Raw genomic sequence first — 57671 nt, 5'->3', positions numbered from 1 at the left:
CTCCTGGGGCGGATGGCGGCTGCAAGAGCCAGAAGCCTGCGCCGGACGCGGCGCGGCCATCACAGCCTAGACCATGCTCAGGTCGCCGCCAACGGCGTTGCACCGGGCAGCAGCTGCCGGTAGGGGTCGCTCAGCCAGGCACCGACCAGCGGCCAGACCTCGGCCTGGGCTTGCGCGCTGACCAGCATGCGCACGTGGTCGAAGTCGTCGCCGAAGCCTTGGGCACGGCCCAGGTTGACGAACTGATTGTGGCTCCCGGCGAATTGCTCGAACAGCTGCCGACAGTCCCAGCTCGGATCCTGCAGGTCTCCGACAGCCGCCACGGCGAGGATGGGCAGCTTCACTTCGCCCAGCCCCTGCCACCAGTCCCGCTCGGCATCGCCGAAACGGCCGAACAGGCCTTTCCAGCGCATCCATTCGAGGCCAACGCCCACCGGCTCGTCTTCCGGGCCGCGCTTGAGGCGAGTCCCGGAGATGTGCGGATAGCGCTTGAGCAGGCGGCGCGCGGCCCAGTTCAGCGGAGGAATCCGCAACTGCCAGTGACGACGACTGACCTGCGCGCCGAACAAGGCCGCGGACGCTGCCAGATCACCTTGCAGATAGCCGCCACCCAGGGCGGCGGCCAGGGTGATGCCGCCGAGCGAATGTCCGACCCAATGCGGCGTTTGAGCGCTGACCTCGGCGACGAACGCACCGATGACCGGAAGATCGTAGCGGGCGTAGTCGGCCACGGTATTGCTGGCGTAGTGCTGGTTGCGCGGCGACAGCCCGTGGCCGCGCATTTCGGCTATCCACACGTCGAACCCGCGACGCGCCAGCCAAGGCCCCAAGCCTATGCCTTTGGGCGAATACCAGAAGCGCCGGTTGGAAAAGCTGCCATGCAGGAGGATCACCGGCACCCCGCGGGCACCCGGCTGATCGGCCAGGCCCAGGCGCGTCAACGCCAGCTCGACACTGGGGTCGGGGCTGTTGGCGGCCTTGATGCGGTAGATGTCTTCGCTGAGGTCGCCGCGACGCTCGGCACTGAGCAGCGCGACGGGAAAAAGGGTACTGCTGCTTTGCATAAGGCACTTGCGTCTGAATGAATGAGACTGTAGCCGGGGCGCAAGCCGCGTCGCCCTTGATCTGTGCGTGAAGGGCAAGATCAAGGGCGACGCGGCTTGCGCCGCTGCTACAGGGGACCGGGGGGTTTGAAAGGACACACCGGTCTGGAGTGATACAGGGGCCCGGGGTGCCGGAAAAGACACACCGATCTGGGGTGATACAGGGGACCAGGGTGCCGGAAAGGACACACCGGTCTGGGGTGGTACGGCTTAGACGGCGCTTTCCTTTTCGGCCAGGAAGAACCAGGTTTCCAGGACCGAGTCCGGGTTCAGCGACACGCTCTCGATGCCCTGTTCCATCAGCCATTTGGCCAGGTCGGGGTGATCGGACGGGCCCTGGCCACAGATGCCGATGTACTTGCCGGCCTTGTTGCAAGCCTGGATGGCGTTGGCCAGCAGCTTCTTGACCGCCGGGTTACGCTCGTCGAACAGGTGGGCGATGATCCCCGAGTCGCGGTCCAGGCCGAGGGTGAGCTGGGTGAGGTCGTTGGAGCCGATCGAGAAGCCGTCGAAGAACTCCAGGAACTCGTCGGCCAGGATGGCGTTGGACGGCAGCTCGCACATCATGATGATGCGCAGGCCGTTGTCGCCGCGGGCCAGGCCATTCTCGGCGAGCAGGTCGATCACCTGCGACGCTTCGCCCAGGGTGCGCACGAACGGCACCATGATCTCGACGTTGGTCAGGCCCATTTCGTTGCGCACCCGCTTCATCGCCCGGCATTCGAGCTCGAAGCAGTCACGGAACGACTCGCTGATGTAGCGCGACGCCCCGCGGAAGCCCAGCATCGGGTTCTCTTCTTCCGGCTCGTAGAGCTTGCCGCCGATCAGGTTGGCGTATTCGTTGGACTTGAAGTCGGACAGCCGGACGATGACTTTCTTCGGCCAGAAGGCCGCAGCCAGAGTGCTGATGCCCTCGACCAGCTTGTCGACGTAGAAATTCACCGGGTCGCTGTAGCCGGCCACACGCTTGTCGACGCTGTCCTTGATTTCCGGGGTCAGGGTGTCGTAGTTGAGCAGCGCCTTGGGGTGCACGCCGATCATGCGGTTGATGATGAATTCCAGGCGCGCCAGGCCGACGCCGGCATTGGGCAACTGGGCAAAATCGAAGGCGCGATCCGGGTTGCCGACGTTCATCATGATCTTGAACGGCAGCTCGGGCATGGCGTCGACCGAGTTCTGCTTGATGTCGAAGCCCAGTTCGCCCTCGAAGATGTAGCCGGTGTCGCCCTCGGCGCAGGACACTGTCACGCCCTGGCCGTCCTGGAGCAGTTGCGTGGCGTTGCCGCAGCCCACCACTGCCGGAATGCCCAGCTCGCGGGCGATGATCGCCGCGTGGCAGGTACGCCCGCCGCGGTTGGTGACGATGGCGCTGGCGCGCTTCATGACCGGCTCCCAGTCCGGGTCGGTCATGTCCGAAACCAGCACGTCACCGGCCTGGACCTTGTCCATCTCCGAGACGTCGTGAATGATGCGTACCTTGCCGGCGCCGATGCGCTGGCCGATGGCGCGGCCCTCGACCAGCACGGTGCCCTTTTCCTTGAGCAGGTAGCGTTCCATCACGTTGGCGCTGGAGCGGCTCTTCACTGTCTCCGGGCGCGCCTGGACGATGTACAACTGGCCATCGTCGCCATCCTGGGCCCACTCGATGTCCATCGGGCGGCCGTAGTGCTTCTCGATGATCATTGCCTGCTTGGCCAGCTCGCTGACCTGCGCATCGGTCAGGCAGAAGCGTGCGCGCTCGGCCTTGTCGACGTCCACCACCTTGACCGAGCGTCCGGCGCGCGCTTCGTCGCCGTAGACCATCTTGATCGCCTTGCTGCCCAGGTTGCGCCGCAGGATCGCCGGACGACCGGCTTCCAGGGTGTGCTTGTGCACATAGAATTCGTCGGGGTTGACCGCGCCTTGCACCACGGTCTCGCCCAGGCCGTAGGCGCCGGTGATGAACACCACGTCACGGAACCCGGACTCGGTGTCCAAGGTGAACATCACCCCGGCTGTACCGGTTTCCGAGCGCACCATGCGCTGCACGCCGGCCGACAGGGCAACCAGCTTGTGATCGAAGCCCTGGTGCACGCGGTAGGCGATGGCGCGGTCGTTGAACAGCGAGGCGAAGACTTCCTTGGCCGCGCGAATGACGTTCTCGACGCCGCGGATGTTGAGGAAGGTTTCCTGCTGACCGGCGAACGAGGCATCGGGCAGGTCTTCGGCAGTGGCCGAGGAACGTACGGCAACGGCGATGTCCGGGTTGCCCTTAGACAGCTCGGCGAAGGCGATGCGGATCTCTTCGTTGAGACGCTCGGGGAACTCGGCCTCCATGACCCACTGGCGGATCTGCGCACCGGTGCGGGCCAGGGCATTGACGTCGTCCACGTCGAGCGCGTCGAGGGCCGCGTGAATCTGCTCGTTGAGCCCGCTGAGGTCGAGGAAATCGCGATAGGCCTGGGCGGTGGTGGCAAAACCGCCGGGCACCGACACGCCGGCACCGGCCAGGTTGCTGATCATCTCGCCCAGGGATGCATTCTTGCCCCCCACGTGTTCCACATCATTGTTGCCAAGCTTATCGAGGGAAACTACGTACTCTACCAAGGTGATCTCTCCACTGACTGGGTTGGAAAAGCTCGGGATGCCCGGCGCGAATCGTCGCACGCGGGGGGCTGTGGCCGCAGCCCCGGAAATGAACGAGAATGCCTGGCAATGCTGGCCATCAATCGGGCCTATCATATCCAAGAATCGTCAGTTGCCTACGGGCCGGGGCGCACAATGAAACGATCTGCATTCTTCATCTCCGACGGTACCGGCATTACCGCCGAAACGCTGGGGCAAAGTCTACTGGCGCAGTTCGAAAACATTACCTTCAGCAAGTTCACGCGGCCCTACATCGACAGCGTGGACAAGGCTCGGGCCATGGTACAGCAAATCAATAACTGCGCCGAAAAGGACGGTGTGCGACCGATCATCTTCGACACCATCGTCAACCAGGACATCCGCGAGATCCTCGCCACCTCCAACGGCTTCATGATCGACATCTTCTCGACCTTCCTCGCCCCGCTGGAAATGGAGCTCAGCGCACATTCCTCGTACTCGGTGGGCAAGTCTCACTCCATTGCCCACAACGCCAACTACATGGAACGCATCGAAGCGGTCAATTTCGCGCTGGACAACGACGACGGCGCCAGAACCCACTACTACGACAAGGCCGACCTCATCCTGGTAGGCGTGTCGCGCTGTGGCAAGACCCCGACCTGCCTGTACATGGCCATGCAATTCGGCATCCGCGCCGCCAACTACCCCCTGACCGAAGACGACATGGAACGCCTGCAGCTGCCACCCGCGCTCAAGGCCCATCAGCACAAGCTGTTCGGCCTGACCATCGACCCCGATCGGCTCACCGCGATCCGCCACGAGCGCAAGCCCAACAGCCGCTACGCCAGTTTCGCCCAGTGCGAATTCGAAGTGCGCGAAGTGGAAGGCCTGTTTCGCCGCGAGAACATTCCAAACATCGATTCGACGCATTTTTCGGTGGAAGAGATCTCCGCCAAGATCCTCGTCGAGAAAGGCGTCGAACGGCGCTTCAAATAGGCGCCCGCACCCTTGGCGCCTACCCCTGCCGAGCGGGCGAGCCTCGAACTTCACGGTCGATTCGCACTCCAAGGCCTCGCCCGACCGTGCCTGCGCTGGCGGCACGAAGGCACCGTGCTAGAATGCGGTGCTCTCTTCCTGTTACCCGCGAAACGTTTTTGCGGTGCCCGATTCGGTATTCATAATTTCAATTCATGACTCTCAAGCCTCTCTCCCGCCTGTTCAGCCTTTTATTCATTGCGTTCATTCCGGGCCTGGGCCTGGCTGCCGAAAAGACCACCTATGGCCTGAACGAGTACGCACAACTGACCGACATCGACCTGCGCGTGGCAGCCAAACTCGATACCGGCGCATTGACCGCGTCGCTCAGTGCCCGTGACATCAAGCGCTTCAAGCGCAATGGCCAACCCTGGGTGCGTTTCTACCTGGCGATCGACAATGCCCATTCCCACCCCATCGAGCGGCCGCTGGTGCGCGTGAGCTCCATCAAGCGACGCGCCGACGACTGCGAATGCAGTGCCCGCGAACGCAAGACCCACACCCAGCGTCCGGTGATCGAACTCGACGTGTGCATGGGCCATACCCAGCGCCGCATCGAGGTCAACCTCACCGACCGCACCGCATTCGACTACCCGCTGCTGATCGGCTCCGATGCGCTCACCCGCTTCGATGCGCTGGTCGACCCCAGCCGCAAACACGCTGCCGGCAAACCCGCCTGCGCCACTGTCGCCACCCTCGCAGAGTAATTTCAATGCGCGCTCTAACCCTGCACTTGAAGATCCTGATCACCGCGCTGGTGGGGCTGGGCATCGCCATCACCGCCTATCAGATCCTCGTACTCGGCATTCCGGTCACCGAAGACGAAACCGACGATCTGTGGAACATCGACGCCAAGGTTGAATTCGTCGCCAGCGCCAAGGACCCGGTGAAGGTGCAGATGTTCGTGCCGCCACTGAGCCGTGACTATGTGAGCCTCAACGAGAGCTTCATCTCCAACAACTACGGGGTCAGCGTCAATCGGCTGGATGGCAATCGCAAGGTGACCTGGTCGGCCCGGCGCGCCTCGGGCAACCAGACGCTGTATTACCGCCTGGTGCTGACCAAGCGCTACAGCGGCGAAAAACTCAAGGTCAAGGGCCCGATCTTCCGCGACAGCCTGGCCGTGGAAGGCCCGGAAAAGATCGCCGCCGAAGCGTTGCTGGCGCCCATCCGCCAGCATTCGGCCGATGTTGAAACCTTTGTCGGCGAAACCATCAAGCGGGTCAACAATCTGGCCGACGACAACGTCAAGCTGCTGCTGGCCGGCGACACCTCGACCTTGCACAAGGCACGGATCATCGACCTGCTGCTGTCCATCGCCCACGTCCCGATGGAAAAGGTCCACACCGTGCGCCTGCTCGCCGACCAGGCGCAGACACCGGAACTGTGGCTGCGCAGCTTCAACGGCAACGACTGGCTGTACTTCAACCCCGATACCGGCGAGCAGGGCCTGCCCGAGGATCGCCTGCTGTGGTGGACAGGTGACGAGAACCTGGTCAGCGTCGAGGGCGGACGCAAGGCAACCGTCACCTTCACCATGAACAACAGCGAGATGAACGCCATTCGCCTGGCCAAGCTGACCGACGAGAACACCGACGCCGATTTCCTCGAGTACAGCCTGTACGGCCTGCCGCTGCAGACCCAGCAGACCTTCATGATCATGGTGATGATCCCCATCGGCGTGCTGGTGATTCTGATCCTGCGCAACCTGATCGGCATCCAGACCCTGGGCACCTTCACTCCGGTACTGATCGCCCTGGCCTTTCGCGAGACCCAGCTGGGCTTCGGCATCATCCTGTTCACGGTGATCACCGCGCTGGGGCTGTCGTTGCGCTCCTACCTGGAACACCTGAAGCTGCAGATGCTGCCCAGGCTGTCCGTGGTGCTGACCTTCGTCGTGGTGCTGATCGCCGCGATCAGCCTGTTCAGCCACAAGCTGGGCCTGGAGCGCGGGTTGTCGGTGGCGCTGTTCCCGATGGTGATCCTGACCATGACCATCGAGCGTTTGTCGATCACCTGGGAAGAGCGCGGCAGCGGGCATGCCCTGAAGGTCGCGGTGGGCACGCTGTTCGCCGCCTCCCTGGCACATATCCTGATGAGCGTGCCGGAACTGGTGTACTTCGTGTTCACCTTCCCGGCAATCCTGCTGATCCTGGTGGGTTTCATGCTTGCCATGGGGCGCTACCGCGGCTACCGGCTGACCGAACTGGTGCGTTTCAAGGCCTTTCTCAAGCAGGCCGACTCCTGATGTTCGGCCTGTGGAAAACCTGGAAAGCGCTGGAGGCCCGCGGCATCATGGGCATCAACCGGCGCAACGCCGACTATGTGCTCAAGTACAACCGGCGCAGCCTGTACCCTATCGTCGATGACAAGATCATCACCAAGGAGCGCGCCATTGCGGCGGGCATCCATGTGCCCGAGATGTTCGGGGTGATTTCCACGGAAAAGCAGATCGACCGCCTCGACGAGATCATCGGCGGGCGCAGCGACTTCGTGGTCAAGCCGGCCCAGGGCGCTGGCGGCGACGGCATTCTGGTGGTCGCCGACCGCTTCGAGGAGCGCTTTCGCACCGTGTCGGGCAAGATCATCAGCCGCGAAGACATCGAGCACCAGATTTCCAGCATCCTCACCGGCCTGTATTCGCTGGGTGGGCACCGTGACCGCGCGCTGATCGAATACCGGGTGATCCCCGACCAGATCTTCAAGAGCATCAGCTACGAAGGCGTACCGGACATCCGCATCATCGTGCTGATGGGCTACCCGGTAATGGCCATGCTGCGCTTGCCGACCCGGCAGTCGGGCGGCAAGGCCAACCTGCACCAGGGTGCCATCGGCGTCGGCGTCGACCTGGCCACGGGTGTGACCTTGCGCGGCACCTGGCTGAACAACATCATCAGCAAGCATCCCGACACCACCAACGCCGTGGACGGCGTGCAGCTGCCCAACTGGGACGGCTTCATGCGCCTGGCCGCCGGTTGCTTCGAGCTGTGCGGGCTGGGCTACATCGGCGTCGACATGGTTCTGGACCAGGAAAAAGGCCCGCTGATCCTGGAGCTCAACGCCCGTCCCGGGCTGAACATCCAGATTGCCAACGACTGCGGCCTGACGCTGCGCACGCAGGCCGTGGAAAAACACCTGGAAGCGCTGGCGGCCGAAGGCATCGTGGAAACCGTCGAAGAGCGCACGCGTTTCGTCCAGGCACTGTTCGGTCACGTGCCCGCCGTAGTGACCTGAGCGCGGACGCCACGCCACCCGCACACGCGCCGCCCGGGTGCATTACAATCCCAGCCCCGTCACTGGCCACCGACCTATCATGCCAACCTGCTCGCTTCACGCCCTGCCCTACCTGGCCGACCCGGCGCCCTATTTCGCTGCGGTTCGCCACGCGCCTGGCGCGGTACTGCTCGACAGCGCGCAGCCGATCGCCCAGCGCGGCCGCTTCGACCTGATCAGCGCCTGGCCGGTGCAGACCCTCGGCGTCCAGGCCGGTGAGTCGGGCCAGCAGTACCTGCAACGCGCCCGTGTCGCGCTGGCCGGCTTGGGCCAGGCGCAATTGCCCGACGGCTGCGAGTTGCCCTTCGCCGGAGGGCTGATCGGCTACCTGAGCTACGATTTCGGCCGCAGGCTGGAGAACTTGCCAGCGCCCAACCAGGATGACCTCGACCTGCCGCACGCCAACCTGGGCCTCTACGCCTGGGCGTTGATCAGCAACCATCGCCGACAGACCAGCGAATTGATGTTCCACCCCGCGCTGGATGCGCGCGAACGGCAACGCCTGATCGACCTGTTCGCGCAACCGGCCACCCTCGAAGCACCGGCCTTCCGGTTGCACACCTCGATGACGCCGGACCGAACGCCGGAGCAGTACCGGCGGGCATTCGAAAAGGTGCAGGCCTACATCCAGGCCGGAGACTGCTATCAGGTCAATCTGACCCAGCGTTTTCGTGCCGCCTGCTCGGGCGACCCGTGGACCGCTTATCAGGCTGTACGCGCCGCCTGCTCCACACCGTTTTCCGGCTACCTGCAGCTGGCGGGCGGCGCAGCCTTGTTGAGCTTTTCCCCGGAGCGTTTCCTCAAGGTCACGGCCGCTCATGTCGAAACCCGGCCGATCAAGGGCACCCGCCCACGCAGCCTCGACCGCGAAGAAGACGCGCGCCAGGGCCGCGAGCTGCTGGCCAGTGCCAAGGACCGCTCGGAGAACCTGATGATCGTCGACCTGCTGCGCAACGACCTGGGCCGAAGCTGCCGGATCGGCTCGGTTCGGGTGCCGCAGTTGTTCGCACTGGAGAGCTATCCGAACGTGCATCATCTGGTCAGCGCCGTCACCGGTGAGCTGGCAGCGGACAAGGACTGCCTGGACCTGATCGCATGCAGCTTTCCCGGTGGGTCGATCACCGGCGCACCGAAGATCCGCGCCATGCAGATCATCGACGAAGTGGAACCGACCCAACGCGCCATCTACTGTGGCTCGTTGCTGTACCTGGATGTGCGCGGTGAGATGGACAGCTCCATCGCCATCCGTACCCTGCTGGTCAAGGACGGCCAGGTCTGCTGCTGGGGCGGTGGCGCAATCGTGGCCGACTCGCAGTGGCAGGCCGAATACCAGGAGTCGATCTTCAAGGTCAGCGTGCTGCTGGACACCCTGGCGGGGCTCTGAACCGGGTCATGTTGCCCGGTGTTTTTTTGTTACCATTGCGCCACATAGAGCGCCAAGCGCCACTTTGACCAGGAAGCCGCCTGATGAGCCAACCCTTCGATGTCGCCGACATGGCGACGACCTACGCGAACAAGTCCCCGCAGGACATTCTCAAGCTCGCCTTCGCGCACTTCGGCGACGATCTCTGGATTTCCTTCAGCGGTGCCGAAGACGTGGTGCTGGTGGACATGGCCTGGAAGCTGAACAAGAACGTCAAGGTGTTCAGCCTGGACACCGGCCGCCTGCATCCGGAAACCTATCGGTTCATCGAGCAGGTCCGCGATCACTACCAGATCACCATTGAACTGGTCTCACCGGACAACGCGCTGCTGGACCCTTTCGTCAAGCAAAAGGGGCTGTTCAGCTTCTATCGCGATGGTCATGGCGAGTGCTGTGGTATCCGCAAGATCGAACCGCTGCGACGCAAGCTGTCGACCGTCAGCGCCTGGGCCACCGGCCAGCGCCGCGACCAGAGTCCCGGCACCCGTAGTCAGGTAGCAGCGGTGGAAGTGGACGGCGCGTTTTCGACGCCCGAGCGTACGCTGTACAAGTTCAACCCCTTGGCGCAGATGAGCAGCGAGGAGGTGTGGGGCTACATCCGCATGCTCGAGCTGCCCTATAACAGCCTGCACGAGCGCGGCTTCATCAGTATCGGCTGTGAGCCCTGCACGCGGCCGGTGCTGCCCAACCAGCACGAGCGCGAGGGGCGCTGGTGGTGGGAGGAAGCCACGCAGAAGGAATGCGGGCTGCATGCAGGCAATCTGATCGCCAAGACCTGAACCGCGCAGCGCCTCCAGGCCATGGCAAGCCTGGAGGCAGCGGCGCGATCAATGCTCGGGTAACTCGACGCCTTCGAACAAGGCTTCCAGTTCCTGCTTGTTGTGGCACTGGATGGCCTTGGCCATGACCTCGCGGGTGAGGTGCGGCGCGAACTTCTCGATGAAGTCGCACATGAAGCCGCGCAGGAAGGTGCCGCGGCGGAAGCCGATGCGGGTCACGCTGGATTCGAACAGGTGATCGGCGTCGAGTACCACCAGGTCGTTGTCGAGCTTGGTATCGACCGCCATCTTGGCCACGATCCCCACTCCCAACCCCAGGCGCACATAGGTCTTGATGACGTCGGCATCGGCCGCGGTGAACACCACCTTCGGCGCCAGGCCGCGCCGCGAGAACGCTTCGTCGAGCTTGGAGCGACCGGTGAAACCGAACACGTAGGTGACGATCGGGTACTCGGCCAGTGCCTCGAGCGTCAGTTTCGGTACCTTGGTCAGCGGATGCCCCTGGGGCACCGCAATGCAGCGGTTCCAGCGGTAGCACGGCATCATGATCAGATCGCCGAACGAATCCAGCCCCTCGGTGGCAATGGCGAAGTCGACTGTGCCGTCGGCGGCCATTTCGGCAATCTGCATCGGTGAACCCTGATGCATGTGCAGGGCCACGTCCGGATACTGCTTGATGAAGCTGCTGATCACCGTCGGCAGTGCATAACGGGCCTGGGTGTGGGTGGTGGCGATGGAGAGCGTGCCCTTTTTCTCGTTGGAGAATTCCTGGGCGATCTGCTTGATGCTTTCCACCTTGCGCAGGATCTCGCCTGCCGTGGTGATGATGCGTTCACCGGCCGGGGTCACGCGAGTCAGGTGTTTGCCACTGCGTGCGAAGACTTCAACACCCAATTCATCTTCCAGCAGGCGGATCTGCTTGCTGATACCTGGCTGCGAGGTATACAGGCTTTGCGCCGTGGCGGAGACGTTGAGGTCATGATGCGCTACCTCCCAGATGTAGCGCAGTTGCTGAAGCTTCATATGAATCCCTCACACAGGAAAAACCGCCAGTCATCGGCGACGGGTTATAACTATATTAAAGGTTGTAACAATAAATCTAGAACTTTTTATTAAACTTGTAGGAAAAATAACCAACCTTGTGCTCACCCTCTGGGTCGGCTGCGGCGCTCGGTCAGGGGCACCATGTAGACCGGCACCGGGGACAGCTGCAGCACGCGGGCGGCAGTGCGTCCCAAGGGAACGTCGACGCTGGCACCGTGGCTGTGGCTGCCGAATACCAGCAAGTCCACGGCCAGCCGCTGGGCCTGGTCGAGGATGACTTCGGCTGGATCGCCTTGCCGCACACGCACGGCGCGGATCAAGGCAAGGCCCGGCTCGTCGTCGCCCAGGTCGCTGCGCAGGCTCTGTAGAACCTTCTCCTCGATCCCGGCCATGACGGTATTGAGCCCCTGGCTGTGCAGGCGGTCGAGCGCGGATTCGTCGAGGTAGCTTTGCAGCACCGATTCGGCAATCAAACCCATCGGCTCCACGGCATGGATGACATACAGCTGCGCGTTGAAACTGCGCGCCAGGGCTACGGCGTGCTGCATGACGAACGGGGCATATACCCCCAGGTCAGTGGCGTAGAGCATGGAGCGGATCATGCGACCTCCGAAGTGGCCAATGCGACAGGCATACTTGAGCGTAGCAGTGCCGCCCGCCGCGCACCGGTCGTCGGCGCATGGCAATGGCACAAATCCATTGTCTGCATGCGCTCTAACGCGCTAAGGTTCGACTCCCCCGCCGCTCATAATCATGCTGTGCCTCGCCGTGCGGGGTTCGCTGGCGGCCGGCACCCGTGACCTGACGAGTAACACGATGGCTGACCTACCGATCGACGACCTTAACGTCGCTTCCAACGAAACCCTCATCACCCCTGCGCAGCTGAAACGGGAAATCCCGCTCAGTGCCGCCGCGCATACCACCGTGGCCGCTGGCCGGGAAGTGGTGCGCGACATCCTCGACGGTCGTGACCATCGCCTGTTCGTGGTCATTGGCCCGTGCTCGATCCACGACATCGACGCGGCGCACGAATATGCACGCCGGCTCAAGGCGCTGGCGGCCGAAGTCTCGGACACCCTGTACCTGGTCATGCGCGTGTACTTCGAAAAACCGCGCACCACGGTCGGCTGGAAAGGCCTGATCAACGACCCGTACCTGGACGACTCCTTCAAGATCCAGGACGGTCTGCACATCGGCCGGAAACTGCTGCTGGACCTGGCCGAGATGGGCCTGCCCACCGCGACCGAGGCGCTGGACCCTATTTCGCCGCAATACCTGCAGGACCTGATCAGCTGGTCGGCCATCGGCGCACGCACCACCGAATCGCAAACCCACCGCGAAATGGCCTCGGGCCTGTCCTCGGCCGTGGGCTTCAAGAACGGTACCGACGGCGGCCTGACCGTTGCCATCAATGCGTTGCAGTCGGTGTCCAGTGCGCATCGGTTCCTGGGCATCAATCAGGAAGGTGGCGTGTCCATCGTCACCACCAAGGGCAATGCCTACGGCCACGTGGTATTGCGCGGCGGCAACGGCAAGCCCAACTACGACTCGGTCAGCGTGGCGGTGTGCGAGCAGGCGCTGGAAAAAGCAGGCATCAAGGCCAACATCATGGTCGACTGCAGCCACGCCAACTCCAACAAGGACCCGGCCCTGCAACCGCTGGTCATGGAGAACGTGGCCAATCAGATCCTGGAAGGCAACCAGTCGATCATCGGTCTGATGGTGGAAAGCCATTTGAATTGGGGCAGTCAATCGATTCCCAAGGACTTGGGCGACCTGCAGTACGGCGTATCGGTCACCGATGCGTGCATCGACTGGGCCAGCACCGAGAAGACGCTGCGCAGCATGCACGCCAAACTCAAGGATGTGTTGCCCAAACGTAGCCGCTGAGCCCAGGCGCCGGGTCAGTCGAGTTTCTGCTTACCCGGCCTTTGCATGCAGTTGCAGCCTGCCTGGCTACAGCTTGGCCGCACGGCGCTGATGGCGTTCCATGTAGCGCTCGACATAGGAGCACGACGGAATCACCGTGTAGCCATGGCTCTCGGCGTAGTCCAGAGCCTGCTCGGTGAGTGCCGCAGCGATGCCCCGCCCGCGCAGGGCGTTGGGCACGAAGGTGCGATAGATGTCCAGGGTCTGTTTACCCAGGTCCATGTAGGTGAGGTAGGCACGATGGCCGTCGATATTGACTTCGAACTGGTGACCGGCCTGGTCGTGGTGGATCGAAAGCGCCTCGCTCATCGCGTTTCCTCGCGGGTCTTGGATTTAGACCTCTACCTTACCGCTCTTTGTACAACGAAGAAACAGTTGTGCAGGCCCATGCCGTTTTTGTCATCAAGCACAATCGTCATGGCTGCGACGGGAGCAAACAACGTCACCCTGCAGGCGAGTTGATTGTCTTCCTGCACACTCATTGTCGGCGTCCTGGTTATCTCCATTCGCGGCCTGCTGCGGGACATTTAAACTCGTCCTTAGTTCATGCATGAGGCAATTACGCGATGCACTTGCGCACGCACTGGCCCGCGCCCAACCAGCGCTAGACCGTGATTTTCGGCTTATGTTCCGCCTCTGCGGCGTGGGTGGATTTTTTTTCATCTCTTGCGCAGAGTCCGTTTACTTACTACAAGTAATGAGTAGTATGTACGGCGGCTAGTTTCTCATTCATGAGAAATGGCTACTTAAAAGAATGTCCTTCGAAGGGGAACACAATGAACAATGCTCTGAAATTCTCTGCACTGGCCCTGGCCGCCGTTCTGGCTACCGGTTGCAGCAGCGCAACCAAAGAAACCGAAGCTCGCCTGACCGCTACCGAAGACGCCGCTGCACGCTCGCAAGCCCGTGCCGACGAAGCCTACCGCAAGGCTGACGAAGCGCTGACCGCCGCTCAGAAAGCCCAGCAGACTGCCGACGAAGCCAACGAGCGCGCCCTGCGCATGCTCGACAAGGCCAGCCGCAAGTAACAGCCTTTTGCGAGGCTGTAAAAAAACCGACCCACTGGGTCGGTTTTTTTATGGGCGCAGCCGCAGCCAGTTAGGGCGCAGGCAGACTGCCCGGTGCGCTGCTGATCATCGGAGCACCAGCCCCGGCGATTTCAACCGGCAAGCCGTCTTCGGCGGCGACCACATCACGAACCACGTCCCAGTTCATCTTGATGTCCGGGGCGAAGTCGCGACGGTTGAGCAACGCATTGATAACGGCGGTGTGCCTGTCGAGGGTCACCGGATCACCCTTGTCGGTCAGTTGCGCATGGGCTTCCAGGTACACCTTGCCGCCGCTCATGCCGAACTTGTAGGACTCGTTCATGATACGCACGCCAGTGCCCACCGGTACCATGCTGGCCAACTCCAGCACATTGTCGTTGTACATGCGGAAGCAGCCATGACTGGTGCGCATGCCGATGCCGAACTGCTTGTTCGAGCCGTGAATCAGGTAGCCCGGCAGGCCGAGGGTGAACTTGAAAGGCCCCAGCGGGTTGTCGGGGCCGGCGGGCACCACATTGGGCAGCGGATCACCGTCTGCAGCATGCTCGGCCTTGATCGAAGCCGGTGGCGTCCAGGTCGGGTTGGGGGTCTTGGCGATGATCTTGGTGTGCGCGATGGGCGAGCCCCACCCTTCCCGGCCAATCCCCAGCGGATAGGTGCGCACGACGTCCTCGCCCTTGGGGTAGTAATAAAGGCGGTACTCGGCCAGGTTGATGACGATGCCTTCGCGCGGACCCGGCGGCAAGATGAAACGGGTCGGCAGGACAATCTGCGTGCCGGCACCCGGCAGCCAAGGATCGACGCCAGGGTTTGCGGCAACCATTTCCAGATAGCCGAGGTCGTTGGCCGTCGCGATGTCGGCGAAGGTGTCCTCGTACTTGGCGGTGATGGTCTGCACCTGGCCGATGATGTCTTCACCCGCAGGTGGCAACGGGAATTCCAGCGCCATGGCCGGCGCCGCTGCGAATGCGGCGGCCAGCGACAGGCAGCGGGTGAAGGCGGAAAGGCTCGGCGGCATCCAGGAAATCCTTGGTCGAACTGAACGGGACAATGCCGCGATTGTACGCGCAGTTGCCGGGCGCGTGTAGACGGGTGCCGTCAGCGCGCGGATCAAGGGATCGATTGCAGCTCGGGCCAGACCGGTCGTGTGCCCTTGCGCTGGGCGAACAGGATGGCCCGGCACAGTTTGCACAGCCGCTGGTCACGAAAGATCAGCTTGTGCACTTCCAGCCAGCGCGGCTGGGCCGGGAGCAAGGTTCCACACAGGGTGCGGTCCACCGAACCACCCAGTTCCAGCTGACGTGCAGCCAGGTGCACACGACTTTCCTGGCAGGCGAACAGGTCCAGCTGATCGTCGGGTTCGATCAATTGATAGGCAAACAGGGACCAGGCGGGACGCGGCATCGGGGGCTCCAAACAGGGGGCGCCACATTAGCCGAAAGCCCGCGTCCAGAAAAGCGTCAAAGCAAGGGTTTGAGCGTCGGCCAGACGTTTTCCAGCAGTTTGCCCTGGGCGCTGGCCGTGGGGTGCACACCGTCGGCCTGCATCAATGTCGGTACCCCGCCGACCCCTTCAAGCAAAAACGGCACCAGCGCCACTTTTTTCTCTTCCGCCAGCGCGTGATAGACCTGAGCGAACGACTGGGTGTAACGCGCGCCGTAGTTGGGCGGCAACTGCATGCCCAGCAACAGGACCTCGGCGCCGGCCTTGCGGGAGAGCTCGATCATCGACGCAAGATTCTGTTGCAATTGCGTTACCGGCATACCGCGCAGGCCATCGTTGCCACCCAGTTCGAGCACGACCAGGTCCGGCTTGTGCGCTGCAAGCAGCGCGGGCAGCCGCGCCGAGCCGTTGGCCGAGGTATCGCCGGTGATCGAAGCGTTGACCACCTTGTCGCTGAAACCCTGCTGTTCCAGGCGCTGCTCGAGCAGCGCGACCCAGCCGGCACGGGTATCCAGGCCGAAAGCCGCGCTGATACTATCGCCAACGATCAGTACCGTACCTGCCGCTGCACTCTGGGCGGCCAACATCAGGCCCAGGCCAGCACTCATCAACCACATTCGCATCGGGACTCTCCATGGGCGCAAGCATTCTTACAGCGCGGAACCTTAGCAAAGTGGTCACCAGCGCGGAAGGTGAACTGACCATTCTGCACGAACTCTCGCTGGAATTGGCCAAAGGCGACAGCCTGGCCATCGTCGGCGCATCGGGTTCGGGCAAGTCTACCCTGCTCGGCCTGCTTGCCGGCCTCGACCTGCCCAGCGCGGGCAGCGTGACCCTGGCCGGCCAGGACCTGAGCACGCTGGACGAAGACCAGCGGGCCCGGGTACGGGCCGAACACGTCGGTTTCGTGTTCCAGTCGTTCCAACTGCTCGACAGTCTCGATGCTCTGGAGAACGTCATGCTGCCGCTGGAGCTCGACGGCCGCAAGGACGCCCGTGAACATGCGCGCACGTTGCTCGAACGGGTCGGCCTGGGCCAGCGTCTGACCCACTCGCCGCGCCAGCTCTCGGGCGGCGAACAACAGCGTGTCGCCATCGCCCGCGCATTCGCGGCCGAACCGGACGTGCTGTTCGCCGACGAACCTACCGGCAATCTCGACAGCCATACCGGCGAGCGCATCAGCGACCTGCTGTTCGAGCTCAACAAGGAACGCGGTACCACCTTGGTACTGGTCACCCACGACGAACGCCTGGCGCATCGCTGCCACCGCCTGATCCGTCTCGATGCCGGGCGCCTCGTTGCGCCCCTGGAGCCCTGATGGCAGGCCTGCCGATGTCGCGACTGGTGGCCCTCGCCGCCCGTCAGTTGTTGCGTGATGCGCGTTCCGGCGAGCTGCGCGTGCTGTTCTTCGCCTTGCTGGTGGCGGTTGCTGCCAGTACCGCAATCGGCTATTTCGGAGCACGCCTCAACGGCGCGATGCAGTTGCGCGCCACCGAGTTTCTCGGCGCCGACCTGATCCTGCAGGGCAGCAGCCCGGCGCGTCAGGAGCAGATAGATGCAGGCCTCAACGCTGGCCTGGATCATGCGCGGGTGGTGGAGTTCGCCAGCGTGATTGCCGCCGACAGTGGTATCCAGCTGTCCAGCGTCAAGGCGGTCGATGAGGCCTATCCCTTGCGCGGCGAGCTCAAGAGCGCAGCGCAGCCGTATGGCGAGGAAACCGCCGGGGATGGGCCCAGGCCTGGCGAGGCCTGGGCCGAGTCACGGCTGCTGGCCGCGCTGAACCTGAAAGTGGGTGATACCCTTGATGTGGGCAGCAAGACCTTGCGCCTGGCGCGGGTGCTGACTTACGAGCCGGACCGTGCCGGCAATTTCTACAGCCTCACGCCTCGGGTGATGATCAACCTGCAGGACCTGGCCGCGACCAACGTGGTGCAACCGGGCAGCCGGGTGACCTACCGCGAACTCTGGCGCGGCGCGCCCGAACGGTTGGCCGGTTATCAGAAGCAGCTGGAGCCGGGGCTCGAACCCAACCAGCGTCTGCGTGATGCCAGGGACAGCAACCAGCAGATCGGCGGCGCCCTGGGCAAGGCCGAGCGCTACCTGAACATGGCGAGCCTGGTGGCGGTGCTGTTGGCTGGCGTGGCGGTAGCCATGTCGGCCAGCCGCTTCGCCGCGCGACGTTTCGATGCCAGCGCCCTGCTGCGCTGCCTTGGCCTGTCGCGGCGCGAAGTGATGCTGATGTTCTGCGTGCAGCTGGCCCTGCTGGGTCTGCTGGCGTGCCTGAGCGGCGCGCTGATCGGCTGGCTGGCGCAGCTGGTGCTGTTCCAGATGCTGCACGGGCTGCTGCCAGCCGTGGTACCGGCCGGAGGGCTGTTTCCGGCGCTGGCGGGCATCGGCACCGGGCTGGTGGCGCTGGCCGGTTTCGCCCTGCCGCCCCTGGCGGCCTTGGGCGCGGTGCCGCCCTTGCGCGTACTGCGTCGTGATTTGCTGCCCGTGCCGCCAAGCACCTGGCTGGTGTATGGCACTGCGCTGCTGGCGCTGGGCTTGATCATGTGGCGGTTGAGCCTGGACCTGGTGCTGACGTTCGCCCTGCTCGCCGGCGGCCTGTTGGCGGCGCTGATCCTGGGTGGCCTGTTGTTGCTGGGTTTGAAAAGCCTGCGCCGCTTGCTGGCACGTTCACCCCTACCGTGGCGCCTGGGGCTCGGGCAACTGCTGCGCCATCCCCTGGCGGCTGCCGGGCAGGCCTTGGCCTTTGGCCTGATCCTGCTTGCAATGACACTGATCGCACTGCTGCGCGGCGAGCTGCTGGACAACTGGCAGAACCAGCTACCCAAGGACGCGCCAAATTATTTCGCCCTGAACATCCTGCCGGACGAGCGCGATGCCTTCGCTGGCCACCTGCAGCAGGCTGGCGCCCGCTCGGCGCCGTTGTACCCGGTCATGCCCGGCCGTCTGGTCGACATCAACGATGCGCCGGTGCAGGAGTTGGTCGAGAAGGACTCACGCGGTGAGCGCGCGGTGCAGCGAGACCTGAGCCTGACCTGGTCCGAGCACCTGCCCAATGGCAACCGGATCACCGCCGGGCAATGGTGGAACGCCGCCCAGCGCGCTGACGTACCGGGTGTATCGGTCGAAGAAGGGGTGGCGCAAAGCCTGAATCTCAAGCTTGGCGACCGTCTGACGTTCAATATCGGCGGCTCCAATCGCGATGCCGTGGTGACCAGCCTGCGCACGGTGGACTGGAACAACTTCCAGCCCAACTTCTTCATGATCTTCCAGCCCGGCACGTTCGACGACCTGCCAACCACCTACCTGACCAGTTTCTATATTGCGCCCGGCCATGATTCACAGGTGGTCGAACTGTCCAGAGCCTTCCCGGCGGCCACCATTCTGGGGGTCGAGGCGCTGCTGGAACAGCTGCGCAGCATCCTTGCCCAGGTCACCCTGGCGGTGGAGTACGTGTTGCTGTTCGTGCTGGCAGCAGGCATGGCGGTGTTGTTTTCCGGGCTGCAGGCCACGCTCGACGAGCGCATCCGCCAAGGCGCACTGCTTCGTGCGCTGGGTGCCGAACGCAAGCTGCTGGTCAAGGCGCGGCGCATCGAGTTCGGACTGCTGGGCGCCGCCAGTGGGGTGCTGGCGGCGTTGGGCAGCGAATTGATCAGCTTCGTGCTGTATCGCTACGCCTTCGATCTGGTCTGGACGCCGCACCCATGGCTGCTCTGCCTGCCGCTGATCGGCGCGCTGCTGGTGGGTGGGGCCGGGGTGTTCGGCACTCGTCGGGCCCTCAACGCAAGCCCGTTGCAGGTGCTCAGGGAAGGCTGAAACGCCGCGGGCGACTCAGCGCAGGGTGATGAGCCCCTGCCGGGCGATGCGCACGGCATGGGCAATCACTTCGTGGGCGTCTCGGGCCGACGGTGCCTGAATCACGGCCAGTTCGAAGCTGTTGTCGGGCAGGCTCTTCAAGGCGCTGTGCTGGTCGATGAAACGCGCCACGAACGCGCCGGGCTTGCCACGGCGATGCGGCCAGCCATCGAGGCTGCGCAGCAGGTTCGGCTGATGCTGGCCAACCAGCAGAATACGGGGATTGCGCAGGGATGGGCTGGCCGGGATCGGCGCGAGGCAAACGATGGGACGGGGACAGTTCATGATGGTGTTCTCAGCCTCGACCGCTTCATGTGGGAGAGCTGGGCAGCGGTGGGAGGCATCACCGAACCAGCGCTTTAGCGGTATTTCGAGGGCTCGTGAAAACCCCCAGGCGCCCCGCAAGTAGCTGTCTAAATCGGCGCATGAGCGGTAATCCTAGTGAACGGGCGAGGCGCGTGTCAACAACCCTGCTTCAGGTTTACCAGGCTAGCAGCGCAAGCGGCCGCAGCGTTCGAAGCTCATGCGAGGATCATTACGTACGTGTAGCGAAAGGCAGGTACTGGTAGGCAACACGGTCGAGGTACTCAAACAGACTCAATGTCTACGATTGCAAGCTTTGTGCATGTTAGCCTCGACTCTCGAACGACTGAGCAGCACCCGCCCAAGATGCAGAGGTCAAATGACAGTGCTGCAGAGGTAAGCAGCCCTAACCCGACTGGAGCCAGTAGTGCCCACTAATATCATTACCCGTGCAGGTCACACTGCGTTAAAGGCAGAACTGGATCATCTCTGGCACACCTACCGTCCCGAAATTACCCAGAAGGTCGCCTGGGCAGCGTCTCTTGGTGATCGAAGCGAAAATGCCGATTATCAATACAACAAGAAACTGCTTCGAGAAATCGACCGTCGAATCAGATACCTTCGCAAGCGCTTGGAAGATGTGCGCGTTGTGGATTACGCCCGCGAACAGGAAGGCAGAGTATTCTTCGGCGCCTGGGTAGAGATCGACAATGACATCGGTGACAGCAAACTATTCCGCATCGTGGGTTACGATGAAATCTATGGGCGAAATGACTATATTTCTATCGACTCTCCCATGGCTCGCGCCCTTTTAAAAAAAGAAGAAGGCGACGAGGTTGTGGTACAGACGCCGACAGGCGAGGCCATATGGTTTATTGCGCGTATAACGTACGAGGAGCAAGCTTCTGCCGAATCTTGAGTGCCGATGCTCATGCGTGATCCACGCCCTGTAAATGCGTCCTGAACGCCTGTGCTGGATGGTTTGAAGGCGAGGTTCATGTGGATCTGGCGATTCGCTAATCCGTGAGTTCCTGATGAGCCTTGAATTGGTTCCAGACCTCGTCCTCGAACCGACTCATTGACACGATATTCTCCTGTGAAAGCACGATCGTGAACCCGATCGCTTTCCCTCTGAGCTGCATCTCTTCGACGACAGCCGAGTAGTCAGTGGTGTAGCTGACCTTGAGGGTATCCTTGTTCCTGTAGCCGCTCATGGTGGGGACGATTTGAAAGTCATCATCCATGCCGCCGGCCTCATGCAGATCGCCGATATCCGAGACACGGCCCACATACACTTTACGATCACTCATCGAGAACATGTACAGGTTACTTCGGTCCCTCATCGACTCCATGAGTTGCCGAGTCAGCGGGCGCGTAGGCACCTTGGACGCAAGAATCAGTCCCTTGATGGAAGCAGCCGAGGCTCTGTAGCGCGCCATCAGTAGCACAGTGAACAATCGGGGTAAAAGCCATGCCAACAGAAGCGATAGCACGGAAGCTTGCGCAAGAAAAACCCACATCAATGCACTTCTGGCGTCGATGATTTCGTTGTGGGTCAAAAAGGCTTTTGCATGCATCGTGTAATCGCTGAATTCAGCGAATCGACCCAGAAAAGGCATGAGCGCACCGTGCTTGCTCGCGTACATCAGAACGAGGCTTGCCAGGCAAGCGAAGGAGAAGATGAGGACGCCGGTTTTTGCAATGAGCATGTACAACAACTGCCCATCGTAGCGACTCATGGTGGCTTGTCGGTAGGTACTTGCGTTGCAATACAGGTATCCGCTGACCAGAATAGGCAGGATAAGAAGCAGGCCCATCAGCCACGAGCCACGATTTTCTTGGCTCTCTTGCTGGCTTCGATGAAACACTCGTTCATCAGGATTTCCTGCGAGTCGATCGACATGCCACCGCGATCGCTGACGCGCAACGTCCGAAGCTCACGCAGTGAATCGAGTATCTCTTTCTCTCGTTTACTGGTTTTGAAAAGAAGCCCAAGCATGAACACTCTCCAGGATGGCTGATGCAAGGCTGCATAGGTACAGCAGCATGATACTCAACTTGGGCCAAATCCTATCATAACGGCACAGTGCTCGACCCTTATGGCTCAACTTCCCTGCGTCTCGACCGTGACGGCATGTAACTGGCAGAACTGGGCTGCAGACTCAGCAAAGCCCCGTTTCCCGTGTCTGGAATGAGACTAGACACCCGGAAGATATTACTGGCCGCCAAGCCCGGCTACCGTGGTCTGGACTTAGCGAGCAGACGCCAGCTTGCGGGCGCCGGGCTCCAGTGAGTCGCGTTCGCGAGCGAATGCCAGGTAGTACTTGTTCACACTGTTGACGTAGCTCACCGAGGCCATGCCCATCTGCTCCATGGCGATGCGTTCGGTCTGGAAAAACCATTGATCGGGGTTGAGGCCGCGGCGGCGCGCCTCCTTGCGCATTGCCTGCACCCGTTCGGGGCCCATGTTGTATGCGGCCAGGGTGAAAGCCATGCGTTCACGTTCGTTGAGCTTGTTGCTGGAGAAGAACTTGCGGCGGATCATTGCCAGGTATTTGGCCCCGGCCTGCACGTTGTTGTCGAGGTTCTGGATGTTGCCCACGCCCACCCGCCGCGCCGCCGAGGGGGTGATCTGCAGCAGGCCGGTCGCGCCGCCACCACCGCGGGCGGCCGGATCGAGCTTGGACTCCTTGAAGGCCAGCGCTGCAAGGTTGAGCCAGTCCATGTGCTGTTCGCGGGCGTGCCGCTGGAGTACCGGGCGCAGCGTTTCGAGGCGCTGGCGGTCGCTGCGGGCCAGCGGATAGTGAACCTTGTACAGGCCGCGATAGACCTTGACGAAGGCGGCGTCCTGATCGCGCGGCGCCTTGTACGAGGCCAGGAAGCGATCGACGCTGGCGCCCAGCTGCGGTGCGTCGCGGCGCACGTACCAGTTGACCGAACCCGGCGCGCTGAGCACCACACGACGGTCCACGCGCAGCCGCGGCATGACCTTGGCCCAGCGTTCGGCGATGGGCAGTTCGACCACGGTCAGCGGGTAGATCCCGGCCTGAACCATCTCCAGTACGTCTTCGGCGGCCAGACTTGGGTCGACCCATTCGATGTCGATGGGCGCCAGCTTGCGCAATGCCAGTTTCTGGTTCCAGCGTTCGACAGCGGCGCCCGCTGCGCTGCCGTTGGGCAGGGCCAGGGTCTTGCCGGCCAATTGTTCGGCGCGTACGTAACGCCGCCCGCCCTTGCTGCCGACCAGCACGAAGGGGACATTGGCGACCACCGCTTCGCTGGCAGCAATCTTGCTGGCGGGATGCGACCCCATCAACTCGCCAGGCGCGACCAGGTCGCCTTCGCCGCGCTGCAGGGCGCCGAGCAGTTGCTCCTTGGCGCGCGGGATGATCTTGAGCTGCAGCGCCTGGCCTTTGCCGGCGTGAGCATTGAGATAACTTTGAAACGCCTGCAGGCGGTGATACTCGACGCCGATGGCTTGGCCGCGAACCTGACCCGAGCTGTTGCGGCTCTGGTTGACCAGCACGCGCAATACCTTGCTCGACTGGATCTGCGCCAGGTCGCGGACCTTTGCCGGGTGCGCCGCCAGCGGTGGCCCGGCCGGACGAGCGGCCGCCGCCGAGGGCAGCCCAAGGGCCAGGCACAGCATGACAATCAGTGATCTAAGGCCCATGGTTCCCCGGCAATGTCCTGAGCAGCCCCTTAAGGACCGCCATAACCTTTTGAAGTTCTTGGCTTTCTTGCCAATCGCCAAGCTCTGGTATGCTTTTCGCCTCCTGCTTCGAGGTAGCACCATGCAACTCATCGATATCGGCGTCAACCTTACCAACGACAGCTTCGCGCAAAAGCACGAGGCCGTTCTGCAGAGGGCCTACGAGGCGGGCATCTGTCAGTTGGTGCTCACCGGGACCAGCGTCGAGGGCAGCGAACAGGCGCTGCAACTGTGCCAGCGGTGGGATGAGTCGGGCGAGCGGCTGTTCAGTACTGCGGGCATTCATCCACACAGCTCCAGCGAATGGAACGGCGACAGCGCCGCACGTCTGCGCGACCTGCTGCGCCTGCCGCAGGTGAAGGCCGTGGGTGAATGCGGCCTGGATTTCAATCGGGATTTCTCGCCGCGTCCGCAGCAGGAAAAGGTGCTGCAGGAACATCTGGCCCTGGCCGTGGAGTTGCAGCTGCCGGTATTCCTCCACGAGCGCGACGCCCACCAGCGCCTGCTGGACATTCTCAAGGATTACCGTGACCACCTGCCGGCCGCCGTGGTGCACTGCTTTACCGGCGAGCGCCAGGCGCTGTTCGGTTATCTGGACCTGGACCTGCACATCGGTATCACCGGCTGGATCTGCGACGAGCGTCGCGGCACCCATCTGCATCCGCTGGTGGGCAGCATTCCTGCCGCGCGGTTGATGCTCGAAAGCGATGCGCCGTACCTGCTGCCGCGCACCTTGCGCCCCAAGCCCAAGAGCGGCCGCAACGAGCCGGCCTTCCTCACTGAAGTCCTGCGCGAAGTGGCACTGCATCGCGGCGAAAGCCTGGCTGATCTGGCGCGGACCTCGACAGCCTGCGCTCGGGCGTTTTTCGGTCTGCCGGAAATCCGCAGCGCGCTCTATGACGACGATAGCGAAGCTTGATTCGCGGCCAATGCGAGGGCTGACTATTATCGTTCTCAACTGATCCGGACCAGGACAGTGCTGAACAATTCGCCGGTGGCATGACTCTACAGGTCATGCCATACAGAAATGGCTCACGCAGAAACGTCTTGTTGATCCAGGTCCTGTTGCACCGTACCCAAGGAGCATTGAGCCATGAACGACACCACCGCATTGAAAATCGTCAACGACCCAAACAACGGTCTGCGCGTTTCGCGCGCCATTGCGCTGCCGTTGCTGGCCCTTTCCGCCTTGATGCTTGTCGATGCAGCAGCCTGCGCCAGCGTTGGCGAAGCCGCCATCGGCGTGATTGGCCTGATCGCCGCCTTCGCTCTGGGGCGTGGCCAGCGTGAGCCCAGCCAGGCTGAAGTCAGCCAAAAACTGTCACCGTCTGCCGGCTGATTGCCAACAGCTCGCCCTCGGGGTTCCACATGGCCGCGGAAGTGTGTCCATAGCCATCGCGGGCATGCTCGATCAGGGCCTGGTAGCGACACCAGTCGCCGCTGCGCATTGCAGGCATCGGTTGAATGAACTCAATGGTCCAGGTCAGGCTGCTGCCGGGTGCCGGCTTGTTCAGATAGGGCAGTAGCGCAGGCGGCCAGGCGTCGCCCAATACCAGCAACAAGGCTTCGGTGATCGGCTCATCCTGCTCATGCTCCCGCAGCTGCATCCATCCGCCGATACCGGCGACCGGCGTATTGCTGAACGGCAGCGCGCCGATTCCCCAACGCATGTCCAGATGGCGAATGTACTCCGGCGTAACCCCAGGCAGGTAGGGCAGCGCGGTGGATTGCTCCAACGTTTTCATGGCCGGCACCGGTACCGCACTGATGGTGATCGCCGATTCGCGCGGTAGACCGAAGCTGGCCTGGACCACGGTCATGGTGCGTCCGTTCTGCACCGCCCGCGCCAGTAACGACGTCACCGCACTGCCCTCGCGTAATATTTCTACCTGTAGATCCATGGGGACTTCCAGTTCGGCCGGACCCACGAAAGTGATCGCCATCGAACGCACCGGCCGGTCAGGGACGTGCGCCGCCATGGCCTCGTGCAGCAATGCGGCCATGAGGCCGCCGTAGCAGGCGCGACCCTGGCTCCATTCGCGGGGTACGGTAACGCTGTGGGGTGGACGTCGTGCGCTTGCCAGCAAGTCGCGAAGGTTCATGGGCCGGCCTTGGGGTGGTTGTCGATGGGCTTGATGGTAGACAGCTCGGCGCGAGCGCGCAGCTTTCATATCGGCCAATCTCCAGTTCAAGCGGTCGCCCAGACACGCTGCGCTACGAGGCTACACGCCCAGCCGTGCGCCCCAATTGCCTGCGCAAACGCGTCAGGGCAGTGTGCAGTTGCTCGCGCGAAACCGGTCGGCCGCCGTAGCGCTGGGCCATGAAGGCGTAGGCAAAGGTCAGAATGGCCTCGCTTTGCGCAGGCAAGTGAGCGGCAGCGCGCTCGGCGAACGCCATGGCGCCTTCGCCGGCCTGACGCACCAGGCCACGCCGGCGCAACAGGCGCTCGAAGGCAACGAACTCCTTGAGCTGCGGATCGACCCGGCGGCGCCATGGCTTGAGCAGCCAGACACTGGCCAACAGCATGAACAACAGCCCACCGATCGGCAGCGCCCAGCGTTGCAGCCCCTGAAACCAACGGGCGAGAAATTCGATCTGGCGCTCGCCCTGATACTCCAGCACCCAGCGCTGCCATCCGTAATTGAGGTTGTCCCATTGCAGGCGCAGGTCGTTGAGCCACGTCAAATGTGGGTAGCGCAGCGGAGAAAACGGTGAGCCGGCAAGAAATTCCTCATCGGCCGACAGCGCCTGCTGCAGGCCCTGCTCGACCCGCGCCGGGGCCACTGCTGCGGTGGGGTCGGCCCGCTGCCAGCCGGCGCCTGCCTGCCAGTACTCGACCCACGTGTGGGCTTCGAATTGACGTACGGTCAGGTAGTTGCCCGCCGGGTTGAGTTCGCCGCCTTGGTAGCCGGCCACCACCCGTGCGGGTACCCCCGCCACACGCAAGGCATAGACCATGGCCCCGGCGTAGTGGGCGCAGAAACCGCGGCGGCTGTCGAACAGGAATTCGTCGATACTGTTGCGGCCCAGCACTGGCGGATTGAGGGTGTAGTGAAAAGGCAGTTCGCGAAACTGCCGCAGCATTTCATCCACCAGAGCCTGAGGCGTAGCGAAGCGGCCACGCAGATCCTGCGCCCACTGGCGCGTGCGCGGATCGCCCTGGGGCGGCAGTTGCAACGCTGTGCGCAGCGCCGGGGGAGCCAGTTGGGACTCGCGAATCACCTGCGGCCAGGACGTCACCGCGTACATCAGTGGCTGGTCGACCGGGCGCCGCCGCTGCAGGCGTCCATCGCTCAACTGGCGCACGCCAGGCAACGCCGTGCGGGCCACGTCCAGGGCGAACAACCATGGCTTGCCGCTGGGCTGCTGGATGATCTGGTAATCCACAGACGGCCCCGTCGGCTGCCAATCCGCTGCCGGTTGGGTCTGGATCCACGGCGATTGGCTCCAGGTCCGGCCGTCGTAGACATCCAGGCTCAGCGCACGCCAATAGAGGTCGCGCTTGGCCGGTATGGCGCCATCGAAGCTGGCCCGAAAGGCCACCTCGCCGGACTGACTGAGACTGGCGACGTCGGCCGGGCTCATGCTCTCCGACAGGCCGGTCACGCCCTGCCCCGGCTTGGGCAGCGGCAGCGACCAGAGCGGTTCCAGCCGCGGAAGGAACACAAACAGCAACAGCATCAGCGGCAATGCCTGCAGCACCAGGCTGCCGGCCAGTTTCAGTGTGGCCATCGGGCGGGCGATCAGTGAGGTCTGTTGCAACCCGATCAAGGCAGCCAGCAAAGCCAGCAGTGGCAGGACGCTGTACAGCGCCCAACCCAGGCTGGCATCGAACAGATAGGCCACTGCCAGACAGAACAGACCGAGAAAAATCACCACGCGGGCGTCGCGCGCGGTCTGCATCTCCAGCAGCTTGAGCAGGAACGCGGCCACCAGCAGCGCGGCGGTGGCCTCCAGGCCCACCCAGGTGCCGCTGGACAGATAGACGCCGGCCGCCACCGCGAGCATCAGCGCTACCTTGATCAGCCGCCCCGGATAGCGCGCACGCATGCGAAACACCTGCACGCGCCACAGCGTGCAACCCAACCACAAGCCCAGCAGCCACAACGGCACGTGCCACCACAGCGGCACCAGTACCAGCGATTGTGCCAGCAGCAGCCAGGTCAGGCTGACGCGCGGAATGGCAGCGGGCGTACTCATGGCTGCTCTCCAAAAAGCGCCAACGCGCGCAGGCACGCTTCGCGGTGTGCATCGCCGCTGGCGGTGGCCAGCCGATTGCCGGGCAGCTGCAAGGCGAACGGCCGCTGTTCGCGGGACAAGGCCAGTACCCAATAGCAGAGGCGCGACAAGCGCTGTTCGACATCGCCGCCCAGAGCCACGAAGTCCAGGCACAGCTCCTGACCGCGCAGGTCGGCGAAGTCCTTGACCAGCAGCCCTTCACCGCGCGACCAGGCCTTCCAGTGCATGCGCCGCCAGGAGTCGCCAGGCTGGTATTGCTTGAGGCCCTGAAAATCATCCACGCCCTGGCCGTGCAGTCGCTGCGCCTGGTCTTCGATGTCGGCCGACTCGCTGTGCAACGTCGGCACCTCGCCTTGCAGGGGCTGGGGATACACCAGCACGCGCTGGCCCAGATCGACCCAGGTCCAGGCCATCAGCACGCCCAACGGAAAGCTGGTCTCCACGCGCATGCGCGGTGCTGCCAGCCAGCCGCGACGCTCGGTAGGCAGGCTCAATTCCAGCGCCTGCACGTGGTCGGGTGCGACGTCGCTGCGTTGCAGCTGCCGGGCATCCCAGCCAACGCCGATGGCCTGGTGATCCTTGCCGCCGCTTTCCAGGCGCAGACCGAAGCGCGCCTGCTCGCCGACGAATACCGAGGTGGCGCCATTGCCACTGACGAGCAGGCCGCTGAGGTTGCGGTAGGTGTGCAGAATGGCCACGACGAACACCGAGCCCAGCAGGAATACCAAGGCATAGGCCAGGCTGTTCTGGTAGTTGATCGCGGCGAGGAACATCAGCAGCAAGACGGCGATGAAGCCCATGCCGCTGCGGCTGGGGACGATGAAGATTCGCCGCTGGTCCAGCTCGATGCGCGGCGCCGCTGGCAGCCGGCGCACCTGCCAGCGGCGCCAGCGCTCGCCCAGCCTGCGCTTCACAGCGCAGGCACCTCCCGCAGCAACCACTGCACCAGCGCCCCGCCCCCTTGCCCGGCAGGGTCGGCGCGCTCGCGCAGGCGATGGCTGACCACCGACGGCAGCACGGCTTGCACGTCTTCGGGAATCACGTAGTCGCGGCCGATCAGCAACGCCCAGGCCTTGGCGGCAGCGAGCAGCGCCAGGCTGCCGCGCGGTGACAGCCCGTAGGCAAACTGGGGTTGGCTGCGGGTGGCTTCCACCAGGCGCAGTACGTAATCCACCAAGGCGTCGCTGGCGCGTACCGCACGCGCCTGGGCTTGCAGCGCGGCCAATTGCGCATGATCGAGCACCGCGTTCATGCGCGGCAGCAGGTCGCGTCGGGCTTCGCCCATCAACAGGGCTTTCTCTGCGGCCTTGGCCGGGTAGCCGAGCGACAGGCGCATGAGAAAGCGGTCCAGCTGCGATTCGGGCAGCGCGAACGTACCGCCCTGGGTCGTGGGGTTCTGCGTGGCGATGACGAAAAATGGCTGGGGCAGCGGCCGGGTGGCACCCTCGATGGTGACCTGGCCTTCTTCCATCGCTTCGAGCAAAGCACTCTGGCTTTTCGGGGTGGCGCGGTTGATTTCGTCCGCCAGCACCAGTTCGGCGAAGATTGGCCCGGGATGGAACACGAAGCGCCCGCTGTCCTTGTCGAACACCGAAGTGCCGAGGATATCGCTGGGCAACAGATCGGAAGTGAACTGGATACGCTGGAAACTCAGGCCCAGCACCTTGGCCAGGGTGTGGCTCAGGGTGGTCTTGCCCATGCCGGGCAGGTCCTCGATGAGCAGGTGACCGTCGGCGATCAGGCACGTCATCGCCAGGCGAACCTGGGTTTCCTTGCCCAGCAGGACTTCGTTGACCGCTTGCAGGCACTCTTCCAGTCGACTGCGCATGGCAGACACTCCTTGTCGATACTACGTCTGCAGAACGCGCCCGGCGCCTTGCGATGCTCTCGGGCGACTACCGTGCTTCAACGTCCGGCGCGTGACTCGCGAATGTAGAACCGCGCCTTCTCGGCCTTGCTGGTGCAACCTTCGAACGCTTCGAACTGCTGCTGGGTCTTGGCCCCGGTGAGCAGCGACAGCGCCTTGGAATAGCTGACGGTGCCGGCCAGGCCTTCGGCCTTGGCCAGATCGAGTTCATGCCAGGCACCATCGAGCTGGGTGGCGCAGCTGTCGCGGTAGGCGGTCTTGCCGGCACAACCACTCAAGGCCAGTGCCACCAGTGGCACACAGATCCAGGCTTTCATCGATGACACCTCGGGAAAAACATCAGGGTAATGCTGGGTCAGACGATGTGCCACCTGAAAAGTGCCGTTGCGTGGGTCCGTAGAGTGACCTCCAGTGATGCGCGTTCATGTGGGAGCGGGTTCTACCCGCGAAGGCGTCGGTACTGGCACTGCCGGATTCGAATGTAAATCCGGGATTGATGTTGTGAGAGCTGACGTCTTCGCGGGTAGAACCCGCTCCCACAGGGGATGAGTGTCTATCAGGAAGTGGCGCGTCAGTCCGGGCTTGCCAGTCGGTAGCCCACGCCTGGCTCGGTGACGATGAAGCGCGGCGCGGCGGGGTCGTCGTCGAGCTTCTGACGCAGGTGGCCGACGACGATGCGCAGGTAGTGGGTGTCGTCGACGTGGGTGGGACCCCAGATGTCCTTGAGCAGTTGCTGCTGGGTAATGACGCGCCCTGGATGCCGCGCCAGCTGCGCCAGCACCGCGTATTCCTTGCGGGTCAGGGCCACCGGCGCACCGTCGAGGACGACTCGGCGCAACGCCAGGTCGACCTGCAGAGGCCCCAATTGCAAGGCAGCCTCGAGCGTTTCGCTGCCGCTGGACTGACGCAACAACGCCCGGACTCTGGCGAGGAACTCCTGAATGCCGAACGGCTTGGTCACATAGTCGTTGGCGCCGCCGTCGAGCGCCTGGACCTTCTGCGCCTCGCTGGCGCGGACCGAAAGCACCAGTACCGGCACGGCACTCCACTGGCGCAATTGCTCGAGCACCTGTTGGCCGTCCATGTCCGGCAGCCCCAGGTCCAGCACCACCAGGTCGGGGCGCAGCAGTGCGGCCTGACTCAGGCCCTCGGCGCCGGTGCCCGCTTCGAGCACCTTGTAGCCTTGAGAGGCCAGGCTGATGCGCAGGAACTTGCGAATCTGCGGTTCGTCGTCGATGACCAGAAGGGTATAAGCCAGGGAGGTGCTGGCTTCAGAGGGGCTGCTAAGGCTCATGCTCAGGTATCCGGCTCCGCACCCGGTTGAGCGCGCAGTGGCAAGCATAAGGCGATGCAGGTGCCATGGCCATCAATGCCGCTGGTCACTTCGACACGACCGCCATGGGCACCGACCATGCCCTGGCAGATCGCCAGGCCCAGCCCCGTGCCCTGCCCACCCCGATCACCCCGGGCAGCGGTATAGAACATATCGAATATCTTCGCTCGCTCGGCTTCGGGAATGCCGGGGCCCTCGTCGCTGACCGCAAGCACCAGGCTGTCGTCGCGCACGCTGGCCGACACCTGCAGTCGCCCGCCGAGCGGCGAGAACCGAGCGGCATTCTCCAGCACATTGACCAAGGCCTGCTCGATCAGTGCCGCATGCACATGCAGCAGGGGCAGTTGCGCGGGCACCTGCACCTGCACCTGCAACGGCGCCAGGGGTGCGCGCAATCGAGCCACCGCGCTGGCGACGATATCGCCGGCGGCCACCCAGTCGCGAGCCAGCTTGAGCGCGCCGTGGCCCAGGCGCGTCATGTCCAGCAGGTTCTGGATGTAGCGGTCCAGGCGCTCGGCTTCGTCGCGGGTGACTTCGAGCAAGGCCTGACGATCGGCCGGCGCCAGTGCCGTGTCCAGGGCCAGCAGGCTGTCGATGCTGCCGCGCATGGCCGTCAGCGGTGTGCGCAAGTCATGGGACACCGAGGCCAGCAAGGCACTGCGCAACTGTTCGGTTTCACCGTGCAGGCGCGCCGCCTCCAGATCATGGGCCAGGTTGGCCCGCGCCAGTGCCTGGGCCACCGGCTGCACCAGCGCCTCCAGCAGGCGTCGGCCATGGCCGTCGAGCCGCCCGGCCTGCCGTTCGCTCACCGCCAGCAACGCCAGCACCTGCCCTTCCAGGGTCACCGGCAACCACCACCAGCGCCCGGCCGGCAACGTCGCGGTGCCCAGCCCGGCCGGCTGGGCGTGGTTGCCGGCCCACTGCGCGGCGGCCAGTTCGGTGGTCGAGAACTGCGCTGTGCTGCTGTGGGCCACCTTCCAGCCCTGCTCGCCATGCTGCAGCAGGCAAACGTCCAGACCGGGCCACCCTTGCAGATGCTGCGCGGCCGCGCTGAACACCGCCTGGCGGTCGGTCGCCGCCGCCAGCAGCCGGGACAGCTCCAGCAGTTGCGCAGTGTGCGCCTGGGTTTCGCGCAGGGCACTGAGCTGCTGACGCTGGCGGGCCGCCAGATTGCCCGTGAGCGCCGCCATCAGCAGAAAGAACAACAGGGTCAAGACGTCTTCCTGACGCTGGATGCTCAGGGAGAAGTTGGGCGGAATGAACAGAAAGTCGTACGCCAGGAACGACAGCGCGGCACAGCTCAGCGCCGGGCCCGGGCTGCTGCGTACCGCCACCAGCAACACCGCAGCGAGAAACACCAGAGAGATATTGGGCAGGTCGAGCACCTGCGCCACCGCCCAGGCCAGTCCGCTGGCCAGCAGCGTGGCGGTCACCGCCAGGGCATATTCGCGCCAGCGTCCAACGGGCCGCGCACGCCGCGGTTGCGGCGGATGTTCTTGAGTCCGCGCCAGTACGTTGATCTCGATGCCGCTGGGCTGGCGCAGCAAGCGCTCGGCCAGGCCCGCGCCGAAGCGGCGTCGGCGCGACTGGCCGACCAGCACCAGATTGGCGCGACGGTCGGCGGCATGCTGCAGCAAGGTCCTGGCCACTTCCGCATCGCGCAGCTCGACCACCTCGCCGCCCAGGCGCTCGGCCATCTGCTGGGCCAGCTGCAGGCGCTGGCGCGCCGCTTCGTCGAGCAGCGCGCCGTTATCCACATGAACCACGGACCACGGCAGATGGCGACGACGCGCGACGCGGCTGGCGTGGCGCACCAGGCGCTCGGCCTGCTCGTCGCCGGCAATGCCCACCAGCAGCCGTCCACGGACGCTGGGTGCCTGCTGGCCGAGGCTGCGATAACCTTCGTGCAGATCGTCGTCGACCTGGGCCGCCGCGGTCTGCATGGCCAGCTCGCGCAGGGCGCTGAGGTTGGTCTGGGTGAAGAACGCGTCGATGGCCGCGCGCGCCTGCTCGGGTACGTACACCTTGCCTTCGCGCAGGCGTTCGAGCAGCTCGCGCGGCGGCAGGTCGACCAGCAGCAGATCGTCGGCTTCCTGCACCACCCAATCGGGCAGGGTTTCGCGCACCTGCACGCCAGTGATCGTCTGCACCTGGTCGTTCAGGCTTTCCAGGTGTTGCACGTTGACCGTGGTGTAGACGTCGATACCGGCGGCGAGCAGCTCCTGCACGTCCTGCCAGCGCTTGGCGTGGCGGCTGCCGGGGGCATTGCTGTGCGCCAGTTCGTCGACCAGCACCAGGGCCGGGCGGGCAACGAGCACCGCGTCCAGGTCCATTTCCTCCAGCATCACATCGCGGTACTGGCAACGCAGCAGCGCCTGCTGAGGCAGGCCGACCAGCAGCGCTTCGGTTTCCGCGCGACCGTGGGTCTGCACCACCGCGGCCAGCACGGTGACGCCCTGGCGCTGACGGGCATGGGCGGCCTGCAGCATGGCGTAAGTCTTGCCAACGCCGGGGGCGGCGCCCAGAAACACTTTCAAACGCCCACGCCCAGTGCTGGGCAAGGCAGCCAGCAAGGCATCGGCGCGGCCGGAATCACTCATGGCGCAGGCTCGTCATCATCGGGACTGCGACGGTAGCCGATCCAGCGCCTGGTTCAAAGCCAGCACGTTGACCACGGCCGGGCCGATGAGGGGCGCTTGGGTATGTGCCTCTACCAGCGCGCGCAGGGCTGACTCGGCCAGGCCGCGCTCGCGTGCCACCCTTGGCACCTGATAATTCACCGCCGTCGGCGGCAGATGAGGGTCAAGGCCACTGGCCGAGGTGGTCAACAGCGCCAGCGGAACAGGCCCCTGCTGTGCATCGAACTGTTCATCGGCCTGCGCCAGCACGCGCGTGCCCAGCGCGGGATTGCTCGGCGCCAGGTTGCTCGCACCGCTGGCGAGCGTGGCGTAGCCCGCCGCCGAAGGCCGTGAATGGAACCAGCGCTCGCCCGTGAAGGCCTGCGCGAGCAAGGTCGAGCCACGCACCTCGCCCTGCGCGTCACGCACCAGGCTACCGTTGGCCTGGGCGGAAAACGCCCATTGCCCGACTGCCCATACCAACAGCGGATAGGCCGCGCCAGTGAGCAGGGTCATCGACAGAATCAGGCTCAAGGCCGGACGCAACAAACTGTTCATCATTCAAGCTCCAGGGTCAGACCAGGTGCAATGCGGTGAGGACGATATCGATGGCCTTGATGCCGATGAAGGGCACCACCAGGCCACCCAGGCCATAGATCAGCACGTTGCGCCGCAACAACTGCGCAGCACTGTTGGCCTGCACCCGCACACCGCGCAGGGCCAGGGGAATCAACACGATGATGATCAAGGCGTTGAAAACGATGGCCGAAAGGATCGCGCTCTGCGGGCTGGCCAGGTTCATCACGTTGAGCACACCCAGGGACGGGTACACCGCGGCAAAGAGTGCCGGCAGGATGGCGAAATACTTGGCGACGTCGTTGGCGATGGAAAAGGTGGTCAGCGCGCCGCGGGTCACCAGCAGTTCCTTGCCGATGCGCACGATGTCCAGCAGCTTGGTCGGGTCGCTGTCCAGGTCGACCATGTTGGCCGCCTCGCGTGCGGCCTGGGTACCGTCGTTCATTGCTACGCCGACGTCAGCCTGGGCCAGCGCCGGTGCGTCGTTGGCGCCATCGCCGCACATCGCCACCAGCCGCCCGTCGGCCTGTTCCTGGCGAATGCGCGCCAGTTTCTTCTGCGGCGTGGCCTCGGCCAGCACATCGTCGACGCCGGCTTCGGCGGCGATGGCCGCAGCGGTGAGCGGGTTGTCGCCGGTCACCATGACGGTGCGGATGCCCAGCTTGCGCAATTGTTCGAAGCGCTCGCGAATGCCCGGCTTGACCACATCCTTCAAGTGGATCGCCCCCAGCAATTGCTTGTCTCGGCACACCAGCAAGGGCGTGCCGCCACTTTGCGCGATGCGCTCGACGTGGTCGGCCAGTGCGGCCGGAAGCTGCGCCCTGGAGTGGCCGATGTAGGCCAGCAACGAGTCGACTGCGCCCTTGCGGTAGCACTGCTGGTCGAGGTCGACGCCGGACAGGCGCGTCTGCGCGCTGAACGGCACCGACTGCCAGCGCTCGGCGGGCGGCTCGTCGACACTGAACAACGGACGGATGAACTCGACCACCGAACGCCCCTCCGCCGTTTCATCGCCCAGCGAAGCCAACAGCGCGCCTTCGGCCATTTGCGCATCGCTGACGCCGGGGGCGGCGTACAAAGCGCTGCACCGGCGGTTGCCGAAGGTGATGGTGCCGGTCTTGTCGAGCAGCAGCACATGAACGTCACCGGCCGCTTCCACCGCGCGCCCCGACTTGGCCACGACGTTGAGGCGTACCAGGCGGTCCATGCCGGCGATGCCGATGGCCGACAGCAGGCCGGCGATGGTGGTCGGAATCAGTGTGACCAGCAATGCCAGGAGAAACACCGGGGGCAGGCTGTGCCCGGAGAAGCGGGCGAAGGGCTGCAGGGTCACCACCACCAGCAGGAAGACCATGGTCAGGCCGATGAGCAGGATGTCCAGCGCCACTTCGTTGGGGGTCTTCTGGCGCTTCGCGCCTTCCACCAGCGCGATCATCCGGTCCAGGGTCGATTCACCGGGGTCGGTGCTGATCTCGATCAGCAGCCAGTCGGACACCACCAGGGTGTTGCCGGTGACCGCCGAGCGATCGCCGCCCGATTCGCGGATCACCGGTGCCGATTCGCCGGTGATGGCGGCCTCGTTGACCGCGGCAATGCCCTCACGCACCTCGCCGTCGCCGGGGATCATCTGCCCGGCTTCGACGCGCACCACATCGCCCTTGCGCAGGACAGTGGCGGCAACGGTTTCGAAACTGCCGTCGGCGCACCGTCGGCGTGCTTGCAAGCCCTGGCTGCCGGCCTTCAGGCTGTCTGCCCGTGCCCTTCCGCGGCCCTCGGCCAAGGCTTCGGCAAAATTGGCGAACAGCAGGGTGAACCACAGCCACACGGCAATCTGCACGGCGACCCCGGCCGGCACCGCCGGGTCAGGCAGCAGGCACAGGCCGGTGGTCAATACAGCGCACAACTCCACCACCAACAGCACGGGGCTGCGCAGCAGTCGCCGCGGGTCGAGCTTGACGAAGGCCTGCAACAGCGCCGGTCGCCACAAGGCACTCAGGGTGGCCCCGGCGGGCGGTGATGGTTGCGTGGCAGCGGCAACGGTCGATCGGTTCATTGTCCAGGCCTCAGAAATACAGGTTCAAATGCTCGGCGATCGGCCCCAGGGCCAGCACCGGCAGGAAAGTCAGGCCGCCCACTATCAGCAGGGTCACGGTCAGCAGGGTGATGAACAGCAGGCCATGGGTGGCGAAGCTGTCGGCGCTGGGCGCACTGGCGTTCTTGCTGGCCAGCGCTCCGGCCAGGGCAAGTACCGGCAGGATGTAGCCGAAGCGCCCGATCAGCATGCCCAGGCCCAGCATGAGGTTGTGAAAGGCGGTATTGGCGGACAGGCCGGCGAAAGCCGAACCGTTGTTGGCGCTGGCCGAGGTGTAGGCATACAGCAACTGCGTGAAGCCATGGGGGCCCGGATTGCTCACGGCGCTCGCCGGCCCCGGCAGGCTGACGGCGATGGCGCTGAGCACCAGCACGCCTACCGGCATCACCAGCAGACTCGCCACCAGCCAGCGGACCTCGCGTGCCTGCAGCTTCTTGCCCAGGTACTCAGGGGTTCGACCGATCATCAGTCCGGCCAGGAACACGGTCAGCAGCACGTTGAGCAGCATGCCGTAGAGACCGGCGCCGACACCGCCGAAAATCACCTCGCCGAGCATCATGTTGACCAGAGCGACCATCCCGGAGAGCGGGTTGAGGCTGTCGTGCATGGCGTTGACCGAACCGTTCGAGGCGGCCGTGGTGGTCACCGACCAGAGCACACTGGCGGTGGTGCCGAAGCGGCTTTCCTTGCCTTCCAGCGGGGCGGCCTGCTCGACCATGGCACTGGCCAGCAGCGGGTTGGGCTGCTGCTCGGCATACAGCGACAGCCCGATGCCCAGCAGCAACAGGGTCAGCATGCAGGCCAGAATCGCCCGGCTCTGGCGCAGGTCCTTGACGTAATGGCCGAAGGTGAAGACCAGGGCTGCCGGGATGGTCAGAATGGCTGTCAATTCGAACAGGTTGCTCCAAGCCGTGGGATTCTCGAACGGATGCGCCGAGTTGACCCCGAAAAATCCGCCGCCGTTGGTGCCCAACTGCTTGATGGCGATCTGGCTTGCAGCCGGGCCGAGCGGGATGGTCTGCGCGTTGCCTTGCAGGGTCAGCGCATCCACATAGGGGGCGAACGTCTGCGGCACGCCCTGCCATAGGAGGAAAACGGCCAGCAGCAGCGCCAGCGGCAGCAGGCCATACAGGGTGGCGCGGGTCACATCGACCCAGAAGTTGCCAAGGGTACTGGCCGAGCGCCGGCTGATGCCGCGACACAGCGCTACCAGCACGGCCAGGCCGGTTGCGGCGCTGAGGAAATTCTGCACGCCCAGCCCGGCCATCTGGCTGAGGTAGCTGAGCGAGGTTTCGCCGCTGTAGGCCTGCCAGTTGGTGTTGGCCATGAAGCTGACCGCGGTGTTGAACGCCAGGGTCCACTCCTGGCCAGGCAGGTGCTGGGGATTGAGCGGCAGGTACCCTTGCAGCATGAGCAGCGCGAACAGCACGCCGAACCCGGCCAGATTGAAGGCGAGCAGAGCCAGGGCGTAGCGCTGCCAACTCTGCTGCTGTTGCGGGTCGATACCGGCGAACCGGTAGCAAAGCCTTTCCACTGGCTGCAGCGGTACGCTGAGCCAGGTGCGCTGGCCTTCCATGACTTTGTAGTAGAAACGTCCGAGCCAGGGCGCGGGCAGCAACACCAGGGCGAGGAAGGCCGCTATCAATGCGAAATCGTGACTGTGCATGACCGACTAGCCTCCACTGGCGCGCAAGAGGGCGACGAGCAGGTACACGAACAAGCCGATGGCCAGCAGCAGGAACAGGCCGTCCAGAACAGACATGAGCAATATCTCCAGGCACGGCGGGCGCCGCTTGCCGACATTCTCCGAGGCCTGGGCGTAAAGGCGCGAGATCGATACCCCGGCGGCGCCGTAAAGAACGCGTAAAGATCGGTGGGTCACATCCTGCCAAGCGCGGCGCATGGGAACGTCGGGGCCGAACGGCTATCATGGCGGCCTTCCCTGCCCCCTGGAGCCTTCATGCGCCTGTTCCACACCTCCGACTGGCACCTCGGCCAAAGCCTGCACGGTCAGGAGCGCGACTTCGAACACGCAAGCTTCCTGCGCTGGTTGTTGCGCCAGCTCGCCGAGCGCCAACCCGACGTGCTGCTGGTGGCAGGCGATATCTTCGACACGGTCAACCCGCCCGTGCGCGCGCAGGAGCGCCTTTACAACTTCATCGTCAGCGCCCATGAGCAACAGCCGCAGCTGACCATCGTGATGATCGCCGGCAACCATGACTCGGGTTCGCGCATCGAACTGCCCGGGCCGTTGATGCGCCGCCTGCGTACCCACGCGCTGGGCCGGGTGATGTGGCTCGAGGATGGCCGCCTCGACAGCGAACGGCTGTTGCTGCCGCTGCCCGATGCCAAGGGCGAAGTGCAGGCCTGGTGCCTGGCCCTGCCCTTCCTGCGCCCCGCGGAAGTGACCGGCGCAGCCTTGGGCGAGGATTACCTGCAGGGCATCGCCCGCGTGCACGAAATGCTGATTGCCGCCGCCAATGCCCGGCGCTCGCCAGGGCAGGCACTGATTGCCATCAGCCACGCGCACATGGCCGGCGGTTCGGTGTCGATGGAGTCCGAGCGCAGCCTGGTGATCGGCAGCGCCGAGGCCCTGCCGGCCAGCCTGTTCGATGCCAGCATCAGCTACGTTGCCTTGGGCCATCTGCACAAGCCGCAGAAGGTCAACGGCGAATCGCGCATTCGCTACAGCGGTTCACCCATCCCGCTGTCATTTTCCGAAATCGAATACCCGCATCAGATCCTCGAGATCGAATGCGCTGGCGAGCAACTGATGAGTGTGGAACCGATCCTCATCCCACGCGCCGTCGACCTGCTGCGCATCGGCCCGGCGCCCTTGCCGCAGGTGCGCGAACAGTTACAGCAACTGCCGGACGTGGACCTGTTGGCCGACCTCCTGGGCTACCCCTGGCTGGAAGTGCGAGTGGTACTCGACGAGCCACAACCGGACCTGCGCCAGCACATCGAAACCGCCCTGCAAGGCAAGGCCGTGCGTCTGGTGCGGATCGCCGCCGAGTACGCCGGGCGAGCCAACGCCGACAGCGAAGACGTCGGCGCCTTGATCGAACTGGATCAGCTCAGCCCCCACGAACTGTTCAGCCGCGCCTGGCTGGACAGCTATGGCAGCGAGGTGGACGAACAGACCCTGGATGACTTTGCTCAGTTGTTGCAGGAAGTGCAATTGGAGGGCGAAACCCCATGAAGATCCTGGCCATTCGCCTGAAGAACCTGGCCTCGCTGGCCGGCCCGTTCGAATTGGATTTCACTGCCGAACCACTGGCCAGTGCTGGTCTGTTCGCCATTACTGGCCCCACCGGCGCGGGCAAGAGCACGTTGCTCGATGCCCTGTGCCTGGCCTTGTTCGGCGCCGTGCCGCGCCTGGGCAACGCGTCGCAGAGCGCCAAGGTGCCGGACGCCGACGGCGAGATCGGCAGTTACGACCCGCGTACGCTGCTGCGCCGGGGTACCGGGGCAGGCTATGCGGAAGTGGATTTCCTCGGCGTCGACGCTCGTCGCTATCGAGCGCGCTGGGAAGCCAACCGGGCACGGGACAAACCCGGCGGCAAGTTGCAGAACAGCCGGCAGTCGCTGCGCGATCTGGACAACGACCAACTGCTGGCCAGTCAGAAAGGTGAATACAAGCAGTTGCTGGAGGCCCGGCTGGGGCTCAACTTCGAACAGTTCACCCGTGCGGTGATGTTGGCGCAGAGCGAGTTCAGTGCCTTTCTCAAGGCCGATGACAACGAGCGCAGCGAACTGCTGGAAAAACTCACCGACACGGCGCTGTACACCCGCCTGGGCAAGCGCGCGTTCGAAAAGAGCCGCGATGCCCGCGAGCAGCTCAAGCACTGGCAGGACCAGGCCACCGGTATCGCGCCGCTGCCCGTCGAGGCCCGTGCGGCCCTGGACCAGGAGTTCCAGAGCGCCAGCGAGCAACTGCGCCAGCAGCAAGCGCGCCTCAAGGAGGTGGAACGGCAGCAGCAGTGGCACCAGCAGGATCGCCGCCTGACGGACGACTGCGACGCCGCGCGCAAGCAGGTCGAAGACGCATCCCAGGCCTGGGCAGCCGGTGCCGAACAGCGCCTGCAGTTGCAGCTGCTGGAACAATTGGCACCGCAGCGCCATCTGTTCGGCCGCCGACAGGAACTGCAGGCGCAGCTCCACCCCCTGGCCGAACGTATCGAGCAGTTGCGCTCGCGACAGCAGCAGCAACAGGTACAACGCCAACAGTTGGACGAACAGCGCGAACAGGCGGGCCACGCCCTGCACCAGGCGCTGGCGCGACAGACCCAGGCGCAGCCGTTGCTGCAACAGGCCTTCGACGAGCAATCGCAACGTGGCCGCTGGCAGGCAGAGATCGAACCGCTGATGCCGGCACTGGCCGAGGCCGAGCGACAGCTTGGTTCAGGGCAGCAATCCCTGCTGGGTATGGAACAGCAGCAGTTGGACAGTGGCAAACGCTTGCAGCAGGTTGCCGATGCGCTCGAACGAAGCGCCGAGCTGGCGCCGTTGACCGCGACCTGGGGCGCGTACCTGCCGCGCCTGCAACAGGTGGTCACGTTGAGCAGCCGCCTGCGCCAGGGCCTGGCCGAAGTGCCGGCGCTGCAGGCACACGCGCAGGACGCCCAGGCGACCCTCGAGCAGCACCAGAGCAGCCTTGCGCGTGTGTTCGAAAACACCCCGTGCAGCGCCGAGCAACTGCCCGAGCGCTTGCAGCAGCTGACCCAGCGCCTGCAGCAGCAACGCCTGGAGCAGCGCAGTGTGCAAACCCTCGAACGGCTGTGGCAGCGCCGCGACGAACTGCAGCAACGCCTTGAACAAACACGTCAGCAGCAGGCCGGCTTGCTGGCCAGGCGCGAGCAGCTGACCGCTCAGGGGCTTGAGGTCCGCGCGGCCCACGAACAGGCCGAACACGCCCTGAAGCTGACCCTGCAACTGCTCGAACGCCAACGGCTGGCCCGCAGCGAAAGCGTCGAACAGCTGCGCGAACGCCTGCAACCCGAGCAACCCTGCCCGGTCTGCGGCAGCGTCGAGCACCCGTATCATGCGCCGCAGGCACTGCTGCAGGCACTCTCGGCACATGACGAAGGCGAAGAGCAGCAGGCCCGCGGCGCACTGCAGACGCTGTCCGAGCGCCTGGCCGAGCTGCGCGCCGAAGTCGGCGCACTGATCGAGCAGCACAAGCAGCTCAAGGTTCAAGAGCAACAGTTGCTCGAGCAGCAGTCCGACACACAGCTCGCGCAGCATCCGCTCTACCCTGCCCTCGATGAGCACGAGCAGCCGGCCCAATGGCTGCGCGACACACTGGCGACCCATGCGCGCCTCATCGACGAGGATGAACAACAGCAAACCAGCCTGCTGGCCTTGCAACAGCAGGCAACCGCCTTGCAGCGCGCAGTCGCGCAGGCTCGGGAAGCCAGCCAGCAGGCTCGGCAGACGCTGCAGGCGCACCAGGCCCACGTGGACGCCGATCAGCAACGGCTCGACGAAGAGTTGCAGGCGTTGGCCAGCCAGTTGCCCGCCGCACGCCTGCAGGCCCTGCGCGAGCAACCGGCGCAGACGTTCATGGCGCTGGAGCAGAGCATCGGCGAGCGTCTGGCGCAGATCGAGCAGCGGGACGAGGAACAGGCCGAGTTCGACACCCGCGCGCGCCGCATCGAACAGGCCCGCAGCGAGCACGCCCGCCATCAAGCCAGCTGCGAGCAGCAACGCCAGCGCGTCGAGGCGCTGTCTGTGCAACTGCAGGCGTGCGAGGCGCAATTGCGCGAGTGGTTGGGCGAGTACTCACAAGCCTCCGCCTGGCAGGCGGCCTTGCACGACCAGGTCGAAGCGGCGCGCCTGCAGGAACGGCAGGTCGACCGCCAGCAGCAGGATCTGCGGACCGAGACAGTGCAAACCGGCAGTGCGCTGGACGCTGACTGCCAACAGCAGAGCCAGCTGCAACAAGCACTGGCCGATGTGCAGCACGCCTTGCACCTCTGGCGCGAACAGCACCCGCAGCTTGACGACGAGGGCTTGCGCGTTCTGCTCGGCATTGATACGCAGCAAGCCGATGACTTGCGCAACCGCGTGCTAGCCAGTGAAAAGAACCTGGAGCAGGCGCGGATCCGCTTGCACGAACGCGAACAACGCCAGCACACCCATCGAACCCAGGTCGACGCGATCGCCAGTGCCGAAACACTGGACACGCAACACGCCGCCCTGCTGCTCGACGTCGAACGACAGGAACACCACTGCGCCGAACTGCGTGCCCGGCAGACCGAAGACCAGCGCCGGCATGGCGCCAATCAGGCCCTGCAGACGCAGATTGCCGAGGCCGATGCGCACTACCAGCGCTGCGCGCGACTGGCCGCGCTGATCGGCTCGGCCGAGGGTGATCGCTTCCGCAAGATTGCCCAGGCCTACAACCTCGACCTGCTGGTGCACCACGCCAACGTGCAACTGCGCCAACTGGTGCGGCGCTACCGGCTCAAGCGCGGCGGCAGCATGCTCGGATTGCTGGTACTCGACACGGAAATGGGCGACGAGCTGCGCTCGGTGCATTCGTTGTCGGGCGGGGAAACGTTCCTCGTCTCGCTGGCATTGGCGCTGGGCCTGGCCTCGATGGCCTCGAGCACGCTGCGCATCGAATCGCTGTTCATCGACGAAGGCTTCGGCAGCCTGGACCCCGAGTCGCTGCAACTGGCCATGGATGCTCTCGACGGCCTGCAAGCGCAGGGTCGCAAGGTGGCGGTGATTTCCCACGTGCAGGAGATGCACGAACGCATTCCGGTGCAGATTCAAGTGCGTCGTCTGGGCAACGGCTTGAGCAGCGTGCAGGTCACCGGCTAGGGCCTGGTGCAGCGTATCCCCGGCTGCGCGAATGGTCGCGCAGCCGGGAAGCACCCGCAAAGCATCACTGGGTCAGGAATTTCACGTCCGAGGGGGCATCCTGCGCGAAGCGTTGCACCGTCTCACCGAGCATGCCGGTGCTCGCATCGCGCTTGAGCACGGTGATCTGGTTGCTTTTCTGGTTCGCGATCAGCAGGAAGTGGCCGGTAGGATCGAGGGTGAATTCGCGCGGGTGATCGCCGTCCACCTCGCGACGCTGGATCTCCTTGAGCTGGCCACTGCCGGCCGCGACGCTGAACACCAGCATCTGGTTCGCCGTGCCGCGGTTGCTCACGTAGAGGAAGCGGCCATCGGCCGAGAGGTGCAGCGCGCCGCTTGCGCTTTGCTTGCCGACAGTGCCCAGTTCGAGCAACTGCTGGCGTACCAGGTTGCCGTCCCGCACGTCGAACATGGCCAGTTGACCGCTCATTTCCAGAGTCAGATAGGCATGCTTGCCATCGCGACTGAACAGCAGGTGACGCGGGCCACTGCCGTCCGGCAGCTGGACCGAGGCAGGTTGCGCCGGCACCAGTGGACGCTCGGCAGACTCGGGCTGGTAGCGGTACACGTACACGCGGTCGGCGCCCAGGTCGCTGGCATAGACGTAGTTGCCAGAGGGCAGCGATACCACCGAATGCACATGCGGCCCCGCCTGACGCTCGGGATTCACCTGGCTGGCAACGTGCTTGAGTTGCTGCACTACATCGCTGAGCGTGCCGTTCTCGGCCACTTTGAACACGCTCAGGCTGCCACCTGGGTTGGCATTCACGGCATAGTTGGAAACGAACAGGTAGCGCCCGTCCTGGCTCAGGCTGGAATGGGTCGGCTCATCGCCGCGGGTCGCGACCTGGCTGACCTGGCCGAGTTCGTGGGTCTTGCCGTCCACCGTGAAACTGGTGACCTTGCCGACTACCTCTTTCTGCCCGGGTCCGTTTTCATTGACCACGAAAAGGCGCCGCTGGTCCTTGGACAAGGTCAGCCAGGATGGGTTGGAACTCTTGAATGTCTGCCGTGGCTGCGCCTCAATCTGGCCAGTGGTGCTGTCGAAGGCATAGCGGTAGATGCCTTCGCTGGCACCCTGGGTATAGGTGCCTACCAGCAGGTCATATTTGTCGGCAGCGCCGGCGTGCAGTGAGGTCAGGGCCAAACCGTTGACAAGCATAGATAGCAGAACTCGCTTCATGAAGGTCTCTCCGAGCCTGTTGTGAGTGGCCGATTTTTCGTGGCACCGAATGTTGTAGCGGCAGCAGGAGCGAACGTGGATCGGTCTCTACAGACCGCAGCGTTCAAGCCTGGGTTTCATCTTCATCTTTATCGTCGCGGGCCGAGAACGCACTGAGGCATGTCAGCTGGTGCGAGACGCCGGCCTGGCTGATGACGAAGCTGTTCGGTTCGGCGTCTGGCTGAGCGGCCTGCTGCTCTGGCAGGGTGAACTGCCAGCGCTTGAGCTCGCGGCCGTCCATGCACTGGATGTGCAGGGTTTGTTCCTCGTCGAAGGAAAAGTCGAAGGCGTGCAGGGTGTCGATCAGCAGCATGTTGCAGGTTTGCAGCGCGATAGGCAGGCTCATGGTCGGATCTCCGGGGTGATGTCCGACCATGATAACCGCGATGTGCGCCTCTGGCCTGCTCGCCCGCGCGTGCTACAGGATGCCCACGCTGCCCGGCGTGAAGGCGGCCTCGGCCTGGCCGACGCTGTTCACCAGCGGCGCGCCGAAGGCGGGCAGGCTGATCTCGAACTGGTCACCCAGCTGGGTGACGACGCCGTCGGCGAACGACAGGGTGGCGGTGCCGAAGAAGTGCACGTGCACATCGCCAGGGTTGAGAAACTGCGCGTACTTGAAATGGTGATATTCGAGGTTGTCGAAGCTGTGGCACATGTTCGCTTCGCCACTGAGAAATTCCTTCTCCCAGATCACCTCGCCAGCCCGGCGGATACGGCTGGTGCCGGACAGATGCTCGGGCAGTTCGCCAACGCGCAGCTCGGGGCCATAGCTGCAGCTGCGCAGCTTGGAATGGGCCAGGTAAAGGTAGTTCTTGCGCTCCATCACGTGGTCGGAGAACTCATTGCCCAGGGCGAACCCTACGCGATACGGCCGTCGATCCGGGCCGATTACGTACAACCCACCCAGTTCGGGCTCTTCGCCGGCGTCTTCGGCAAACGGCGGCACCGGGAACGCCTGGCCAGGCCGCACGACAATACTGCCATCACCTTTGTAGAACCACTCCGGCTGCACGCCGGGCTGGCCCGCACGAGGCTTGCCGCCCTCCACGCCCCACTGGAATACCTTCATGCTGTCGGTAACGGCGGCGTCACCGCTTTGCTGGTGCATCTTGTCGCGGGTGGCGGCGCTGCCCAAGTGGGTCAGGCCGGTGCCGGTCACCAGCATATGGGCCGGGTCGGGGTGATCCAGGGGCGCAAGGATACGGCCCTGCTCGAGCAGCTGCGCGTAGTCATGGTGCTCACCCAGGCCACACCCGTCTACCGCCTGAGCCAGGCCGTGGCCCGCAGCGATGGCCGTCATGGCCAACTCGCGAACGCTGTCAGCGCCGCGCACTTCGTGCACGCGGTCGCCATCGACCAGACCGACCCGACGTTGACCGTCGTTCAATTCAAATTGCACCAGATGCATGGTTGCTTCCTCTTGCTGGATTCAGGAACGGGCGCTGGCGGCGAACGCATCGGCCGGCAGCACGTGGCGGCGCTCCAGGAGTTGGTAGACCACTGCGGTCAGCAGCAGCCCGAACACCATCACGCCGCTGAGAAAATACAGGCCGCTGGCCAGGTTGCCGGTGTATTCCTTGAGCGCGCCGATCACGAACGGCCCGATGTAGCCACCCAGGTTGCCCACCGAGTTGATCAGGGCGATACCCGCCGCCGCACTGGCGCCGGCGAAGAAACGGCCCGGCAGGGTCCAGAACACCGCCGTGCAGGAGAACAGGCTGAACGCTACCAGGCACAAAGCCGCCAGCTGCGCCGCCGGCACACTCAGCCAGGCGCTGAGGAAGAGGCCGACCGCGCCCAGCACGTACAGCACGGCCAGGTGCCCGTAGCGGTCGTTGAGGCGGTCCGAGCTGCGCGGGATGAGCAACAGACCGACGATGCCGAATACATAGGGCATCGACGACACGAAACCGGTGGTCAAGTCGCTGCCGCCGAACTGCTTGATCAGGGTCGGCAACCACAGGCCCAGGCCATAGATGCTCAAGGTCACCGGCAGGTAGAACAGCGCCAGCAACAACACGCGAAAGTCCTTGAGCGCATGCAGCGGGTTGCCATGACGGGTCTGCCCGTAGGCCTGCAGGTCCTTCTCGAGTTCGCTGGCCAGCCAGTTCTTTTCATCCTGGTTCATCCATTTGACCTGCTGCGGGCCGTCGGGCAGCCAGCGCAGCACCGGCCAGGTGAGCAGGATGGCCGGGGTACCGATGACGATGAACAGCCACTGCCAGCCGTGCAGACCGAGTACGCCGTCCATGCCCAGCAGTGCACCGGACACGGGCCCGGTGATCATCATGGCGATGGGCTGGGAAAGAATGAACAGGCCGAGGATCTTGCCGCGATGACGGACCGGAAACCATTGCGTGATGTAGTACAGCACGCCAGGGAAGAAGCCCGCTTCGGCGGCGCCCAGTAGAAAGCGCATGACATAGAAGCTGTGCGGCCCTTGGACGAACGCCATGCCGATGGTGATGGCGCCCCAGGTGATCATGATGCGCGCGAACCAGCGGCGTGCGCCGAAGCGTTCGAGCATCAGGTTGCTGGGAATTTCCAGGAGAAAGTAGCCGATGAAGAACAACCCGGCACCCAGGCCGTAGGCCGCATCGCCGATGCCCACGTCCGCGCCCATGTGCAGCTTGGCGAAGCCCACGGCGGAACGGTCCACGTAGGCGATCAGGTACAGCAGGATCAGGAACGGAATCAATTTGAAGGTGATGCGGCGTATAAGCCCCAGTTCCTGGCTCATGGGATCGATCTCCACGTTCTTGTTCTTATGGTTGTTGTTGTGGGAAAGCTGCAACGGACGCTCGTCGGCGCTTCGGCAAACCTGCAACCTTCTTTGAAATCGACTTTATAGTATTACTATTTGCTAAACAAGCTCTTCCAATCCCCCTTTCAATGGCCTATTTTGAGGGCATACACAAAAACAAGTCTTACAATAAGAGAGCCACCATGCCTGATAACAAAACGCCCCTGCGCTCGGCCCAATGGTTCGGTACGGCTGACAAGAATGGCTTCATGTACCGCAGCTGGATGAAGAACCAAGGCATTGCCGACCATCAGTTCAACGGCAAGCCGATCATCGGCATCTGCAACACCTGGTCCGAGCTGACGCCGTGCAACGCCCACTTCCGTACCATTGCCGAACACGTCAAGCGTGGCGTGATCGAGGCCGGTGGCTTCCCAGTGGAATTCCCGGTGTTCTCCAACGGCGAGTCCAACCTGCGGCCCACGGCGATGCTGACCCGCAACCTGGCCAGCATGGACGTCGAGGAAGCCATCCGCGGCAACCCGATCGACGGCGTGGTGCTGCTCACCGGCTGCGACAAGACCACCCCTGCCCTGCTGATGGGCGCGGCGAGCTGCGACGTGCCGGCCATCGTGGTCACGGGCGGGCCGATGCTCAACGGCAAGCACAAGGGCCGCGACATCGGTGCTGGTACCATCGTCTGGCAGATGCACGAGTCGTACAAGGCAGGGCAGATCAGTCTGGACGAGTTTCTGTCGGCCGAAGCCGGCATGTCGCGCTCGGCCGGTACCTGCAACACCATGGGTACGGCCTCCACCATGGCCTGCATGGCCGAGGCGCTGGGCACCTCGCTGCCGCACAACGCGGCCATTCCGGCGGTGGATTCGCGGCGCTATGTGCTGGCGCACATGTCCGGCATGCGGGCGGTGGAGATGGTCCGCGAAGACTTGCGCCTGTCGAAGATCCTGACTAAAGAGGCGTTCGAAAACGCCATCCGGGTCAATGCGGCTATTGGCGGATCGACCAATGCGGTGATCCATCTCAAGGCGATTGCCGGGCGTATCGGCGTCGAGCTGGAACTCGACGACTGGACCCGTATCGGCCGTGGCACACCCACCCTGGTGGACCTGCAGCCTTCCGGGCGCTTCCTGATGGAGGAGTTCTACTATGCCGGCGGTCTGCCAGCGGTGTTGCGCCGTCTGGGTGAAAACAGCCTGATTCCTCATCCGGATGCCTTGACGGTCAACGGTCAGTCGCTGTGGCAGAACGTGCAGAATTCGCCGATCTATGGCGAGGACGAGGTGATCCGTGCCATCGACAACCCATTGGTGGCCGACGGCGGGATCTGCGTGTTACGCGGTAACCTGGCGCCGCTGGGGGCAGTGCTCAAGCCTTCGGCCGCGACCCCGGCGCTGATGACCCATCGCGGCCGCGCAGTGGTGTTCGAAAACTTCGACATGTACAAGGCGCGCATCAACGATCCGGACCTGGACGTGGATGCCAGCTCCATCCTGGTCATGAAGAACTGTGGACCCAAGGGTTATCCCGGCATGGCCGAGGTCGGCAACATGGGCCTTCCGGCCAAGCTGCTGGCGCAGGGGGTGACCGACATGGTGCGCATTTCGGATGCGCGCATGAGCGGCACGGCCTACGGCGCGGTGGTTCTGCACGTGGCGCCGGAAGCGGCCGCCGGGGGCCCGCTGGCAGTGGTCCGCGAGGGTGATTTCATCGAGCTGGACTGCGCCAGCGGGCGGTTGCACCTGGACATCTCCGACAGCGAGCTGCAGGCCCGCCTGGCCGACTGGCAGGCACCGGCGCAATCGTTGCTGGTGGGCGGCTATCGGCAGCTGTACATCGACCACGTGATGCAGGCGGATCAGGGCTGTGACTTCGATTTCCTGGTCGGCTGCAGGGGCGCCGAGGTGCCGCGGCATTCGCATTGACCACCTCGCCCCGCCGGCCTATAGGAGCGGCCAGTGGCCGCGAAAAGAGCACCACGGTGAGTCAGGTATATCGCGGTGGATTTTTCGCGGCCGATGACCGCTCCCACAGGGATTGTCTGTGACACCGAGGTCCATTCACCCATAAAAAAACCCGACTCCAGGTCGGGTTTTTGCATCGCGATCAAGCAGGCCGGAAGCTTACTTGGCGCGACCTTTGTACGAACCGCCTTCACGGGTGTCGATCTCGATCATGTCGCCGATCTCGATGAAGTCCGCAACGCTCAGCTCGGTACCGTTCTTCAGTTTGGCAGGCTTCATGACTTTGCCCGAAGTGTCGCCGCGAGCGGAACCTTCGGTGTAGTCGACCTGGCGCACGATGGTGGTCGGCAGCTCGACGCTGACCAGACGCTCTTCGAAGAACACGGCTTCGCAGACGTCGGTCATGCCTTCTTCGACGAACGGCAGAACGGCCTCGATGTCTTCGGCGTTCAGTTCGTACATGGTGTAGTCGGTGGTATCCATGAACGTGTAGCTGTCACCGCTGATGAACGACAGGGTCGCTTCCTTGCGGTCCAGGATCACGTCGTCCAGCTTGTCGTCGGCACTGTAGACGGTTTCGGTCTTGTAGCCGGTCAGCAGGTTTTTCAGCTTGGTCTTCATGATCGCGCTGTTACGGCCCGACTTGGTGAATTCAGCTTTCTGAACCAACCAAGGGTCGTTGTCGATACGGATCACGGTACCGGGTTTCAGTTCTTTACCAGTTTTCATTACGAATATCCGAATTTGGATGGTGATTTACAAAAATCTAGGCCGCGTATCATAGCCAATTTCGGTAAAACTGCACCAGCGTCGTTGCAAGATCAGGCTGAGCGGCCTGTGTGGCGCACCATTGCCGCGCGTGCGCGACCAGTTCCGGCCAGTGCCGAACAGCCTCGCGCCATGCCGGGCCGATGTCGGCGCCCTCCACGCTCTGGTTCCAGGCCCGCCACAGCCCGCGCAACGCGGCATAAGCTGCGGGCGAGAGGCCCTGGCCGTAGCGATCGAGAAACGCCTCGAGTTTTTCCCAGTGCGCGTATTCTTCCTGCACATAGATATGCCAGACCATCGGTGCGGCTGCCCACTGGGCGCGAACGAACGAATCTTCGCCGCGCACGGCATTGAAGTCGCAGCACCACAGCAAGCGGTCGTACTCGCTCTGACGGACGAACGGCAACACCTGCACCTTCAGACTACCCCGTTGTACCTGGCTGCCAACGTCCAGCAATGCCTCGCCCAACCATTGGCGCACGTCGGCCAGCACCCGGCCTTCGGGCACCAGCAGGTGGTTGCTGCGCGGGTCATCGGCCAGGGCATCCAGCCACGACCCCAGCCCGCTGTGCTCATAGGCGAACAGCGACAACAGGCGGGCATCGGGCTGGGGCTCGACGCCCAGTCCCGCCAGAAACGTCTGCCGTGCTGCGGGATCGGCCTCGAAGGCCTCGCGGCGCTCGACCAGGCAGGCTTCACGCAGCAAGCCTCCGGTACCGGTGGTGAAGCCGGGAAAGAAGAAGAACTTGCGCAGCCCGCCCGGCTGCGGCGATGGCAAGCCGTGGCAGCCATCGACCCAGGTTTCGGCGCTGAGGTAGTCAAGGTTCAACCATAACGGGGACGGGCTGCGGGCTGCCATCGCGTCGACGTATTCAGGCGGCAGTTTGCAGGCGAAGGCACCCACCACCACATCGGCGACTTCGGTGGCCTGCCATTCGCCGCGCCAATGGCGGACTTCCACGCCGTCGTGCCACTGCTGCGACTGATCGGCGCTGGCGGCAGGCCACAGACGGGCGAATGGCACCAAATCGTCGACCCACAGGCGCACCTGCATACCGTGCTCGACCTGCAGCTGCCGGGCCAGGCGCCAGGTGATGCCGATGTCGCCGTAGTTGTCCACGACCGTGCAGAAAATGTCCCAGGTGGCCTTCATGGCTGACTCCAACGCAAACGTTTACACAAAGCCGGCTATTGTCCGCATAAACGTGCGCGCACAGAAGCACTAAAGGCCGTTCGTGCGACAATTGCCCGCTCGTTCCCACCATCAGTCCAACCATGAAAAAACCTGCCCTGTTGCAAGCCATCATCGAACGCCTGACCATTGATCTGGACGTGGCTCAGCGTGCCGCGCAGACGGCCTATGAAACCGCGACCCATGAAGAGAACGTGGCCGAGAACAAGTACGACACGCTCGGGTTGGAGGCGTCCTACCTGGCCACCGGGCAGGCGCGGCGTGTGGAAGAGATTCGCCACGGGCTGGCGAAATTCCGCGCACTGCAGTTGCGTGATCTTCAGGCAGGAATCGAACTGGGCGCACTGGTGGCGCTGGATTCGGAAAGCGGCGTGCGCCAGTGGTTTTTCCTGGGGCCCGATGCAGCGGGGTTGAAGCTGGATTTCGAAGGCTGCCCGGTCATGGTCATCACCCCGCGCTCGCCATTGGGGCAAAGCCTGTTGGGCAAGGGCGTGGACGATGAGGTCAGCATGGGCGGCAACGTTCAGGTCATCACCGAGGTGCTTTGACGCCCGGCCCAAGTAGACACACCGCGTGAACCGTTGTCGCGGCTTGCCTGGTACACCGCGTGAAGCATTGACGCTGCGATCCCCTGTAGCAGCGGTGCAAGCCGCGTCCGGGTGCAACGCGGATTTCCTGATACACCGCATGCGCCGCCGACGCGGCTCGCGCCGCTGCTGCAGGAATGGTGCATGCCGCGTCTGTGTGCAACGCGGTTTGTTTGGCACACCGCGTGAAATATTGACGCTGCGATCCCCTGTAGCAGCGGTGCAAGCCGCGTCCGGGTGCAACGCGGATTGTCTGATACACCGCATGCGCCGCCGACGCGGCTCGCGCCGCTGCTACAGGGGTGGTGCAAGCCGCGTCTGTGTGCAACGCGGCTTGTTTGGCACACCGCGTGCAACATTGACGCTGCGATCCCCTGTAGCAGCGGTGCAAGCCGCGTCCGGCCTCGACGCGGTTGGCCGGGTACACCGCGTGTACCTTGGCAGCGGCGTGAAGGATTACTTCTTGTCGGGCAGCGCGTAGGCGATCACGTAGTCACCGCGATCCGGCGACTGGCGCGCACCACCGGCGGTGATGACCACATATTGCTTGCCGGTCTTGGGCGAAACGAAGGTCATCGGGCCGCCCTGGCTGCCAACCGGCAGGCGAGCTTTCCACGCCTCTTCACCCGTCGCCGAGTTGAACGCACGCAGGTAGTAATCCTGGGTACCGGCAATGAACACCAGGCCGCCCTGGGTCGACAGCGTGCCGCCCAGCGTCGGCATACCGATGGGCAGCGGAAGGTGCATTTTCACACCCAGCGGCCCGGTATCTTCCACGGTCCCCACCGGCACCTGCCAGGCAACTTTCTGGGTCTTCATGTCGATTGCGGTCAAGGTACCGAACGGTGGCGCCTGGCACGGAATGCCGGCGATGGACAGGAAGCGATTCTTGTTCACCGCATACGGCGTGCCCTTGAGTGGCACCGCGCCCATGCCGGTGTTGAGCGCTTCGCCACCCGAAGACGCCTTGGCATCCTTCTGCTGAGGCACCATCTGTACCCACAGGCCCAGACGCATGTCATTCACGAAGATGAAACCATGCACCGGATCGGTCGACAGGCTGCCCCAGTTCATCCCGCCCAGGGACCCAGGAAAGCTGAGCGACACATCGGTACCCGGCGCAGTGTACAGACCCTCATAGCGCATTTTCTTGAACGAGATCCGGCACAGCATCTGGTCGAACGGGGTGGCACCCCACATGTCCGACTCGGTCAGGTGTTGCGCGCCGATCTGCGGCATGCCCACCGACAACGGCTGAGTCTTGGCATAGGGTTCGCCAGGAATGTCCGAGCCCTTGACCGGAATGTCCTGCACGGCGGTCAGCGGTTGGCCGGTCGCGCGGTCCAGCACATAGATCTGCCCCGCCTTGGTGCCGATCACCACTGCCGGCACACTGCTGCCGTCAGGCTTGGGGAAGTCCATCAGGGTAGGCTGCATGGGCAGGTCGAAGTCCCAGAGGTCGTTGCGCACGGTCTGGTAGACCCACTTCTCTTCACCGGTAGTCGCGTTCAACGCCAGGATCGAAGCACCATAGCGGTGATTCAGCGGCGTGCGCTCGACACCGTAGATATCGGTCGAGGAACTGCCCATGGGCAGGAACACGGTGTTCATCTTGGGATCGTACGACATCGGTGCCCAGCTGTTGGGCGTGCTGCGCACGTAGGTGTTGTCACCGGTCGGCGCCTGCTTGTCCTCGGGGTTGCCCGGATCGAAGGCCCAGCGCATTTCGCCGGTGACCACGTCGAAACCACGGATCACACCGCCGGGCATGTCGGCCTGGACGTTGTCGGCGACGCGACCACCGACCACTACCGTGGTGCCGGCCATCAATGGCGCGGACGACAACTGATAGTAGGAATCCGGGACATTCCCCAGACCCGCTTTCAAGTCCACCTGACCCTTGTTGCCGAAACCTTCACAGAACTCGCCCGTGTCGGCATCCACGGCAATCAGGCGGGCATCGATGGTGTTGGTCAACAAGCGACGCTGACAATTGGCACCTGGCGCGACTACAACGGCCTTGACCGGCGTATTGCCTTCGCTCGACTCCACCACCGCACTGCTGGCGTCGAAGTAGGCCAGGCCGCGGCAACGCTGCCAGACCGCAGCCTGGGCATTGATCTGGTTTTTCCACAGCTCTTTGCCGGTGTCGGCGTTCAGCGCGATGATGTTGTTGTGCGGAGTGCAGATGAACACCTTGTCACCCACCTGCAGCGGTGTGGCCTGGTCTTCCGCGCCGTTGCCGTTGCTGATGGCGACGTCACCGGTGTGGTAGGTCCAGGCCGGAACCAGGCTGGCGACGTTGTCGCGATTGATCTGATCAAGCGCGGCGAAGCGGTTGCCGCCTTCGTCGTTGCCGTAATGGGCCCAGTCCTTCTGCGCGTTGGCCGGCGTGACCTGGGTCAGGCCTGGGCCTTCCCCGGTCGGGGCGACCGAGGCATGCGGCACGAACATGCCGGCGGCGCCAGCCACGACGGCCACTGCCAGCAGCGCGCCAAGCGCATAGCCGGCGCGACCGCCGTTCAGCCCGTTGGCGCGACGCAAGGTGGGATAGGCCAATGCCACGACCAGACTCAGCACACCCAGCGCGAACAGGCGGGAAATCTGCGGCCAGAAATTCAGCCCGGCGTCGACCAGTGCCCAGATCACCGACAGCACCATCACCGTGGCAAACAGCCAGGCACCCAGCAGGCGCGACTTGAACAGAGCAATGGCGGCAACGGTCATGCCCAGGCCGGCCAGCAGGAAATACCAGCTGCCGCCCAGGGTGGCGAGGTAGCCCCCGCCCGCAAGGTAGAGCAGTCCGAACACGAGTACGCCCAAGGCGGCGACCCAGATGGGCCAGCGGCGCACCGCTGGTGAAGGTTGAGGCTTAGTCATGTTGCATGATCCTGTTGACGCATGAACGTTTCTGGAAGGTTGAGCAAAGTGTAGGCAAGCCATCGCGACACGCTTGTCGGGACGATGTTCGTGGCGCACTTTCACGACCTGCACGGCTTCCCGATCAGGTTCCAAAGAGGAACGACGGACGCCGCCACAGCATTAACTAATTAGTTAGTTACGCAACGATATCAAAAAAATCCGCCAGCTGCGACAAATCGCCCCGGCCTGGATGGGTGAAACACTGTTGCGCCGATTGTAACGCTGCCGGGGTTTTCCCCGAGCGGCACCTGGGCTCAAGGCACATCCTTGAAGAACGCATGACCGCCGAGCACCCGCGTACGTGTCGCTGCGGCGGCCCAGGCTGGCGGTGGGGAAAGGCGCAATGCATGGTAATGAGTGGCACCGTCGGTGGGGTCCGCCGTACGGCCAGCGATGACCTGCTCGGCCACCGCCAGGGCCTGCGCCCATTGCGCCTGCGGAATGGGACGAGCACCGCTGAGGTAGGGGTAGTTGGGATCACCAGGGTTCCAGCAACTGAACTGCCAGGATTTATGACACACGCCGATGTAGCCCTCGCCCCACCACGAACGGGGATTGGCATCATGCACACGGTTGCGGATGACCCACGCCACCGCGATCTGCCCGGCAACGCCTTCGCCACGGGCTTCACCCCATAGCGTTCGCGCAACGACGTCGTGTACCTGCTGAATGTGTGTCATGGTGATCTCTGCATGTGAATGGCCGCGGCAGCAGTACTGGGCAACGACCTCGTGGCTGTCCTGACTGCTCTCCCAGCGCGGCCAGATTGCTGAGCTGCACGGGGGTTTGCCAGCCGGCAACGATTCCCTGCCTGCCAAGCCGTGGCTGCAGTTTCCCGTGACCAAGGTCGATGCCAAAGGCTTGAGAATTGGCGGCATTGGCTCTACAAATGTCATCGCCATGCCCGGTCCGTCGCCCCGCGCCGACCTGCCCTCGATCGACCACCCCATCACGGAGGCCCATTACCGATGCACGCACCCGACGACGACCTGGATACCGGTGCCCACACCTCCGGCTGGGGACTGAGCCGTCTGCACGCCGCGACATCGGTCAGGTGGGTGGCCAAGCTGTTGTCGTGGGTGGCCCTGCTTACCGGTGCCACGGCGCTCTGCGAATACCTGCTGGGCCAGCCATTGCTGGGCTATCTCTTTCCGGGCCTGATGGGCATGTCGCCATTGACGGCCATGGCGCTGTGCGGTCTGGCGCTGTCCAGCCTTCTGGGACGTCGCGCACGCCCCAGCTGGTTGCTCGCCGGCCTGGCTTCGAGCATCGCATTCGCCTTGCTGGGCGCACACCTGTTGCTCGGTGCCGACGTCTTGAGCGCGGCGGTGAACGCCTGGTTGTTTCCACCTTCGGCGCTCTTCATCGGCAGCGTTTCGCCGGCCACGGCGAGCTGCCTGGCTTTGCTGGGCGTGGCCCGCATGGCTCAGCTCGCTGGCCGCCACAAAGCCTGCGATGTGCTTGCCCTGCTCGCCTTCGGCGTGGCCGGCATCGGCCTGTTGGGTTACGCCTACGGTGTGAAGGATTTGTACTCGGTGCTGCTGTTCAATGCCATGGCAGTCCACACCGCAGCGGCACTGGCCTGCCTGGCCGTTTCGATGATGCTGTTCCAGGCCGACCAGGGTTGGCTGAACGTGGTCACGCTGAGCAATCGTGCGGGCGCGGTCACCCGTCGGCAATTGCTGCTCACGGCCATCCTGCCGGTGATCGGCTGGCTGTTGCTGTCGGCCATCAACGCTCGCGCCATCGGTGCGCCCGCCGCCCTGGCCCTGGTCGTGGCAACGGTATTTCTGCCGCTGGTCATCCTGATCGTCAAGGACGGCCGGGTCACTGCCCGACTGGACCTGCAACGGCAGAAGCAGCGTCGCCTGGAAACCACCATCAGGCAGCGTCTGGAACTGGAGCTGGATCAGAAGCGCGCCGAACTGGAACAGGAGTCGGCGCAACGCATCGTCGCCGAACAGGCGATGAACCGCGCCCAACGCCTGGATGCAGTCGGCCAACTGACGGGCGGTATCGCCCACGATTTCAACAACCTGCTGATGGGCATTTCCGGCAACCTCGAGCTGCTGCATCGCCATGTAGAGAGTGATCCCAAGGCCTCGAAGTACGTGACACGGGCGACGCTGTCCACCGAAAAGGGCATTCGTCTGACCGGGCAGCTGCTGGCGTTCTCGCGTACACAACGGCTCAACGTATCGGCGGTCAACCTTGCCGACACCGTCACCGCCGCCTTCGAACTGGTCGGTAACGCACTGGGCCCCGACATCAATATCGACATGCAGACGCCTGACCGCAGCCTGTTCGTCAGCACCGACCCGTTGCAATTGGAAATGGCCATACTCAACCTCGCGCTGAACGCCAGGGACGCGATGCCCGATGGGGGTTGGTTCACCGTCAAATGCTTGCCAACATCGCCGCTGGGCACGCCACCCAGCGTCTCGATCCGGGTCAGCGACAGCGGTACCGGCATGTCGGCGGAAGTCCTGGCCAAGGCGTGCGAACCGTTCTTCACCACCAAGGAGTCGGGCCGCGGCACCGGGCTGGGCCTGGCGCAGGTCTACGGACTGTGCCGTCAATGTGGTGGCGACCTGAAGATCACCAGTGAGCAGGGCCAAGGCTCGACCTTCGAATTGGTGCTGCCGATGGCCGAGCGTCCGCGCGCGAATTCGATCAGCGCACCGCCGACCAGCGTCGCGGCGCCGCTCGCCCCCCTCGCCCTGCCGGTGCTGGTGGTCGACGATGACGATGCAGTGCGCACCGTACTGGTCGACGATCTGCGTGTACGTGGCTATCAGGTGCTGGAGGCCGATCGTGGTGGCAAGGCCCTGGCGATACTGGGCAACACGCGCTGCGCCGCAGCCGTCATCGACTTCCTGATGCCGGAGATGAATGGCGCCGAGCTGGCGCGCAAGGCACGCCAGCTCGTGCCCCAGCTACCGATCATCTTCATCAGTGGCTATGCCGACACCCTTGCACTGGATGCTATCGCCGGCGCCGTGGTGCTGCGCAAACCGTTCGAACTCGACGAGCTGGACCGACTGGTCAGAGAGTTGGCAGGCGCGCCTGGGCCGAAGGCCTGACGGTGAAGGGCGCCTGGCCGATTTGTGCTCCGCAGAAAAC

50 protein-coding genes are annotated in these 57671 nt (G+C 64.0%); 18 read left to right on the top strand and 32 right to left on the bottom strand.

The window, feature by feature from the left end; genetic code table 11:
• Nucleotides 1-77: 77 nt before the first annotated feature.
• Nucleotides 78-1064 (bottom strand): alpha/beta fold hydrolase, encoded by a 987-nt coding sequence (locus IFT98_RS06430; RefSeq protein ID WP_192047801.1) that lies wholly within the window; start codon nt 1062-1064, stop codon nt 78-80.
• Nucleotides 1065-1313: 249 nt separating this feature from the next.
• Nucleotides 1314-3689, bottom strand: a complete 2376-nt coding sequence (gene ppsA, locus IFT98_RS06425) for a phosphoenolpyruvate synthase (RefSeq protein WP_122800229.1) — start codon at nt 3687-3689, stop codon at nt 1314-1316.
• Nucleotides 3690-3863: 174 nt separating this feature from the next.
• On the opposite strand from ppsA, the gene ppsR reads away from it, so the two are divergent.
• From ppsR to IFT98_RS06395, 6 genes are all read left to right on the top strand, one after another.
• Nucleotides 3864-4682, top strand: a complete 819-nt coding sequence (gene ppsR / locus IFT98_RS06420; protein WP_122713785.1) for a posphoenolpyruvate synthetase regulatory kinase/phosphorylase PpsR — start codon at nt 3864-3866, stop codon at nt 4680-4682.
• Nucleotides 4683-4876: 194 nt separating this feature from the next.
• Entirely contained in the window at nt 4877-5428 is a 552-nt protein-coding gene (gene rloA, locus IFT98_RS06415) for a retropepsin-like aspartic peptidase RloA (RefSeq protein ID WP_192047800.1), read from the top strand.
• Between the two features lie 5 nt (nt 5429-5433).
• Nucleotides 5434-6969, top strand: a complete 1536-nt coding sequence (rloB, locus tag IFT98_RS06410; RefSeq protein WP_122794891.1) for an osmotic stress tolerance membrane protein RloB — start codon at nt 5434-5436, stop codon at nt 6967-6969.
• Nucleotides 6969-7955 (top strand): alpha-L-glutamate ligase-like protein, encoded by a 987-nt coding sequence (locus IFT98_RS06405; protein WP_122794892.1) that lies wholly within the window; start codon nt 6969-6971, stop codon nt 7953-7955. Before rloB ends, IFT98_RS06405 begins: the two co-directional genes overlap by 1 nt.
• Before the next feature lie 79 nt (nt 7956-8034).
• Nucleotides 8035-9378, top strand: a complete 1344-nt coding sequence (gene pabB, locus IFT98_RS06400) for an aminodeoxychorismate synthase component I (protein WP_192047799.1) — start codon at nt 8035-8037, stop codon at nt 9376-9378.
• Between the two features lie 83 nt (nt 9379-9461).
• On the top strand, nt 9462-10196 hold the full coding sequence (locus IFT98_RS06395; RefSeq protein ID WP_122794894.1) for a phosphoadenylyl-sulfate reductase: 735 nt from the start codon (nt 9462-9464) through the stop codon (nt 10194-10196).
• Between the two features lie 48 nt (nt 10197-10244).
• Here the strand turns inward: IFT98_RS06395 and cysB are convergent, their stop codons facing one another.
• Entirely contained in the window at nt 10245-11219 is a 975-nt protein-coding gene (gene cysB, locus IFT98_RS06390; RefSeq protein ID WP_043185743.1) for an HTH-type transcriptional regulator CysB, read from the bottom strand.
• Nucleotides 11220-11341: 122 nt separating this feature from the next.
• The gene (locus tag IFT98_RS06385; protein WP_192047798.1) at nt 11342-11842 is read right to left on the bottom strand and encodes a universal stress protein; all 501 of its coding nucleotides are present in this window, start codon (nt 11840-11842) and stop codon (nt 11342-11344) included.
• Between the two features lie 214 nt (nt 11843-12056).
• Between IFT98_RS06385 and IFT98_RS06380 the strand changes: the two genes are divergently transcribed.
• Nucleotides 12057-13130 carry a 3-deoxy-7-phosphoheptulonate synthase gene (locus IFT98_RS06380; RefSeq protein WP_122476765.1) on the top strand — a complete coding sequence of 358 codons (1074 nt, stop codon included), beginning with the start codon at nt 12057-12059 and terminating at the stop codon, nt 13128-13130.
• Nucleotides 13131-13196: 66 nt separating this feature from the next.
• Here IFT98_RS06380 and IFT98_RS06375 read toward each other — a convergent pair whose 3' ends face one another.
• Together IFT98_RS06375 and IFT98_RS06370 are read right to left on the bottom strand one after the other, a co-directional pair.
• Complete coding sequence (locus IFT98_RS06375; protein ID WP_122713792.1) at nt 13197-13478, bottom strand: GNAT family N-acetyltransferase; 282 nt, start codon at nt 13476-13478, stop codon at nt 13197-13199.
• Nucleotides 13479-13510: 32 nt separating this feature from the next.
• Nucleotides 13511-13651 (bottom strand): hypothetical protein, encoded by a 141-nt coding sequence (locus tag IFT98_RS06370; protein ID WP_192047797.1) that lies wholly within the window; start codon nt 13649-13651, stop codon nt 13511-13513.
• Nucleotides 13652-13945: 294 nt separating this feature from the next.
• Between IFT98_RS06370 and IFT98_RS06365 the strand changes: the two genes are divergently transcribed.
• Nucleotides 13946-14197, top strand: a complete 252-nt coding sequence (locus tag IFT98_RS06365; protein ID WP_122476084.1) for an Lpp/OprI family alanine-zipper lipoprotein — start codon at nt 13946-13948, stop codon at nt 14195-14197.
• A 70-nt stretch (nt 14198-14267) separates the two neighbouring features.
• Here IFT98_RS06365 and IFT98_RS06360 read toward each other — a convergent pair whose 3' ends face one another.
• From IFT98_RS06360 to IFT98_RS06350, 3 genes are all read right to left on the bottom strand, one after another.
• On the bottom strand, nt 14268-15236 hold the full coding sequence (locus IFT98_RS06360) for a L,D-transpeptidase family protein (protein WP_122794897.1): 969 nt from the start codon (nt 15234-15236) through the stop codon (nt 14268-14270).
• A gap of 92 nt (nt 15237-15328) precedes the next feature.
• A complete protein-coding gene (locus tag IFT98_RS06355) occupies nt 15329-15622 on the bottom strand; it encodes a hypothetical protein (protein ID WP_122476088.1) in 294 nt (97 codons plus the stop codon).
• 56 nt (nt 15623-15678) lie between these two features.
• Nucleotides 15679-16284, bottom strand: coding sequence for an arylesterase (locus tag IFT98_RS06350; RefSeq protein WP_192047796.1), 606 nt, complete (start codon nt 16282-16284; stop codon nt 15679-15681).
• Between the two features lie 11 nt (nt 16285-16295).
• On the opposite strand from IFT98_RS06350, the gene IFT98_RS06345 reads away from it, so the two are divergent.
• Together IFT98_RS06345 and IFT98_RS06340 are read left to right on the top strand one after the other, a co-directional pair.
• On the top strand, nt 16296-16979 hold the full coding sequence (locus IFT98_RS06345) for an ABC transporter ATP-binding protein (RefSeq protein WP_122713795.1): 684 nt from the start codon (nt 16296-16298) through the stop codon (nt 16977-16979).
• Nucleotides 16979-19483: an ABC transporter permease gene (locus IFT98_RS06340; protein ID WP_192047795.1), complete on the top strand. Its 2505-nt coding sequence runs from the start codon at nt 16979-16981 to the stop codon at nt 19481-19483. The genes IFT98_RS06345 and IFT98_RS06340 overlap by 1 nt, the downstream gene beginning before the upstream one ends.
• Nucleotides 19484-19498: 15 nt before the next feature.
• Here IFT98_RS06340 and IFT98_RS06335 read toward each other — a convergent pair whose 3' ends face one another.
• On the bottom strand, nt 19499-19807 hold the full coding sequence (locus IFT98_RS06335; RefSeq protein ID WP_192047794.1) for a class I SAM-dependent methyltransferase: 309 nt from the start codon (nt 19805-19807) through the stop codon (nt 19499-19501).
• 445 nt (nt 19808-20252) lie between these two features.
• Here IFT98_RS06335 and greB point away from each other — a divergent pair, with 445 nt between their 5' ends.
• Nucleotides 20253-20744: a transcription elongation factor GreB gene (gene greB, locus IFT98_RS06330; RefSeq protein ID WP_192047793.1), complete on the top strand. Its 492-nt coding sequence runs from the start codon at nt 20253-20255 to the stop codon at nt 20742-20744.
• Nucleotides 20745-20841: 97 nt separating this feature from the next.
• Here greB and IFT98_RS06325 read toward each other — a convergent pair whose 3' ends face one another.
• The 3 genes from IFT98_RS06325 to IFT98_RS06315 all read right to left on the bottom strand — a co-directional run bounded on the left by IFT98_RS06325 (nt 20842) and on the right by IFT98_RS06315 (nt 23498).
• Nucleotides 20842-21642 carry a hypothetical protein gene (locus tag IFT98_RS06325; protein WP_122794901.1) on the bottom strand — a complete coding sequence of 267 codons (801 nt, stop codon included), beginning with the start codon at nt 21640-21642 and terminating at the stop codon, nt 20842-20844.
• Nucleotides 21642-21824, bottom strand: coding sequence for a hypothetical protein (locus IFT98_RS06320; protein WP_122794902.1), 183 nt, complete (start codon nt 21822-21824; stop codon nt 21642-21644). Before IFT98_RS06320 ends, IFT98_RS06325 begins: the two co-directional genes overlap by 1 nt.
• 252 nt (nt 21825-22076) lie before the next feature.
• Nucleotides 22077-23498, bottom strand: coding sequence for a transglycosylase SLT domain-containing protein (locus IFT98_RS06315; RefSeq protein WP_192047792.1), 1422 nt, complete (start codon nt 23496-23498; stop codon nt 22077-22079).
• A 121-nt stretch (nt 23499-23619) separates the two neighbouring features.
• Between IFT98_RS06315 and IFT98_RS06310 the strand changes: the two genes are divergently transcribed.
• On the top strand, nt 23620-24456 hold the full coding sequence (locus IFT98_RS06310; protein WP_192047791.1) for a TatD family hydrolase: 837 nt from the start codon (nt 23620-23622) through the stop codon (nt 24454-24456).
• A 174-nt stretch (nt 24457-24630) separates the two neighbouring features.
• Nucleotides 24631-24876, top strand: coding sequence for a hypothetical protein (locus IFT98_RS06305; RefSeq protein WP_122794904.1), 246 nt, complete (start codon nt 24631-24633; stop codon nt 24874-24876).
• Here the strand turns inward: IFT98_RS06305 and IFT98_RS06300 are convergent.
• The 11 genes from IFT98_RS06300 to IFT98_RS06250 all read right to left on the bottom strand — a co-directional run bounded on the left by IFT98_RS06300 (nt 24845) and on the right by IFT98_RS06250 (nt 38024).
• Nucleotides 24845-25639, bottom strand: coding sequence for an acyl-CoA thioesterase (locus tag IFT98_RS06300; RefSeq protein WP_192047790.1), 795 nt, complete (start codon nt 25637-25639; stop codon nt 24845-24847). The genes IFT98_RS06305 and IFT98_RS06300 overlap by 32 nt on opposite strands.
• Before the next feature lie 112 nt (nt 25640-25751).
• Nucleotides 25752-27737 carry a transglutaminase family protein gene (locus IFT98_RS06295; RefSeq protein ID WP_192047789.1) on the bottom strand — a complete coding sequence of 662 codons (1986 nt, stop codon included), beginning with the start codon at nt 27735-27737 and terminating at the stop codon, nt 25752-25754.
• Nucleotides 27734-28717 (bottom strand): DUF58 domain-containing protein, encoded by a 984-nt coding sequence (locus IFT98_RS06290; protein WP_192047788.1) that lies wholly within the window; start codon nt 28715-28717, stop codon nt 27734-27736. The genes IFT98_RS06295 and IFT98_RS06290 overlap by 4 nt, the downstream gene beginning before the upstream one ends.
• A complete protein-coding gene (locus IFT98_RS06285; protein WP_192047787.1) occupies nt 28687-29604 on the bottom strand; it encodes an AAA family ATPase in 918 nt (305 codons plus the stop codon). The genes IFT98_RS06290 and IFT98_RS06285 overlap by 31 nt, the downstream gene beginning before the upstream one ends.
• Nucleotides 29605-29681: 77 nt before the next feature.
• Complete coding sequence (locus IFT98_RS06280; protein WP_122476107.1) at nt 29682-29960, bottom strand: hypothetical protein; 279 nt, start codon at nt 29958-29960, stop codon at nt 29682-29684.
• 254 nt (nt 29961-30214) lie between these two features.
• Nucleotides 30215-30937: a response regulator gene (locus IFT98_RS06275; protein ID WP_192047786.1), complete on the bottom strand. Its 723-nt coding sequence runs from the start codon at nt 30935-30937 to the stop codon at nt 30215-30217.
• A gap of 2 nt (nt 30938-30939) precedes the next feature.
• Entirely contained in the window at nt 30940-33576 is a 2637-nt protein-coding gene (locus IFT98_RS06270; protein WP_192047785.1) for a sensor histidine kinase, read from the bottom strand.
• A 15-nt stretch (nt 33577-33591) separates the two neighbouring features.
• On the bottom strand, nt 33592-34152 hold the full coding sequence (gene kdpC / locus IFT98_RS06265; RefSeq protein WP_192047784.1) for a potassium-transporting ATPase subunit KdpC: 561 nt from the start codon (nt 34150-34152) through the stop codon (nt 33592-33594).
• Nucleotides 34153-34168: 16 nt separating this feature from the next.
• Nucleotides 34169-36223, bottom strand: coding sequence for a potassium-transporting ATPase subunit KdpB (gene kdpB / locus IFT98_RS06260; RefSeq protein WP_192047783.1), 2055 nt, complete (start codon nt 36221-36223; stop codon nt 34169-34171).
• A 10-nt stretch (nt 36224-36233) separates the two neighbouring features.
• Nucleotides 36234-37928 (bottom strand): potassium-transporting ATPase subunit KdpA, encoded by a 1695-nt coding sequence (kdpA, locus tag IFT98_RS06255; RefSeq protein ID WP_192047782.1) that lies wholly within the window; start codon nt 37926-37928, stop codon nt 36234-36236.
• A 6-nt stretch (nt 37929-37934) separates the two neighbouring features.
• Complete coding sequence (locus IFT98_RS06250) at nt 37935-38024, bottom strand: potassium-transporting ATPase subunit F (protein ID WP_082223535.1); 90 nt, start codon at nt 38022-38024, stop codon at nt 37935-37937.
• A gap of 198 nt (nt 38025-38222) precedes the next feature.
• Between IFT98_RS06250 and IFT98_RS06245 the strand changes: the two genes are divergently transcribed.
• Nucleotides 38223-39464, top strand: a complete 1242-nt coding sequence (locus tag IFT98_RS06245; RefSeq protein WP_192047781.1) for an exonuclease SbcCD subunit D C-terminal domain-containing protein — start codon at nt 38223-38225, stop codon at nt 39462-39464.
• Nucleotides 39461-43093: an AAA family ATPase gene (locus tag IFT98_RS06240; RefSeq protein WP_192047780.1), complete on the top strand. Its 3633-nt coding sequence runs from the start codon at nt 39461-39463 to the stop codon at nt 43091-43093. The genes IFT98_RS06245 and IFT98_RS06240 overlap by 4 nt, the downstream gene beginning before the upstream one ends.
• A 64-nt stretch (nt 43094-43157) precedes the next feature.
• Here IFT98_RS06240 and IFT98_RS06235 read toward each other — a convergent pair whose 3' ends face one another.
• The 4 genes from IFT98_RS06235 to IFT98_RS06220 all read right to left on the bottom strand — a co-directional run bounded on the left by IFT98_RS06235 (nt 43158) and on the right by IFT98_RS06220 (nt 47094).
• A complete protein-coding gene (locus tag IFT98_RS06235) occupies nt 43158-44315 on the bottom strand; it encodes a lactonase family protein (protein WP_192047779.1) in 1158 nt (385 codons plus the stop codon).
• Nucleotides 44316-44418: 103 nt separating this feature from the next.
• A complete protein-coding gene (locus tag IFT98_RS06230; RefSeq protein WP_244650883.1) occupies nt 44419-44700 on the bottom strand; it encodes a DUF5629 family protein in 282 nt (93 codons plus the stop codon).
• Between the two features lie 72 nt (nt 44701-44772).
• Entirely contained in the window at nt 44773-45762 is a 990-nt protein-coding gene (araD1, locus tag IFT98_RS06225) for an AraD1 family protein (RefSeq protein WP_192047777.1), read from the bottom strand.
• Between the two features lie 21 nt (nt 45763-45783).
• On the bottom strand, nt 45784-47094 hold the full coding sequence (locus IFT98_RS06220) for an MFS transporter (protein ID WP_192047776.1): 1311 nt from the start codon (nt 47092-47094) through the stop codon (nt 45784-45786).
• A 206-nt stretch (nt 47095-47300) separates the two neighbouring features.
• On the opposite strand from IFT98_RS06220, the gene IFT98_RS06215 reads away from it, so the two are divergent.
• Nucleotides 47301-49040, top strand: coding sequence for an IlvD/Edd family dehydratase (locus IFT98_RS06215; RefSeq protein WP_192047775.1), 1740 nt, complete (start codon nt 47301-47303; stop codon nt 49038-49040).
• Between the two features lie 198 nt (nt 49041-49238).
• Here the strand turns inward: IFT98_RS06215 and IFT98_RS06210 are convergent, their stop codons facing one another.
• On the bottom strand, nt 49239-49808 hold the full coding sequence (locus IFT98_RS06210) for an elongation factor P (protein ID WP_049858924.1): 570 nt from the start codon (nt 49806-49808) through the stop codon (nt 49239-49241).
• 49 nt (nt 49809-49857) lie between these two features.
• The gene (earP, locus tag IFT98_RS06205) at nt 49858-51000 is read right to left on the bottom strand and encodes an elongation factor P maturation arginine rhamnosyltransferase EarP (RefSeq protein WP_192047774.1); all 1143 of its coding nucleotides are present in this window, start codon (nt 50998-51000) and stop codon (nt 49858-49860) included.
• A 122-nt stretch (nt 51001-51122) separates the two neighbouring features.
• Here earP and IFT98_RS06200 point away from each other — a divergent pair, with 122 nt between their 5' ends.
• Nucleotides 51123-51587: a GreA/GreB family elongation factor gene (locus tag IFT98_RS06200; protein WP_192047773.1), complete on the top strand. Its 465-nt coding sequence runs from the start codon at nt 51123-51125 to the stop codon at nt 51585-51587.
• A 495-nt stretch (nt 51588-52082) separates the two neighbouring features.
• On the opposite strand, the gene IFT98_RS06195 is transcribed toward IFT98_RS06200, so the two are convergent.
• Nucleotides 52083-54506 carry a glucose/quinate/shikimate family membrane-bound PQQ-dependent dehydrogenase gene (locus IFT98_RS06195; RefSeq protein WP_192047772.1) on the bottom strand — a complete coding sequence of 808 codons (2424 nt, stop codon included), beginning with the start codon at nt 54504-54506 and terminating at the stop codon, nt 52083-52085.
• Between the two features lie 296 nt (nt 54507-54802).
• Nucleotides 54803-55228 (bottom strand): cell wall hydrolase, encoded by a 426-nt coding sequence (locus tag IFT98_RS06190; RefSeq protein WP_192047771.1) that lies wholly within the window; start codon nt 55226-55228, stop codon nt 54803-54805.
• Between the two features lie 288 nt (nt 55229-55516).
• Between IFT98_RS06190 and IFT98_RS06185 the strand changes: the two genes are divergently transcribed.
• Nucleotides 55517-57631, top strand: a complete 2115-nt coding sequence (locus IFT98_RS06185; protein WP_192047770.1) for an ATP-binding protein — start codon at nt 55517-55519, stop codon at nt 57629-57631.
• Nucleotides 57632-57671 lie beyond the last annotated feature (40 nt).

The sequence above is a fragment of the Pseudomonas sp. CFBP 8770 genome (assembly GCF_014841705.1).
Classification (GTDB): Bacteria; Pseudomonadota; Gammaproteobacteria; order Pseudomonadales; family Pseudomonadaceae; genus Aquipseudomonas.
Note: the sequence above shows the minus strand (reverse complement) of the source record. Positions and strands in the feature narration are given on the sequence as shown.

Coding starts and splice junctions, on each gene's coding strand:
- IFT98_RS06235 (WP_192047779.1), bottom strand. CDS start 44,315: ATGAAGCGAGTTCTGCTATCTATGCTTGTCAACGGTTTGGCCCTGACC.
- IFT98_RS06315 (WP_192047792.1), bottom strand. CDS start 23,498: ATGGGCCTTAGATCACTGATTGTCATGCTGTGCCTGGCCCTTGGGCTG.
- IFT98_RS06320 (WP_122794902.1), bottom strand. CDS start 21,824: ATGCTTGGGCTTCTTTTCAAAACCAGTAAACGAGAGAAAGAGATACTC.
- IFT98_RS06340 (WP_192047795.1), top strand. CDS start 16,979: ATGGCAGGCCTGCCGATGTCGCGACTGGTGGCCCTCGCCGCCCGTCAG.
- IFT98_RS06250 (WP_082223535.1), bottom strand. CDS start 38,024: ATGTCTGTTCTGGACGGCCTGTTCCTGCTGCTGGCCATCGGCTTGTTC.
- IFT98_RS06355 (WP_122476088.1), bottom strand. CDS start 15,622: ATGCCGCGTCCCGCCTGGTCCCTGTTTGCCTATCAATTGATCGAACCC.
- IFT98_RS06350 (WP_192047796.1), bottom strand. CDS start 16,284: ATGCGAATGTGGTTGATGAGTGCTGGCCTGGGCCTGATGTTGGCCGCC.
- IFT98_RS06210 (WP_049858924.1), bottom strand. CDS start 49,808: ATGAAAACTGGTAAAGAACTGAAACCCGGTACCGTGATCCGTATCGAC.
- IFT98_RS06195 (WP_192047772.1), bottom strand. CDS start 54,506: ATGACTAAGCCTCAACCTTCACCAGCGGTGCGCCGCTGGCCCATCTGG.
- IFT98_RS06310 (WP_192047791.1), top strand. CDS start 23,620: ATGCAACTCATCGATATCGGCGTCAACCTTACCAACGACAGCTTCGCG.
- rloB (WP_122794891.1), top strand. CDS start 5,434: ATGCGCGCTCTAACCCTGCACTTGAAGATCCTGATCACCGCGCTGGTG.
- rloA (WP_192047800.1), top strand. CDS start 4,877: ATGACTCTCAAGCCTCTCTCCCGCCTGTTCAGCCTTTTATTCATTGCG.
- cysB (WP_043185743.1), bottom strand. CDS start 11,219: ATGAAGCTTCAGCAACTGCGCTACATCTGGGAGGTAGCGCATCATGAC.
- IFT98_RS06190 (WP_192047771.1), bottom strand. CDS start 55,228: ATGACACACATTCAGCAGGTACACGACGTCGTTGCGCGAACGCTATGG.
- pabB (WP_192047799.1), top strand. CDS start 8,035: ATGCCAACCTGCTCGCTTCACGCCCTGCCCTACCTGGCCGACCCGGCG.
- IFT98_RS06200 (WP_192047773.1), top strand. CDS start 51,123: ATGAAAAAACCTGCCCTGTTGCAAGCCATCATCGAACGCCTGACCATT.
- IFT98_RS06385 (WP_192047798.1), bottom strand. CDS start 11,842: ATGATCCGCTCCATGCTCTACGCCACTGACCTGGGGGTATATGCCCCG.
- IFT98_RS06345 (WP_122713795.1), top strand. CDS start 16,296: ATGGGCGCAAGCATTCTTACAGCGCGGAACCTTAGCAAAGTGGTCACC.
- IFT98_RS06215 (WP_192047775.1), top strand. CDS start 47,301: ATGCCTGATAACAAAACGCCCCTGCGCTCGGCCCAATGGTTCGGTACG.
- IFT98_RS06335 (WP_192047794.1), bottom strand. CDS start 19,807: ATGAACTGTCCCCGTCCCATCGTTTGCCTCGCGCCGATCCCGGCCAGC.
- IFT98_RS06395 (WP_122794894.1), top strand. CDS start 9,462: ATGAGCCAACCCTTCGATGTCGCCGACATGGCGACGACCTACGCGAAC.
- IFT98_RS06285 (WP_192047787.1), bottom strand. CDS start 29,604: ATGCGCAGTCGACTGGAAGAGTGCCTGCAAGCGGTCAACGAAGTCCTG.
- IFT98_RS06300 (WP_192047790.1), bottom strand. CDS start 25,639: ATGAACCTTCGCGACTTGCTGGCAAGCGCACGACGTCCACCCCACAGC.
- IFT98_RS06275 (WP_192047786.1), bottom strand. CDS start 30,937: ATGAGCCTTAGCAGCCCCTCTGAAGCCAGCACCTCCCTGGCTTATACC.
- IFT98_RS06295 (WP_192047789.1), bottom strand. CDS start 27,737: ATGAGTACGCCCGCTGCCATTCCGCGCGTCAGCCTGACCTGGCTGCTG.
- IFT98_RS06280 (WP_122476107.1), bottom strand. CDS start 29,960: ATGAAAGCCTGGATCTGTGTGCCACTGGTGGCACTGGCCTTGAGTGGT.
- earP (WP_192047774.1), bottom strand. CDS start 51,000: ATGAAGGCCACCTGGGACATTTTCTGCACGGTCGTGGACAACTACGGC.
- IFT98_RS06365 (WP_122476084.1), top strand. CDS start 13,946: ATGAACAATGCTCTGAAATTCTCTGCACTGGCCCTGGCCGCCGTTCTG.
- IFT98_RS06220 (WP_192047776.1), bottom strand. CDS start 47,094: ATGAGCCAGGAACTGGGGCTTATACGCCGCATCACCTTCAAATTGATT.
- IFT98_RS06360 (WP_122794897.1), bottom strand. CDS start 15,236: ATGCCGCCGAGCCTTTCCGCCTTCACCCGCTGCCTGTCGCTGGCCGCC.
- kdpA (WP_192047782.1), bottom strand. CDS start 37,928: ATGCACAGTCACGATTTCGCATTGATAGCGGCCTTCCTCGCCCTGGTG.
- IFT98_RS06325 (WP_122794901.1), bottom strand. CDS start 21,642: ATGGGCCTGCTTCTTATCCTGCCTATTCTGGTCAGCGGATACCTGTAT.
- IFT98_RS06270 (WP_192047785.1), bottom strand. CDS start 33,576: ATGAGTGATTCCGGCCGCGCCGATGCCTTGCTGGCTGCCTTGCCCAGC.
- kdpC (WP_192047784.1), bottom strand. CDS start 34,152: ATGAACAGTTTGTTGCGTCCGGCCTTGAGCCTGATTCTGTCGATGACC.
- ppsR (WP_122713785.1), top strand. CDS start 3,864: ATGAAACGATCTGCATTCTTCATCTCCGACGGTACCGGCATTACCGCC.
- IFT98_RS06240 (WP_192047780.1), top strand. CDS start 39,461: ATGAAGATCCTGGCCATTCGCCTGAAGAACCTGGCCTCGCTGGCCGGC.
- IFT98_RS06380 (WP_122476765.1), top strand. CDS start 12,057: ATGGCTGACCTACCGATCGACGACCTTAACGTCGCTTCCAACGAAACC.
- IFT98_RS06305 (WP_122794904.1), top strand. CDS start 24,631: ATGAACGACACCACCGCATTGAAAATCGTCAACGACCCAAACAACGGT.
- IFT98_RS06185 (WP_192047770.1), top strand. CDS start 55,517: ATGCACGCACCCGACGACGACCTGGATACCGGTGCCCACACCTCCGGC.
- araD1 (WP_192047777.1), bottom strand. CDS start 45,762: ATGCATCTGGTGCAATTTGAATTGAACGACGGTCAACGTCGGGTCGGT.
- IFT98_RS06405 (WP_122794892.1), top strand. CDS start 6,969: ATGTTCGGCCTGTGGAAAACCTGGAAAGCGCTGGAGGCCCGCGGCATC.
- IFT98_RS06370 (WP_192047797.1), bottom strand. CDS start 13,651: ATGAGTGTGCAGGAAGACAATCAACTCGCCTGCAGGGTGACGTTGTTT.
- IFT98_RS06245 (WP_192047781.1), top strand. CDS start 38,223: ATGCGCCTGTTCCACACCTCCGACTGGCACCTCGGCCAAAGCCTGCAC.
- kdpB (WP_192047783.1), bottom strand. CDS start 36,223: ATGAACCGATCGACCGTTGCCGCTGCCACGCAACCATCACCGCCCGCC.
- IFT98_RS06230 (WP_244650883.1), bottom strand. CDS start 44,700: ATGAGCCTGCCTATCGCGCTGCAAACCTGCAACATGCTGCTGATCGAC.
- IFT98_RS06430 (WP_192047801.1), bottom strand. CDS start 1,064: ATGCAAAGCAGCAGTACCCTTTTTCCCGTCGCGCTGCTCAGTGCCGAG.
- IFT98_RS06375 (WP_122713792.1), bottom strand. CDS start 13,478: ATGAGCGAGGCGCTTTCGATCCACCACGACCAGGCCGGTCACCAGTTC.